Consider the following 54,958-nt stretch of genomic DNA (forward strand, 5'->3'; position numbering starts at 1 on the left):
GATGGCCGCCGGTGACCGAGACGGCGTCGATGGTCTCGGCGCGCAGTTCCGCGGCGAGCTGGGCGAGGTCGCTCTCGGGCAGCTGGCGCAGATCCGCGGGAATGCGGACGCGGTCGAGGAGGGGAAGGTTGAGCGGTGACACCGGAGCCATCCTCACGTCCGGAAGGAGGAAACCCGCCGCCGAGTCACGGCGCGGGAGGAATGGGAGCGATCAGGCGACATCGAGCGGCGCCGTCCCGGCGGCACGTCCGTCCGCCCCGAGGGTGATGCGCTGGATGCGCGCCTCGGCCCGCTGCAACAGCGTCTCGCAATGGCGCTTCAAGGCCTCGCCCCGCTCGTAGATCGCGACGGATTCGTCGAGCGGCACGTTGCCCTGTTCCAGGCGCTGAACGATGCCCTCGAGTTCCTCGAGGGCCTTCTCGAACGGCAGATCCGCGGTTCCGGTCGGGCCGGCGGGTGCGGAGGCTGCCGCGCGGCTGGCATCGGACCGGGCTGCGGACATGCGTGACGATGCTCCCATGATGAGCATCGGGTTATGGCGAGTGAGGTGACGTGAAACAACCCTTCCCCGGCGACGCAGGAGTGCCGATGCCCGTTTGCGCGCCAGGGCTGCCTTTCGGCCACAGTGGAATCACTCGATGGTGACGCTGAACGGCTCGCCCTCGAAGGCGTCCGCGCCGCGGCCGATCGCCGCGATGGCCGCCACCATGCGCCCGTCGCGGCCGAGCATCGCGTCCGCCACCGCGACGAGGCGCCGGTTCGGCGTCGCCGAGGGCGAGGCGAGGCGCAGCTCGCGGGCGATCTCGGCCTCGTCGCGGTCCGGCCGCAGGGCGCAGGTGGCGATGAAGGCGGCGGCGGTCGAGCGGCTGATGCCGGCGTAGCAATGGATCACCAGGGGCCGGGCCCGGTCCCAGGCGCGCACGAAGTCGAGAAGCCGGCGCACATGCGCCTCGTCGGGCAGGACGTGGCCGTCGAGGGCGTCGGTGATGTCGCTGACCCCGACGAACAGGTGGTCGGCTTCCGCGATCGCGGGCGGCCGGACCACCGGCGTGCCGACGTTGATCAGCGTCACCACGTGGCGCGCGCCCGTCGCGTCCACGGTCTCGGGCAGGCGGGACAGGGGGCAGACGTGCAGGGTCGGCATGGTGGCGACGGGTCCTTCGTCTCAGGAAGCGGGGCCATCGGCCAGGGTATCGGCCAGGGCGTGGAAGCGGGCCAGGAAGGCGCCTTGCGCGTCGGCGGTCGGCCAGGGATCCAGCAGGGCGGCGAGATCGGCGTCGACGCGGTCGGGCTTGCCGAAGACCCGCACGGCCTCGACCTGCGAGAAGCCGGCGAGCCGCGTCGCCTCCAGGTAGGCGCTTAGGCGGTCGGCGCGCTTGCTCAGGCGCTGCATCGCCGCATTCGGCGACGGGGCGAGCCCGAAGCGCAGGCGGATCGCCGCCAGCAGCCGGGTCTCGACCGCCTTGTAGGAATGGCCGATCGCCGCCTTGAACGGCGAGATGATGTCGCCGATCACGTATTCGGGCGCGTCGTGGAGCAGCAGCTCCAGGCGCTCGGCGGCTCCGAGGCCGGGCTCGAGGGCGCCGCCGATCGCCTCCACGAGCAGCGAGTGCTGCGCCACCGAGAAGACGTGCGGGCCCGCGGTCTGGCCGTTCCAGCGCGCGACGCGGGCGAGCCCGTGGGCGATGTCGGCGATCTCGACGTCGAGGGGCGAGGGATCGAGGAGGTCGAGGCGCCGCCCCGACAGCATCCGCTGCCACGCCCGGGCCGGGGCGCTCACGGCGCCGCTCCGAGGCCGCCGGGGCCCGGCAGGGCGGCGCACGGCGCGTGGCGGCAGCAGCCGACGAGGTGGTCGTGGAGCATGCCGACGGCCTGCATGAAGGCGTACACGATGGTCGGGCCGCAGAAGCCGAAGCCTTCGGCCTTGAGCGCCTTCGACATCTTTCGCGAGATCTCGGTCTCGGTCGGGATCTCGGCGCGGGTCTCGGCCGTGGTCTGGAGCGGGCGCCCGTCGACGAAGTCCCACAGGAAGGCCGAGAAGCCGGGGCCGCGCTCCTGGATGGCGAGGTAGGCCCGCGCACTGCGGATCGTCGCCTCGATCTTGGCGCGGTTGCGGATGATGCCGGTATCCTGCATCAGCGCCTCGACCCGCTCGGGCCCGAAGTGCGCGATCGCCTCGGGCTCGAAGCCCGCGAAGGCGCGGCGAAAGCCCTCGCGCCGGCGCAGGATGGTGATCCAGGACAGCCCGGCCTGGAACCCGTCGAGGATCAGCTTCTCGTAGAGGGCGCGGTCGTCGTGCTCGGGCACGCCCCACTCGGTGTCGTGGTAGGCGACGTAGAGCGGGTCGGTGCCCGGCCACCAGCAGCGCTGGCAGCCGTCGGGATGCAGGATCAGTCCGGTCGACATCCGGTCTCGTGTCACGATGCGGGGCTGCGAGGCAAGCGACCCGGCGAACTCACGCTAGAGCATTTTCCGACGAAGTGGATGCCGGTTCGTCGACGAAAATGCGGCAAAATCAGTAACCTAGAGAGCTTCGCGATTGCAACGCGATCGTGAAGCGCTCTACCCGACGAACTCGGCCGCCGCGAAGCCTTGCAGGTAGAGGAGCGCGGTGAGGTCGCCGTGATCGATGCGGGCATGGGCGGCGGCGGCGACCGCGGGCTTGGCCCGGAACGCGACGCCGAGGCCCGCCTCCTCCAGCATCGCGAGGTCGTTGGCGCCGTCGCCGACCGCCAGGGTCTCGGCCGGGTCGAGACCGAGGCGTGTGCGCAGCTCGACGAGCGCGTCGCGCTTGGCCTCGCGCCCGACGATCGGCTCCGCGACGGCGCCGGCGAGCGTGTCGCCTTCGGTCACGAGGCGGTTGGAACGGTGCTCGTCGAACCCGATCCGCGCCGCCACCGGCCCGGTGAACAGGGTGAAGCCGCCCGAGACCAGGGCCGTGTAGGCGCCGTGGGCCTTGAGGGTGCGCACCAGCGTGAGCCCGCCCGGCATCAGGGTGATGCGCTGCGCGATCACCGCCTCGACCGCCGCGAGCGGCAGGCCCTTGAGCAGGGCGACCCGCTCGCGGAGCGCCGGCTCGAAGGCGATCTCGCCGCGCATCGCCCGCTCGGTGATCGCCGCGACGTGCTCCTTGAGGCCGACCTCGTCGGCGAGCTCGTCGATGCATTCCTGGCCGATCATGGTGGAATCCATGTCGGCGAGGAAGAGCCGCTTGCGCCGGTGGGACGTCACCGCCTGCACGGCGACGTCGATCGGCTCGCCGGCGAGCGCGGTGCGCAGGCGCTCGGCGAGGCCCGCGGCGGAGGCGGGCGCGCCCTCGACCAGGATCTCGGCCGCGACCTCGCCGTGCAGGATCCGCGGTTGATGCTCGGTCGCCAGCAGCGCCCGTGCCTCGGCCAGCACCGCGTCGGTGATGGCGGGGCGCTCCGGGTTTGCTATCAGGGTGGCGACCAGGGTCATCGGGGATCTCGGGCTCGTCTCAGGCGGCGCGTCCCGGCCGCGCGCGTGAAAGGGGCAGGCATGGACGGGCGGGTTCGGGCGATCCTCATCGCAGGGCCGACCGCCTCGGGCAAGTCGGCGCTGGCGCTGGCGCTGGCCCGCCGGCACGGCGGCGTGGTGATCAACGCCGATTCGATGCAGGTCTACCGCGACCTCCACCTCCTGACCGCCCGCCCCGCCCCGGACGAGGCGGCGCAGGCGCCCCACCGCCTCTACGGCAGCGTGGACGGCGCGGTGAACTTTTCCGTCGGGCATTACCTCGCCGCGGCCGGTGCGGCCTTGGCGCAAGCCTGGGAGGCGGACCGCCTGCCGATCGTCGTCGGCGGCACCGGGCTCTATTTCATGGGGCTGACCGAGGGCCTGTCCGAGATCCCGCCGGTGCCGGACGCGATCCGCGCCGCGGTGCGGGCCGAGGCGGAGGGGCGCGAGACGCCCGGGCTGCACGCCGCCCTCGCCGCCCGCGACCCTGACGGCGCCGCCCGTCTCGACCCCAACGACCGCCTGCGGGTGCTGCGCGCGCTCGAGGTGCTCACCGCTACGGGCCGGCCGATCGCCGCCTTCCAGGCCGCGCGCCGGCCGGGTCCCCTCACCGGCCTGCCGTGCCTGAAGCTCTTCCTCACCCCGGACCGGGAGGTGCTGCGGGCGCGGATCGACGCCCGCTTCCTCGCCATGATGGCGGCGGGCGCCCTCGCCGAGGTCGAGGCGCTGGCCGATCGCGGCCTCGACCCGATGCTGCCGGTGATGCGCGCCCACGGGGTGCCGGGGCTGATCGCCCATTTGCGCGGGACGCTGTCCTACGACGAGGCGGTGGCGCGCGGCCAGGCCGACACGCGGCGCTACGCCAAGCGGCAGGTGACGTGGTTCCGCCACCAGGCCGGGACGGACTGGACCTGGCTGACGCCGGAGGCGGCGATGGCCGCCGCCGCGACCGGAGCCTGGGGCGAGCCGGGCTGACCGGCGACGCGGCCATTTTCCCTCGTCGCCGTCGGCCCTTGCCGGCGTTTCCTGCCGGCTCGCGTCAGGTGGCCGCCTGGCGGCGTCCGGCGTGAACGCACGCCGCCAAGCTCCTGCCGCGTCGGCGCGATCCGGGTTTACGCCCGTCCGCGCCGCCCCTCGGCCAGCCACATCGCCAGCACCGCCGCCGCGAGGGCCGCCAGCGCCGCGAGGCCGAGGCCCAGCGGGTAGACCGAGACGCCGCGCACCACCGCGCTGTCGCTCGGGCGAAAGCCGATCCAGTCGGAGCCGGACAGCCGGCCGGACCGCGCGAGCTGGAGGCGCGGGATCGCGATCCCGCCGCCGGCCTCGGCGAGCCGCCGCACCGAGCCGCCGGTGGCCTCGGCGAGCGGGCGCAGGCGCTCGGTGTCGCTGAACACGTCGACCAGCTCGCGCGGGTTGGCCGGCCCGACGCTCACGAAGGCGACGAGGGAGCCGGAGCGCAGGGTGTGCAGCCCCAGTTCCTCGGCCTCGAAGGCGGCGGCGAACAGGCCCGGCTTGTCGGGGTTCAGCGTCAGGGTGCGGGCCTTGCCGCTCGGCGCCGTCACGGTGACGGGTTCGGCGGTGTCGCCCATGGTCTGGCGCTCGACCCGGACCTCGCGGCCGTGGCCGGTGGTGGCGGCGCGCAGGGCCTCCTCCTCGAGCGCCGGCTCCTTCATCAGCCAGTGGCCGAGACGGCGCAGCAGGTCGAGATGCGGCCCGCCGCCCTCGTAGCCCCGGGCCCACAGCCAGGCATGGTCGGAGAGGAGGAGCGCCACCCGGCCCTTCTCCTCGCGCGACAGGGCGAGGAGCGGCAGCGAATCGGCGCCGGCCAGGATCGGGGTCACGCCGGGGCGGACCTCGGCGCCGATGAGCCGCAGCCAGTCGCCCCAGGCCGGCGGCGAGGCCTCTGAGCCCGGCAGGTCGCGGGTCACCGGGTGGCGCTGGCCGCTGTTGGTCAGCGCCGCCTTGTAGGGCCGCTCGACCACGCGCCCGTTCGGCTCGCCCGGCAGGATCGCGGCGAGCCGCGTGCGGGCGAGGCTCGCGGCCGAGGCGAATTCGGGGCCCGCCGCGATCAGCAGCGCCCCGCCCTCGCGCACGTAGCGCACGATGTTGTCGAAGTAGCTCGACGGCAGCACGCTCTGGTTGGCGTAGCGGTCGAACACGATGAGGTCGAAATCCTTGATCTTCTGCTGAAACAGCTCGCGGGTCGGGAAGGCGATCAGCGACAGTTCGGAGATCGGGGTGCCGTCCTGCTTCTCGGGTGGACGCAGGATGGTGAAGTGGACGAGGTCGACGTTGGCGTCGGACTTGAGCAGGTTGCGCCAGGTGCGCTCGCCGGCATGGGGCTCGCCGGAGACCAGCAGCACCCGGAGCTTCTCGCGGATGCCCTCGATCGGCAGCACCGCGCGGTTGTTGGCGGTGGTCAGTTCGCCCGGCAGCGCCTCGGCCTCGATCTCGACGACGTTGGGCCCGCCATGCTCGACCCGGAGCGTCAGGTTGAACGGCTGGCCGGTGCGGACCGACTGGCGCACCACCTCCTCGCCGTCGCGGCGGACGGTCACGACGGCCGAGCCGGTGCCGCCGCGCTCCATCACCTCGGCCCGGATGGTCTGGTCGCGCCCGACGATGCCGAAGCGCGGCGCCTCGATCAGGCGGATCTGCCGGTCGCGCTCGTCGGGCCGGCCGGTGACCAGCACGTGGAGCGGCGCCTTGAAGCTCGCGGCGGCGAGGCTCGCCGGGATGTCGTGGACGACGCCGTCGGTCAGCATCACCACGCCGGCGAGGCGATCGGGCGGGACGTCGGCGAGCGCGCTCGAGAGCGCCGTGAACAGCCGCGTGCCCTCGTCGCCGCCGGCCTCCGGCACCTCGACGAAGCGCGGCTCGATCTCGGTCAGGGTGCCCAGGCGCCGCTGCAGCTCGGCCTTGACCCTGTCGGTCATCGCCGGCCGGTCGCCGAGGCCTTGCGAGCCCGAGCGGTCGACCACCACGGCGACGATGTCCTTGACCGGCTCGCGCTCCTCCTGGACCAGCGAGGGGTTGGCCAGCGCCAGCAGCACCAGGGCGAGGACGAGGACCCGCAGCAGCGCCACCGGCCCGCGGGCGAGGAACGCCACCACGGCCAGGAGCGCGGCGAGGCCGCCCAGGGCCCAGAGCACCGGGACCGGGACGAGCGGGGCGAGGCTGAGGCTCAGCATGAACGATACCGTTGGGTGATGCGACGCCTCACTGCCCCAGCCGCTCCAGCAGAGCCGGAACGTGGACCTGGTCGGCCTTGTAGTTGCCGGTGAGCGCGTACATCACGAGGTTGACGCCGCCGCGGAACGCCATCTCGCGCTGGCGCGGATCGCCGCCGACGAGGGGGTAGAGCGCTTCCCCGCGCCGGCCGACCGCCCAGGCGGAGGCGAGGTCGTTGCCCGTGATGACGATCGGCGAGACGCCGTCGCCGGCCCGGGCCGGGCGGCGCTCGCCGCCCTCGCTCGCCGGCGGCAGGGCCTCGACCCAGGTCTGGCCGGTGGCGTAGCGGCCCGGGAACGCGTCGACGAGGTAGAACGCCTTGGTCAGCACGTGATCGCGGGGCACCGGCTCCAGCTCCGGCACTTCCAGCGTCGCCAGCATCCGCTGCAGGGCGAGGGCCTCGGGCGTCGGCGGACCGCCCGGGCGGGCGGTCATGGCGTCGCGGGTGTCGAAGATCACCGTGCCGCCGTTCTTCATGAAGGCGTCGATCCGGCGGATCGTCGCCTCGCTCGGCAGCGGCCGGCTCGGCACGATCGGCCAGTAGATCAGGGGATAGAAGGCGAGCTCGTCCTTGGCCGGATCGATGCCGGCGGGCTCGCCGGGTTCGAGGGCGGTGCGGCTCGCCAGCATCTGGGTCAGGCCGGCGAGGCCGGCCCGGCTGGTCTCGTCGACCGTGGCGTCGCCGGTGATCACGTAGGCGATGCGGGTGACCAGCGCCGATTCGATGCCGTTCGGGCGGTTGGCGGCGGGCTCGGCGGCGCGCGCGGTCTCGGGGCCTGCGCCGAGCACCAGGAGGCCGAGCACGAGGGCGGCCGCCGCCGGCCGCCGCCGCAGGCGCGCCGACAGGCGGCCGAGGAAGCCGCCGAGCCACAGGCTCGCCAGGGTATCGAGGGCCAGCAGCAGCAGGGCCGCGAGGAAGAACGGCCCGCGCAGGTCGCGGGTGCGGGCCTCCTCCAGGCCGCCGAAGCGGGCGCCGGCGAGCGCGGCGAGGTCGAGCGGCTTCAGGCGATCCTCGGCGGTCAGCGCGTTGACGGCGAGCCCGCCGTCGAGCGGGCCGTAATAGCCCGGCGGGTGCTCGGGGGTCGCCCGCTCGGTCCAGGTCGCCGGTACCGCCCGGGCGGTGGCGGGCGGGGATTTCAGCGCCCCGAAGCCGTCGAGGGTGAGGCGCGGGGCGAGCACCGGCGGGGCGGCGCCGGGCGCGGCATCGGCCGTCGGCGGGGTGGTGCCGGCGAGCGCTACGACCCGGCGCAGCATGGTGACGAACAGGCCCGACAGCGGCAGGTTCGACCAGGTGGTGTCGGCGGTGACGTGGACCAGGACCACCATGCCCTCCCGGCGCTTGGCCGCGGTGACGATCGGGGTGCCGTCCTGCAGGGCGGCCCAGGTGCGCCGGGCGAGCTCGCCGTCCGGCTCCGCGAGGATCTGGCGGCGCACGCCGATATCGGCCGGCGGCGTCAGGCCCGCGAAGGGACTCTCGGGGGCGAAGGGCGCGAGCGTGCGCGGGCTGTCCCACGACAGGGTGCCGCCGAGGTTGCGCCCGCCCCGGCGCAGGCGCACCGGCACGAGGTCGTCGCTGCCGGCGGCGAGCCGCGGCCCGGCGAAGCGCAGGAGCAGCCCGCCCTTGTCGACGAAGGCCGAGACCCGCTCCAGCGTCGCGGGGTCGAGGGCGCCGACATCGGCCAGCACCAGCACCGAGACCTGGGAATCGAGCATCTGGCCGATCGATTCGGCGACGCCGCGCCCGCCCCTGGGCTCCAGCACGTCGGCGAAGGGGGTGAGCGCCCGCGACAGGTAGTAGGTCGGCGAGAGCAGCGGCTGGGCCTGGTCGGCCGTGCCGCCGAAGACGAGGCCGACCCGGCGCCGCCGCCCTCGCTCGTCGGCCAGGACCACGGCGCCGGCCGAGTGCTCGCCGGCGATCTCGAACCGCGCGATGGCGTTGCGCAGCTCCACCGGCAGGTCGAAGCGGACCGGCGCCGCGTCGGCCCCGGCCGCGAAGGAATAATTCGTCTCGGCGAGCGGCAGGCCCTTGGCGTCGAGGGCCCGGACCGTGCCGGCATCGCGCCCGTTGGCGGCGGCCCGCACCACGCTCACGCCGAGCTGCCCGCCCGACGAATCGGGGCCGGCAAGCGCCAGCGCCGGCGGCCGCTCGGCCTTGAGCACGGTGATCTCGGCGCGGTCGCGGCCGGCCACCGCCGCGAGGCCCTTCGGGAAGGCGTCGCCGTCCGGCCCGGCCACGCCGTCGTGGATCCACACGACGGTGCTGCCCGGCGTCTTGTCGAGGAAGGCGGTGAGTGCGGGGAGATGCGCGGCGCGGTCGGCGAGGTGCGGCAGCGGCTCGATCGCCCGCAGGCGCTCCAGGGCCGGGCCGGGGCCGGTGGCCTCGATTCCCGTCGGGCCGGAGGCGGTGGGCAGGAGCGCCACCGGCCGGCCGGCGCGGGCCGCCGCCTCGACCTCGGCGGTGGCGACGCGGAGGCGGTCGCGCCAGTCCTGGGCGGCGGAAAATCCGTTGTCGAGGATGAGGACGAGGGGAGCGCGCCCATCGCTCGCGGCCTGCGGGGTCGGGTTCCAGACCGGCCCCGACACCGCCAGGATCAGGCAGGCGGCCGCGAGCAGCCGGAGCGCCAGCAGCCAGGGCGGGGTGCGGGCCGGCGTCTCGCGTTCGGGCAGCAGGTCGGCGAGGATGCGCAGCGGCGGGAAATCGATCCGCCGCGGCCGCGGCGGCGTCACCCGCAGCAGGTACCACAGCGCCGGAAGCGCGATGAGGGCCGCGAGGGCAGCCGGGGCGGCGAAGCCGAGGGGCAGTCCGAACATCGAGGGCGCTCCTCAGCCCGCGCCGCGGGCGGCGGCGACCAGGGTGACGAGGCGAAAAGCCGCCTCGCTCGCCGGCCGGTCGGTGCGGTGCAGGGTCAGCGTCCAGCCCTGGGCCCGGACGATCTCGCCCAAGGCGTCGCGGTGGGCGCGGATCCGCCGGCGGTAGGCCTCGCCCCAGGCGGCGGCGTCGCCGACCCGCAACGACAGGCCCGCCTCGAGATCGTGCAATTCGGCCTCGCCGGAGAACGGAAACGTCTCCTCGACCGGATCGACCACCATCACGAGGTGGCCGCGGCTGCCGGCGGCCGCGATGGCCGAGACCCTGGCCCGCACCTCGTCGGGCGGTGACAGGAAGTCGCCGATCAGCACCACCTCGTCGAAGCGGCCGACGGGCGCGCGGGGCGGCAGGTCCTCGTCGAGGCCCGACAGGTCGGCCGACAGCGTCTCGGCCATCCGCTCGACGATGGTGCGGGCGGCGAGCGGCCGCGACAGGCCGAGCAGCCCGACCCGTTCGCCGGCCTCCACGAAGGTGTCGCCGAGCGCCAGCGCCAGGACGAGGGCGCGCTCGATCTTGGGCGCCTGGGCGAGGTCGGAGCCGAATCCCATCGAGGCCGAGCGGTCGACCCAGAGCCAGACGGTGTGGGCCGCCTCCCATTCGCGCTCGCGGACGTAGAGCCGGTCGTCCCGGCCCGAGCGGCGCCAGTCGACCCGGCTCGCCGCCTCCCCGGCGACGAAGGGGCGGAACTGCCAGAAGCTCTCGCCCGGCCCGGCCCGGCGCCGGCCGTGCAGGCCGTGCGCGAGCGTCGCGGCGACCCGGCGGGATTCGAGGATCAGGCGCGGCATCCGCTCGGCGAGGGAGAGGGCTGTCTCGGTCTCCCGCCGGCCGGGGGCGCGGGCACCCGCGTCGAGGACGCGCGTCGGGGCCACCGGGTCAGAGCCGCCCGACGAGGCGGCCGATCAGGCCGGGGATCGTCTCGCCGTCGGCGCGCGCCGCGAAGCTGAGCGCCATGCGGTGCTTGAGCACCGGCTCGGCGAGCGCCGCCACGTCGTCGACCGAGGGCGCGACCCGGCCCTCGATCAGCGCGCGGGCGCGCACCGCCAGCATCAGCGCCTGGCTGGCGCGGGGGCCGGGGCCCCAGAGCAGCTTGTCGGCGATCGCCGCGTCGCCCCCGACGGGGCGCGCGGCGCGCACGAGGTCGAGGATCGCGTCGACGACCGCCTCGCCGACCGGCAGGCGCCGGACCAGGCGCTGGGCCGAGAGCAGGGACTCGGTGTCCATCACCGCCTGCGGTGCGCGCTCCTCGGCGCCGGTGGTCTCGATCAGGATGCGGCGCTCGGCGGCGCGGTCGGGATAGCCGACGTCGATCTCGAGGAGGAAGCGGTCGAGCTGGGCCTCGGGCAGCGGGTAGGTGCCCTCCTGCTCGATCGGGTTCTGGGTCGCGAGAACGTGGAACGGCCGCGGCAGGTCGTGGCGGGCGCCGGCCACCGAGACGAAGCGCTCCTGCATCGCCTGCAGCAGCGCCGACTGGGTGCGGGGGCTCGCCCGGTTGATCTCGTCGGCCATCAGGAGCTGGGTGAAGATCGGCCCGCGCACGAAGCGGAACGAGCGGTGCCGGTCCTGGTCCTCGTCGAGGATCTCGCTGCCGAGGATGTCGGAGGGCATCAGGTCGGGGGTGAACTGCACCCGGCGCGCATCGAGCCCCAGCACGGTGCCGAGCGTCTCGACGAGCTTGGTCTTGGCCAGGCCCGGCAGGCCGACGAGGAGCCCGTGACCGCCCGCCAGCACCGTCACCAGCGCCAGGTCGACCACGGCCTCCTGCCCGAAGATGACCTCGTGGATCGCCGCGCGGGCGCGTCCGACGCCGTCGAGACAGGCCTCCGCGGCGGCGACGATGCCGTCGTCCATGGGGGTCGCGGCGGCCGGCGCGCTGGCGTCACTCATGCGGTCTCCTCGATCGTCGCCCTCGGCACCGGCGGTGCCGACGAGGCACGACGGGTGCCTCTCGGGATCCGCGAGTGTGGATCCCTTCCCCACCGCAAGGCAAGGTCGGCGCGACGACGCAGGGCGGCGCGGGGAGCCTCAGGGCTCCCCGGCCGGGCCGGCCGTGCCGGGCGCCTCGCTGTCGGCCCGCGGCTCGGCGTTGGCGAAGGTCTTGGTGGTCAGCAGCGGCTCGAGGCGGCGGGCGAGCTGCTCGCCGAGGTGGCGGGTGTAGGGGCCGGTGAAGTAGCGCCCGCCGGCGCCGCGGCCCTCGAGGTGGTCGCGGGCCTTGGTCATCGCGTCGACCTCGGGCCGGCACAGGAAGCCGATCACCCCGGCCGCCTCGTACCAGCGCCCGGCCCGGGCATGGGCGAGCGCCGCCGGGTTGTTGCCGATGGTCTCGGCGAAGCAGTCGGTCGCCGCCTGTTCGAGGGGGGCGAGCACCGCGCGCCGATGCTCGGCGCGGCTCGCCGGGGCGGCCGCGTGGGCTGCCGCGGCCAGCTCGACCGTCGCGAGAGTGCAGATTGCGCCGTACAGCAGAGCTCTCATCATCAGGCCTTCGCGTCGAATCGACCGACTGTAACCCGGCGAGCCTCGCGCCGATCAAGGGCGGATCTGCGGCAGGTTCCATCGCCGCGGCGATTTTTCCGGGCTGTGTGCTTTCGGCACGAAGCTTAGCCGAGCAGAGGCCGGGATCGCGGCGACGCTCATCTCCCCGGCCGTGCCGCCGGGTCCGTCCGGCCCGGGGGACGGCGTCGGCCCTCCTCCCTCCGCCCGGGCTGCCCGGGAGACCGAGGCCCTCTATGATCGTGCCACCCGGGCGCCCGCGGGGCGCGCCGCAACCCGAGGAGGCATGCCATGTCGCAGGTCGTGCAGTCCCGCCGCCTGACCGCCCCGGACCTCGCCCGGCGCAAGGCCGAGGGGCGCAGGATCGTCGCCCTCACCGCCGCCTCGGCGCAGATGGCCGGCATCGTCGATCCGCATTGCGACGTCGTGCTGGTCGGCGATTCGCTCGGCATGGTGGCGCACGGGCTCGACTCGACCCTGCCGGTGACCCTGGAGATGATGATCCTGCACGGGCAGGCGGTGGTGCGGGGCACCGCCCATGCGCTCGTCGTCGTCGACATGCCGTTCGGCTCCTACGAGGCGAGCCGCGAGCAGGCTTTCGCCAGCGCGGCGCGCGTCCTCAAGGAGACCGGGGCCGGGGCGGTGAAGCTCGAGGGCGGTGCGCATCTCGCCGAGACGGTGGCGTTCCTGACCCGGCGCGGCATCCCGGTGATGGGCCATGTCGGCCTCACCCCGCAGGCGATCAACACGATGGGGGGTTTTCGGGTGCAGGGGAAAGCACCGGATGCGGGGCGCCTGCTCCTGGAGGATGCCCGGGCGATCAGCGAGGCCGGCGCCTGCGCGATCGTGCTCGAGGGCATCGTCGAGCCGGTGGCCCGCGCCATCGCGCAGGCCCCGGAGGTCACCGCGCCGACCATCGGCATCGGCGCCTCGCCGTCCTGCGACGGCCAGATCCTCGTGCTGGAGGACATGCTCGGCCTGTCCGACCGCACCCCGAAATTCGTGAAGCGGTTCGGCGCGCTGCGCGGCCAGGTCGAGGCGGCGGTGCGCGCCTACGCGGAGGACGTCCAAGCCGGGCGCTTCCCGGAGGAGGCGCAGACCTACGGCGGATCGTAGGCCCGCCCGTCGCGGATCAGCCTCTCGGCTGGCGGCCTCGGTACCCTTCTCGGCCGCGGCGCTTCTCTCAGCCGCGGCGCTCGGCGTTCCAGCGGCCCTTGCAGGCGGTGGAGCCGGAGGTGGTCCAGGTGCCGTTGCCGCCGCCATCGGCGGTGAGCCGGCCGACCACCTGCGCGGCCGCGTCGCCCCGGCTGATCGTCGCCCGCACGCCGCCGCTCGGCTGCACCCGGCCCGATACCGTGAAGTCGCCGCCGCCGGCGTAGCGCGCCTGGCCGTTCTGGATGATCACGCCGTAGCGGTAGGCGCGGTCGCAGGCCCCGCTCTCGGTGATGACCTCGACGCTCCAGTTGCCGTCGAAGCGGTCCGCCTTGGCGCCACCCTTGGCGAAGGCGGGCGACGCGGCGCCCGCCAGGCACAATCCCGCCGTGAGGGCGGACACGATCAGCTTCATGGTCCTTGATTCCCGATTCGGTCAGGCGACAAACTCGGCAGCCCGGGCTTGGTTGCCGCAACGCAGCGTTGACGCAAGGTAAGATCCTATCCCGCAGCCCCGAGAGCCGGTTCCGCCACGAGGGCGGCGGCCTGGCGCAGGTCCGCGACGAAGTCCGCATAGGCCTCGGGCCGCGCCGCGTCGGGCAGGCGCAGGAGGTAGGACGGGTGCACGGTGACGAGGCCGCCATAGGGCTTGCCCTCGAACGTCGCCGGCCCGCGGGCCCGGGTGATCGGCACCTGCCGGCCGGTGAGCGCCAGCACCGCGGTTGCCCCGAGCGCCACCACGAGGCGCGGGCCGACGAAGGCGAGCTCGCGCTCCAGCCACCAGCGGTAATGCGCGACCTCGCCGGCGGTGGGCTTCTGGTGGATGCGCCGCTTGCCGCGCGCCTCGAACTTGAAGTGCTTGACCGCATTGGTCAGGTAGGCCCGGTCGCGGTCGATCCCCGCCTCCCGCAGGGCGCCCGACAGGAGCTGGCCCGCCGGACCGACGAAGGGCCGGCCCTGGAGATCCTCCTGGTCGCCCGGCTGCTCGCCCACGAAGGCGATCCCCGCCCCGATCGGGCCCTCGCCGAGGACGGCCTGGGTCGCGCCCGGCACCAGCGGCTCGGAGGCGCGGATGACCGCGTTCAGCGCCGCCAGCGAATCGGGCTCCTGCGCCGCCATGGCGGCGAGCGCGCGGGCCGGCACGCGCTTGACCGGGGCTTCGGGCGCCCGCGCGATCATCTCGCCGACCCGCCGTCCGGCCTCGCGCACCAGACCCGGGATCGCCGCGGTCTCGGGCATGTTGTGCCAGTACTTCTTCGGCATCTCGGCCCGCATCGCCGCGAGGTTGGTGCGGGCGGGGTTGAAGGTGCTGGAATAATAGTCGGTCCAGCCGGCCTCGAAGGCGTCCTGCTCCGGCACGTCCTCGCGCCGGCCGGCTGGCCCGAAGCGCAGGGCGCGGCCGTCCCAATGGGCCGAGCCGTCGGGGGTCAGGATCGACCAGTCGAAGGACGGGAAGCGGGCGGAGAAGAACGGCGCGGCCTCCGCCAGGATGTGGTGGTCGGGCTCGAACCAGGCCATGAAGCGCTCCCGGCCCTCCTGCCCCGCCCCGGCGCGGCGGAAGCGCAGGAAGGCGTGCATCTTGTGCAGGTCGCGCCCCACCGCCTTGCGCATGAGGTGCAGGCGGTGGACCAGCGGGTCGCTCGCCACCTCGGCGAGGTGGCGCTCGCCGTCGGCGACGCGCCGGATCAGCCGGTGGAGCAGGCCGTAGCGCTCGGGGTCGCGGTGCATCACGACCGAGGCGACGAGGCCGGCCACCGCCCGCGGCAGGGCGAGCGCAGGGCCCGTCGCGTCGGACGGGACCTCGTCGGGAAACAGCGACGGCGCCTCGCCCTCGACCCAGGTGACGGTCTCGGGCGGGATGCCGGCCGGGACGAGCCGCCGGATCGCCCCCCGGAACCCGTCGAGATCGGCGCCGGGCGCGAGCCGGATCGTGCGCGCTTGAACAGCGTGAGCCGGCATCAGAACAGGCTCAGCTGGCGCGGCGGCTCGGCGAGGCGGGCGCGCAGGTCGAGCCGGTCGGTGAGCCGGGTCGGCGCATAGTCGGCGGCGACGAGGAACGGCCGGGCGCGCTTGAGGCCGGAGGTCAGGCGGGCCACGTCGTCGAGCCGTAAGCTCGCGTGGCGGCGCGCCGCCACGATCTTGTCCACCGCCCGGACGCCGAGCCCCGGCACCCGCAGCAGCATCTCCCGGTCGGCCTTGTTCACGTCGACGGGGAAGCGGTCGCGGTTGCGCAGGGCCCAGGCGAGCTTGGGGTCGACGTCGAGGGCGAGCATGCCGGATTCGGTCGCTCCCGCCACGTCGTCGGGCGAGAACTCGTAGTACCGCATCAGCCAGTCGGCCTGGTACAGCCGGTGCTCGCGCTGGAGCGGCGGGGACTTGCTCGGCAGGATCGAGGCCGCATCGGGGATCGGGCTGAAGGCCGAGTAGTAGATCCGCTTCAGGCCGTAATGGTCGTAGAGCCGGGCGCTGGTGCGGATCAGCGATTCGTCGGTGCTGGCATCGGCGCCGACGATCACCTGGGTCGACTGCCCGGCCGGGGCGAAGCGGCGCTTCTCCTCCTTGGCCTGCAGGATGCGCTCGCCCATCTGGCCCATCGCGGTCTGGATCGCGGCGCCGTCCTTCTCCGGCGCCAGCCGCTCCAGGCTCGCCTCGGTCGGCAGTTCGAGGTTGATCGAGAGACGGTCGGCGTAGAGCCCGGCCTGCTCGATCAGCCACGGGCTCGCCTCGGGAATGGTCTTCAGGTGGATGTAGCCGCGGAAGCCGTGGCGCTGGCGCAGGGTCTTGGCCACCCGGATCAGCTGCTCCATCGTGTGATCGGGCGAGCGGATGATGCCGGAGGAGAGAAACAGCCCCTCGATGTAGTTGCGCTTGTAGAACTCGACCGTCAGCGTCACCACCTCGTCGACCGAGAACTTGGCCCGCCGGACGTTCGAGGAGCGCCGGTTGACGCAGTAGGCGCAGTCGAACAGGCAGTAGTTGGTGAGCAGGATCTTGAGCAGCGAGACGCAGCGCCCGTCCGGCGTGTAGGCGTGGCAGATGCCCGCCCCGGTGGTCGAGCCGAGCCCGCCGGCCTCGGCCTTGCGCTTCGGCGCCCTCGACGAGGCGCAGGAGGCATCGTACTTCGCCGCGTCGGCGAGGATGGTGAGCTTCTTCTTCAGGGCGTCGTCCATTCCTGCAACCTGGCCCTCGTTCCTGTTTCGTTCAAGGCGGAAGGCGGCCGATCCCCGTGGTCGAAAGCCGCATCCGCAAAGCCCGGAACCCGCCGCCGGGCCCGCCGTTATCCCGCTGATTGGAGCGTTTCTAATTCACGAGGAGATGCCGCATGGCGACGAACCCGTCCGCGAACTGCCGCAGCTGCCGCTACTTCGACGACCACAAGCTCAATGCCGGTGCCCCCCAGGGCGAGGAAGGCCTGTGCCGGTTCAACCCGCCGGTGAGCCAGCCCGAGCCGCAGGGCCACGGCCTGTGGCCGGTGGTCTCGGCGCAGGATTGGTGCGGGCATTTCTCGCCGGAGATGATGGCGGGCGAGTGAGCCCGGCATCGAATGAGTTTTTCGGAGGGTCGATCTGTGAGGGTCGGCCTTTTGTGTTCGCGCATGCCGACGGAAGTAGAGAGATGCACATACTGAGGGCTGGTTCCTAATTATTTATGTATTAAAATTTTTATGTATTTATAATCAGCATTTCGAAAAACAACAGCCAGCATTTGACAAATGGCGATGACGTTTTTTATTATTCTGACCCTTGACTATATACCGATTATCGAGCAAGGTTCTAAACAAAAAAATTTGGACGCGAGCCGCAGACATGGCAAGATTGACGCGCGACATATTAGGAGACGCAACTCTTGCTGCGATACAAAGTTATTCAGACATGGCTGGCCTTCTGGCTGCGCCAGAGGCATTTGTGCAAACTGCGACTGCTATTTCTGTTCATAAGTCCACTGGACAGCGTGTTAGTATAGAGCTCCCCATGAGACGCGTCGTTCATGAATGGGGTGTCAATAGGGCCAACCTCGCTGGATTGGGTAGTTTCCGGGTTGATATGGCGGTCTATGATCCGGCCTCGGAGGTCGACAACTTTCGATTGGACGCTCTTGTCGAGTTTAAGTTATGGACAGATAGAAATCATGTTGCAACGGATATTAGGAAATTAAAGAAGATCATAAAATCTCTAAAAAGTCTGAATGGCGACCACAAAAACATTCATGGGTTCGTGGTGGTTTGTCCGCAGTATCATCAAGGCATCGCTGCAATGACGAGTGCTCTATCCGACTTTAAAGAAAGATTTCCTATAAATTTTGACCGTACATGCTCGATAGTATCTGGGAATGGGATAGCATACGGCGTTGGCGTAGCCGTAATTGATATCGATGACTGCATCGATGGAAACTATGGATGATATATTTGTCAATGTATTGCACAATTATTATCAAAAATAAAAATATCTCTGAATAATTCTGCCCCCCAAAAATTAGATCGAGGTATTCTTCTAATTATTCACCGGAAAATGACGATAGATCATGAGCCTTCGCGTAAGCAGGCGCGGGCAAGCTGATCTCAATCATCTGCTCCGGAACCCACCCGCCCCCGACACGTTGCGCAGGCTCTCTCGCCCCAACGGATGGTTGCCCGATGCCGGACGATGTCACCGCCCTCTCGCGCCGCAGCCTGATGATGGCCGGGGGCGCCACCCTGGTCGGCCTCGGGACGGCGCAGGCCCAGGGTGCCTCGGGCCAGGGCCTGCCCGGCCCCGAGCGGCCGGTCGATACCGGCAAGGTCGAGAACGGCCGGGTGAGCTTCCCGAACTGGCGCGGACCGTCCGACCGCCCGGCCCCGCCCCCGACGGCGCCGCTGCCGCCGGCCGAGCGGGTCGGGTTCGCGATCGTGGGTCTCGGCCGGCTGTCGCTCGAGGAGATCCTTCCGGCCTTCGGCGAGTGCCGCAAGGCCAAGCCCATCGCGCTGATGTCGGGCTCGCCCGACAAGGCCAAGGCGGTGGCGGCGCAGTACGGCATCAAGCCGGAGGCGGTCCACGGCTACGACGGCTGGGACGCGCTCGCCCGCAACCCGGAGGTGAAGGCGGTCTACATCGTCACCCCGAACGCGCTCCACCGCGACCAGGTGATCGCCGCCGCGGGCGCCGGCAAGCACGTCCTATGCGAGAAGCCGATGGCGGTCTCCTCGGGCGAAGCGCGGGCGATGATCGAGGCCTGCGCGGCCGCGAAGGTGAAGCTGATGATCGCCTATCGCTGCCAGTACGAGCCCTACAACCGCGAGGTCGTGCGGCTGGTGCGCAGCGCCAAGTACGGCAAGGTCCGGCTGATCGAGGCGACCAACACCCAGACCATGAGCCTGCCCGAGCAGTGGCGCCTGAAGAAGGCGCTGGCCGGCGGGGGAGCGCTGCCGGATATCGGGCTCTACTGCCTCAACGGCGTGCGGGCGCTGATGGGCGAGGAGCCGGTCGCGGTCCAGGCGCAGGTCCATTCGCCGGACGACGCGCTCTACCGCGAGGTCGAGGAGACGGTGGCCTTCACCCTGCGCTTCCCCTCCGGCGCGCTGGCGCTCTGCTCGACCAGCTACGGCGCGCACGAGACCCGCTCGCTGAAGGTCCAGGCCGAGGGCGGCACGATCGATCTCCAGAACGCCTTCGCGTATCAGGGCCAGCGCCTGTTCGTCGGCCACCGCGAGGGCAAGGCCGAGGCCCGGGACGAGCGGGTGCTGGGCGCGAAGAACCAGTTCGCCCTCGAGATCGACCACATGGCGACCTGCATCCTGGAGAACCGCACCCCCCGCACCCCGGGCGAGGAGGGCCTGCAGGACCAGATCCTGATGGAGGCGATCTACGAGGCCGCCCGCACCGGCCAGACCGTGGCGCTCAAGGGCCCGGAGCGGAAGCCGAACCTGACCGACAAGGAGAAGGCCAGGGAGCAGGCAAGGGACCAGGACGGCAAGGGCCTCGACCCGACCCGCGGGCCCGAGCCCGAGGAGGCGGAGTGAGGCGTCCTCACCCGCCCCGCACGGCGATCGCCTCGACCTCCACCAGGTAGCCGTGGTGGAGTTCCGGCACCGGCACCACCGTGCGGGCGGGCTTCGCCCCGCCCATCACCTCGGCGTAGATCCGGTTGAACTCCGGCCAGTGCGCGACGCCGACGACGTAGGCCGTCACCCGCAGGATGCGCTCCGGCCCGCTGCCCGCCTCGGCCAGGATGGCGAGGAGGCTGGCGAGCGCCTGGCGCGCCTGGACCTCGAAGGGCTGGTCGGCGGTGTGGCTGCCGTCCGGCCGGGCGCCGAGCTGGCCCGACACGAAGACGAGGTCGCCCCAGGCCGCCCCTTGCGAGTAGTGCCCGGCGGGCGCCGCGGCGTCGCGGGTGGCGAGGCGGGTGATCGGATCGGTCATGGGGGCTCCTACCAGCCGTTGATGCGGGGCCAGACGGCCGCGACGCGGTTGTCCGCGTCGAGGACGTGGTAGCGGTCGTGCTGCGCGCCGGTGGCGCAGGCGTGGTTGGGCAGGATGCGCACCTGCGCGCCGACTGGAAGATCCGGCAGGCGGGCCTCCGCGCCCGGCCGCACGGCGACGATGCCGTGCTCCTGGTTGGCGTCGCGCACCACGAGGTCGGGATAGGGCCGGCCGGCGAGGTCGCAGACGAGGCCGTAGCCCTGGTCCACCGCCTGGCGCGCCGTGCCGCGGTCGCGCGAGAGCGCCATCCAGCCGGCATCGACGATGATCCAGCCCTTCGCCCGCTGGTGGCCGATCACGGTGGCGAGCACCGAGACGGCGATGTCCGCCACCGCGACCGCGCCGATTCCGGACTGAAACAGGTCGCCGAACATGAACACGCCGGCCCGGACCTCGGTGATCCCGGTGAGGTCGCGGGCGAACTGTGCGGTCGGCGTCGAGCCGACGCTCACCACCGGGCAGGACAGGCCCGCCGCCCGCAGGATCTCGGCCGCCGTCACCGCGGCGACGCGCTCGTCCTCGGCCGCCGCCGCCAGGGCGTCGGGATCGGACAGGGAGTAGCTGTCGCCGGCATGCAGCAGCACGCCGCGCAGGGTCGCGCCGCCCTCCGTGAGCGCCCGGCCGATCGCCACCAGGGTGTCGCGGTCGCCCGGCGCGACGCCCGAGCGATGGCCGTCGGCATCGACCTCGATCAGCACCGGCACCGCGTCGCCGCTGGCGCGGGCATGGGCCGCCACCGCCTCGGCCTGGTCGAGGCTGTCGAGGATGACCGCGAGGTCGGTGCCGCCGGCCCGGATCGCCGCGACCCGAGGAAGCTTCGCCGGGGCGATGCCGACGCCGTAGATCATGTCGCGCACCCCGCCGGCCGCGAAATACTCGGCCTCGCGCAGGGTCGAGACGATGGCGGGGCCGGCGGGCGACGCCATCGCCATGCGGGCGACGTCGAGGGACTTGGCGGTCTTGAGATGGGGTCTCAAGCTCACCCCGAGCCCGCCCAGATGCACCTGCATCCGCGCGACGTTGGCGCGCAGGATCGCCTTGTCGAGGAGCAGGCAGGGGGTCTCGAGGGCGTGGAGCGGGGTCGGTTCGGCCATGATGTCCGGGGTGTGTTCGTGTCGTCTCGTCGCTCGAAAAGACCACGCCGCGCCCGGGTGCGCCATTAACGCGGCGTGCCTCCTGCATTAAGCCTTGGGTTAATGATCGCGACCGACGACCTTCGCTTCTTTCTCGCCATCGCCGAGGCGCCCTCCCTCGCCGCCGCGTCGCGGGCCCTCGACGTGTCGCCGCCGGCGGTGACGCAGCGCCTGCGCGCCCTCGAGGAGCGCCTCGGCACGCATCTCGTCGACCGGCCCGGGCGCCACCTGGCGCTCACCGACGAGGGCGAAGTGCTCGCCGAGCGCGGCCGCGCGATCCTCGATGCACTTGGGGAGCTCGACGAGGCTTTGGCCGCCCGGCGCGGGCAGGTGGTGGGCCACCTGCGGGTCGTGGCGCCTTTGGGCTTCGGGCGCCGCCACGTCGCCCCGGTCGCCGCGGCGTTCCAGGCGGCGCATCCGGAGGTCGCGATCGACCTCACCCTGTCCGACCGCCTCGGCGGCGTGCCGGAGGGCACCTTCGACCTCGCGGTGCATGTCGGCGAGATCGCCGGGGCAGCCCCCGGGCTGATCGCCCGGCGGCTCGCCCCCAATGCCCGGATCGTCTGCGCGGCGCCCGCCTACCTCGCGGCACGCCCGGCGCCCGCGATCCCGGACGACCTGCGCGGCCACGCCTGCATCGCGCTGCGCGAGAACGACGAGGACGTGACCCTGTGGCGCTTCGCCCGCGACGGGCGCGAGGCGCGGGTGCGGATCGAGCCGCGCCTGGCCAGCAACGACGGCGAGGTGGTGCGCGGCTGGGCGCTCGCCGGCCGGGGCGTCATCCTGCGCTCGGAATGGGACGTCGCCGACGACCTGCGGGCGGGCCGCCTCGTCCGGCTGCTGCCGGATTTCGCGGCGCCGGAGGCGCCCGTCGTGGCGCTTCTCGGCGCCCGTCGGCGCGCCCGCGCCGCCCGCACCCGCCGCTTCCTCGACGCGCTCGCCGCCGCCCTCGACCCGGCCCCGTGGCGCGAGCTGGCCGCGTGACGCGCACGCTTCACGCGAACGCGATGCGGGCCGGCCTCGCCAGCGCCATCGAGTCCGGGTAACCCGGAGACCATGCCCGCCCGTCGCCTCGCCCTCCTCCTCGCGCTTCTCGCGTCCTGCCTCGCCCTCGGGCCCGCCGGGGCGCAGGTCGCGGGACGCTCGAAATACGCCGACCTCGTCCGGGCCGAGCTGGTGGCGCAGGAGGGCGCGGTCGCCCCCGGCGCGCCCCTCACCGCCGGGGTGCGCCTCACGATGAAGCCGGGCTGGCACGTCTACTGGCGCAACCCGGGCGATTCCGGCCTGCCGCCGGAGATCGCCTGGACCCTGCCGGCGGGTTTTGCCGCCGGGGCGGTGGAGTGGCCGGCGCCGGAGCGGATCCCGGTCGGCGACCTGATGAATTTCGGCTACGAGGGCGAGGTGCTGCTCACGGTGCCGCTGACGGTGCCCGAGGCCGTCGGACCGGGGCCGGTGAGCCTCAAGGCCAAGGTCTCCTACCTCGTCTGCGAGCGCGAATGCGTGCCCGGCGAGGCGAGCCTGTCGCTCGCCCTGCCGGTCGCCCCCGCCGGCACCAGCCCGCGGCCCGATCCCCGCACCGCCCCGCTGTTCGCGCAAGGCAGCGAGCGGCTGCCGGTGCCGGTGCCCTGGCCGGTGCGGATGAGCGAGGGCGCGAACCCGGTCCTGACCCTCGACGCGCCGGGCCTGCGGGCCCGCGACGTCGCGTTCTTCCCCTATTCCGAGACCGCCCTGGAGCACGCCGCCCCGCAAACCGCGACGAGCGACGCGGCCGGCCTGCACCTGCGGCTCCAGCGCAGCAGCCAGGCCGCTCCCGACGCGCCGGCGCCGCGTGCCGACGGCGTCCTGACCCTGACCGAGGAGACCGCCTCCGGCCCGGTCCGGCGGGCCTACGCGCTCGGCGAGGCGGCGCCCGCCCCGGCTCCGGCCGCCGCCGCGCCGGCGTCCCCCATTCCGGCCGCGCCTGCGACCGGAGCGGGAGAGGCCGAGGGCCTGTGGCAGGCCGCCCTCCTCGCCTTCCTGGGCGGGCTCCTCCTCAACCTGATGCCCTGCGTCTTCCCGGTCCTGTCGATCAAGGTCCTGAGCCTGGTGCGCCATTCCGGCGAGAGCCCGGGCCGGGTGCGGCTGCACGGCCTCGCCTACGCGGCGGGCGTGCTCGCCACCTTCCTGGGCCTCGCCTCGGTGCTGATCGCGCTCAGGGCCGGCGGCGCGCAGATCGGCTGGGGCTTCCAGCTGCAATCGCCCCTGGTGGTGGCCGGCCTCGCCTACGGGCTCCTCGCCATGGGCTTGAGCCTGTCGGGGGTCTGGCATCTCGGCGGCCGGGCCGCCGCCCTCGGCGACGGGCTGACCCGGCGCGCCGGGCTCGAGGGCTCGTTCTTCACCGGCGTGCTGGCCACGGTGGTCGCCACGCCCTGCACCGCACCGTTCATGGGCGCGGCGGTCGGCTACGGCCTGACGCAGGGAGCGGGCGTGGCGCTCGCGGTCTTCGCCGCCCTCGGCCTCGGCCTCGCCCTGCCCTTCGCCCTGCTGGCGGCCTGGCCGGCGCTCCTGCGCCGCCTGCCCCGGCCCGGCGCCTGGATGGAGACGCTGAAGGGGTTACTGGCCTTCCCGCTGTACCTCACGGTGGCCTGGCTCGTCTGGGTGCTGAGCCAGCAGGTCGGGCCGACCGGGCTGATGGCCGGCCTCACCGGCCTCGTCCTCGTCGGGTTCGGCGCCTGGGCGATCGAGCGCGGACGGGCGGCCGGCGATGTCGGCCGGCGCCGGGCGCAGGTCGCGGCCCGGGTCGCGGCGATCCTCGCCCTCCTCGGCCTCGCCGGGCTGATGGCCGTGCTCGACCGGGACCGCGCAGGCCCAGTGGCGATGGCCTCCGCCGACGGGGTCGAGCCGTTCAGCCAGGCCCGGCTCGACGGGCTGCTGGCCGCGCACCGCCCGGTCTTCGTCAACATGACGGCGGCCTGGTGCATCACCTGCCAGGTCAACGACCGCGCCACCCTGCGGGCCGACGCCGTCCAGGCGGCCTTCAAGGCCCGCGACGTGGCCCAGCTCAAGGGCGACTGGACCAACCAGAACCCGGAGATCACCCGGGTGCTGGAGGCCAACGGCCGCTCGGGCGTGCCGCTCTACCTGCTCTACGACGGGCGGGGCGGCGTCGCCGTGCTGCCGCAGATCCTCACCGAATCGATCGTCCGCGACGCGCTCGCCGCCCTGCCCGCCACCGCCGGTCCCCGGGCCGCCCTGCGCTGACGCCCCTGGTGTCGGGCAGGCCAGCCATGCGCAAGGCCGCCTGAACCCGGGGCGGCGCCGCCGCTATGCTGCGGTGCAGCAATGAGGACGGCGATGCAGCACACCCTCGACGACACCGCCCGCGCCGCGTCCGGCGGACGGTCCGTGGCCCTGGCGCTCCTGGCGCTGGCGGCGGCCTCCTTCGGTATCGGCACCACCGAGTTCGTCATCATGGGGCTCCTGCCCGAGATGGCGGCCGATCTCGGCGTCGACATCCCGACCGCCGGGCTGCTCGTCACGGGCTACGCGCTGAGCGTCACCTTCGGCTCGCCGGTGGTGGCGGTGCTGCTCGGGCGCCTCGATCGGCGCCGGGCGCTCCTGGTGCTGGTCGCCCTGTTCATCCTCGGCAACGCGCTCTGCGCGCTCAGCCCCGATTACCGCCTGCTGATGCTCGCCCGCATCGTCACGGCGCTCTGCCACGGCGCCTTCTTCGGCCTCGGCTCGGTGGTCGCCGCCGATCTGGTGCCGCCGCACCGCAAGGCCAGCGCCATCGCGGTGATGTTCACCGGCCTCACCCTCGCCAACGTGCTCGGCGTGCCCTTCGGCACCGCGCTCGGCCACGCGCTCGGCTGGCGGGCGACGTTCTGGGCCGTGGTCGGCATCGGCTTTCTGGCCGCCGCCGCCCTCCTCGCCTGGCTGCCCCGGCACCTGCCGCGGGAATCCGGCAGCCTCCTGTCGGAGATGCGGGTCCTGCGCCGCCCGCAGGTGGTGCTAGCGATGCTCTTGAGCGTGCTCGCCTCCGCCAGCCTGTTCAGCGTCTTCACCTACGTGGCGCCGATGCTCGCCGCCGCCGCGGGGGCCAGCCCCGCGGCGATCACCGGCGTGCTGCTGCTGTTCGGCGTCGGACTGACGCTCGGCAACGTCCTGGGTGGCCGCCTCGGCGACTGGCGGATGCTGCCCTCGGTGATCGGCCTCGGCCTCGCCCTCGCGGTGATGCTGCTGGCCCTCCTGGCGATCCTGGCCCTGGTGCCGGGGAACGCCGCCCTGATGCCGGCCACCGCCGTGATCGGCGTCTGGGGCATCCTCGCCTTCGCGCTGGTGGCGCCGCTGCAGATGCGGGTGCTCACCACCGCCGACGGCGCCCGCAACCTCGCCTCGACGGTCAACCAGGGCGCGTTCAACCTCGGCAACGCGCTCGGCGCCTGGCTCGGCGGCGTCGCCATCACGGCGGGGGTCGCCTACGCCCACCTGCCGCTGATCGGCGCGGTCCTGGCGCTCGCGGTGGCGGGCCTCGCCGTCGTGGCGCACCGGCTCGACCGGTAGGACGGGCGATCTGTGCCGGGGCGCGCGGTCGCCCCGGTTGACGAGCCCGCCGGCGCGGCGTCCTCCTCACGCGCGGAGACCCGCCTACGACGAGGGAGAGGGCCATGGCGAGCGCTGTCGGAGCATCACCGTTCGACGCGATGCTGACGGCGATCCGCCATGCCCTCGGGGCCGACGACGTCCCGCCGGTGGCCGTGACCGGCACGGGCGCCCTGCCCTCGGTGTTTCCGGTGAGCGACCTCGCGGCGGCCTCGGTCGCGGCCGCGGGGCTCGCCCTGGCGGAGCTGGTCGCGGCCCGCTTCGGCAGCCGACCGGCGGTTACGGTCGACCGGCGCCTCGCAGCCCTGTGGTTTGCCCGCTCGCTGATCCCGCAAGGGTGGGAATTGCCGCCGGTCTGGGACGCGGTGGCCGGCGACTACCGGGCCGCCGACGGCTGGATCAGGCTCCACACCAACGCGCCGCATCACCGTGCGGCGGCCCTGTCGGTGCTGGGATCCGCCCCGGAGCGGGCGGCGGTGGCGGAGGCGGTCGCACGCTGGCGGGCGGACGACCTCGAAGCCGCCATCGTGGCGGCGGGCGGCTGCGCCGCCGCGATGCGCTCCGCCGCCGCCTGGGCCGCCCACCCGCAGGGCGCGGCGGTGGCGCGGGAGCCCCTGGCGAGCTGGGAGGACGGCGAGGCGGGGCCCGACGGCCTCCTCGCGGAGGCCCGCCCGGACCGGCCGCTCGCCGGCCTGCGGGTCCTCGACCTGACGCGGGTGCTCGCCGGTCCGGTCGCGACCCGCGTCCTCGCCGGCTACGGCGCCACGGTCCTGCGCCTCGATCCGCCGGATTGGGACGAGCCTGGTGTCCTGCCGGAGACGACGCTCGGCAAGGCCTGCGCCCGCCTCGACCTCAAGGATCCGGCCGGCCGGGCCCGGTTCGAGGCCTTGCTTTCCGGGGCCGACGTGCTGGTCCACGGCTACCGGCCGGACGCGCTCGCCCGCCTCGGGCTCGACGCCGCGGCCCGGGCCCGCCTGCGGCCGGGCCTGATCGACGTCGGCCTCGACGCCTATGGCTGGACCGGCCCGTGGCGGGAGCGGCGCGGCTTCGACAGCTTGGTGCAGATGAGCTGCGGTCTCGCCGAGGCCGGGATGCGGGGCGCCGACCGGCCGGCGCCGCTGCCGGTCCAGGCCCTCGACCACGCCACCGGCTACGTCATGGCCGCGGCGGTCCTGCACGGCCTCGCCCGCCGCCTCGCCACCGGCCGGGGCTGCGCGGCGCGCACCGCGCTCGCCCGGACCGCCGCCCTCCTGCTCGCCGCCCCGCCCGCTCCGCCGGAGCCCGCCCCCGTCCCCCTCGGGCCGGACGATTGCATGGGGGCGCCCGAGCCGACCGCCTGGGGGCCGGCGCTGCGCCTGCGGCCGCCGCTCATCGTGGCGGGCGTGCCGATGTGCTGGGACCGGCCCGCCGGCCGCCTCGGGACGGCGGCACCGGAATGGTGAGGGCGCGGCCCCGCCCCGCGCCCACCCCGCTGCCCCAGGGTCAAGTGAATCAAATTCACCTCCGGCTGCAATTTCCGCGTTTGTCGCCGACCCTGCCGGCGGGCACTCTGCCCGCAACGAAACGAGGGAGGCACCGTCGAGGACGGAAGGCGACGCGGGGATGAGCCCCGGCGCCGACGTCGCTCCCTCGTGTGCAGCGGGCCGCAACCGGCCCGTCCTGGAGGGAGGACGACATGCTTCTGACCGACAAGGTGTGCCTGATCACCGGCGCCGCTTCGCTGCGGGGCATCGGCCGCGCCACCGCGAAGCTCTTCGCGAGCCACGGCGCCAAGGTGGTGATCCTCGATCTCGATGCCGGCCAGGCCGAGGAGGCCGCGCGCTCGCTCGGCGAGGGTCACGTCGGCCTCGCCTGCAACGTCACCGACAAGGCCGCCTGCCAGGCCGCCGCCGACGAGGTGGTCGCCCGCTTCGGCCGCATCGACGTGCTGATCAACAACGCCGGCATCACCCAGCCGCTCAAGTTCATGGACATCGAGCCCGGCAACTACGACGCGGTGCTCGACGTGAACCTGCGCGGCACGCTCTACATGAGCCAGGCGGTGGTGCCGCAGATGCGCAAGCAGCAATCCGGCTCGATCGTCTGCATGTCGTCGGTCTCGGCGCAGCGCGGCGGCGGCATCTTCGGCGGCCCGCACTACAGCGCCGCCAAGGGCGGCGTGCTGGGCCTCGGCAAGGCGATGGCCCGCGAGCTCGGCCCCGACACGGTGCGGGTCAACAGCATCACCCCCGGCCTGATCCAGACCGACATCACCGGCGGCAAGCTCACCGACGAGCTGAAGGTCGAGATCGCCAAGGGCATCCCGCTCGGCCGCCTCGGCGTCGCCGACGACGTGGCCAATGCCTGCCTGTTCCTCGCCTCCGACCTCTCCTCCTACATCACCGGCGCCGTCATCGACGTGAACGGCGGCATGCTGATCCACTGAGGACGACCATCATGCCTGCCACAGAACCCGGGCAGAACAGCCCGTCGCTGGCCGAGCGCGCCTACCGCATCCGCCGCAACGCCCTCCTGATGGGCGAGGTCCAGGGCCAGGGCTACATCGCCCAGGCGCTCGGCATCGCCGACGTGCTGGCGGTGTCGTATTTCCACGCCATGCGCTACCGGCCGGATGATCCGGAATGGGAGGGGCGCGACCGCTTCCTGCTCTCGATCGGCCACTACGCCATCGCGCTCTACGCCGCGCTCCTCGAGGCCGGGATCCTGCCCGAGGACGAGCTGACGAGCTACGGCGCTGACGACAGCCGCCTGCCGATGTCCGGCATGGCCGCCTACACCCCCGGCATGGAGATCACCGGCGGCTCGCTCGGCCAGGGCCTGGCGCTGGCGGTCGGCTTCTGCCTGGGGCTCAAGCGCAAGAAGTCGGACTCGTTCGTCTACTGCCTGATCTCCGACGGCGAGCTCGGCGAGGGCTCGATCTGGGAGGGCGCCTGGTCGGCGAGCCACTGGAAGCTCGACAACCTGATCGCCATCGTCGACGTCAACAACCAGCAGGCCGACGGCCCGGCCTCGCAGGTCACCGGCTTCGAGCCGGCGGCGTCGCGCTTCGAATCCTTCGGCTGGCACGTCCAGCGGGTCGACGGCAACGACATCGACGCCCTCGTCCAGGCCTTCGACGCGGCCAAGGCCTGCTCGGAGCAGAAGCCCCGCATCATCATCTGCGACACCAAGATGGCGAAGGGCATCCCGTTCCTGGAAGCGCGCGAGCGCAACCACTTCCTGCGGGTGGAGCCGCAGGAATGGCAGGACGCGATCAAGATCCTGGATGCCGGGAGGCCCGCATGAAACGCTCGAAGTACACGCGCCCGGCCTGGCTCTCCGAGGCCAACACGGGTGAACGGCTGACCACCTCGGCGATGATCGCGTCGCTCGCCGGCCCCGACCAGCGCACCGCCCCGGCCCCGTTCGGCCACGCGCTCGCCAAGCTCGCCGAGGAGCGGCCGGAGATCGTCGGGCTCACCGCCGATCTCGGCAAGTACACCGACCTGCACATCTTCGCCCAGAAGCACCCCGAGCGCTTCTACCAGATGGGCATGGCCGAGCAGCTGCTGATCAGCGCCGCCGCCGGCATGGCGCGCGAAGGCTTCCAGCCCTTCGCCACCACCTACGCGGTGTTCGCGGCGCGGCGCGCCTACGACTTCATCTGCATGGCGATCGCGGAGGAGAACCTCGACGTCAAGATCGTCTGCGCCCTGCCCGGCCTCACCACCGGCTACGGCCCGAGCCACCAGGCGACGGAGGACATCGCGATCTTCCGCGGCCTGCCCAATATGACCATCCTCGACCCCTGCGACGCGCACGAGATCGCGCAGGCCGTGCCGGCCATCGCCGATCACAAGGGGCCGGTCTACATGCGGCTCCTGCGCGGCAACGTGCCCCTGGTGCTCGACGAGTACGGCTACAAGTTCGAACTCGGCAAGGCCAAGACGATCCGCGACGGCAACGACGTCCTGATCATCTCGACCGGGCTGATGACCATGCGGGCCCTCGAGGCGGCCGACGCCCTGAAGGACGACAAGATCGACGTCTCGGTCCTGCACGTCCCGACGATCAAGCCGCTCGACACGCAGACCATCCTGCGCGAGGCCGGCAAGGGCGGGCGCCTGGTGGTGGTGGCCGAGAACCACACGGTCGTCGGCGGCCTCGGCGAGGCGGTGGCGGGGCTCCTGATGCGCTCCGGCACGGTGCCCAAGGCCTTCCGCCAGGTCGGCCTGCCGGACGAGTTCCTGGATGCCGGCGCCCTGCCGACCCTCCACGACCGCTACGGCATCTCGACCGGCGCCATGGTGCGGAGCATCCGCGAATGGCTGTGAGCGCCGAGCGCCCCGTCGCTTTCGTCGGCCTCGGCTCGATGGGCCTGCCGATGGCCCGCAACCTCGTGCGCCACGGCCTTCCCGTCCGCGGCTTCGACGTGCGGGCCGAGGGACGCGCCGCTTTCGCGCAATCCGGCGGCACCCCCGCCGAGACGATCGCGGCCGCCGCCGACGGCGCCGGGGCGCTGGTGCTGATGGTGGTCAATGCCGACCAGGCGGAGGCCATCCTGTTCGGCGAGGGCGCGCTCGAGCGCCTCGCCGCCGACGCCGCGGTGGTGCTGATGGCGACCTGCCCGCCGGCCGCCGTCGCGGCTCTGGCGAAGCGGGTGACCGCGACCGGCCGGGCCTTCGTCGACGCCCCCGTTTCCGGCGGGGTCGTCGGCGCCGAGGCCGGGACGCTGACCATCATGGCGGCGGCGCCCGCCGCCGTGATGTCCGAGGTGCGCCCGCTGCTCGCGGCCATGGGCGACAAGGTGTTCCATGTCGGGCCCGAGCCCGGCCAGGGCGCCACCATGAAGGCGGTCAACCAGCTGCTCTGCGGGGTCAACCTCGCGGCGGCGGCGGAAGCCATGTCGCTCGCCGCCAAGGTCGGGATCGACGGTGCGACGGCGCTCGAGATCGTCTCGGGCTCGTCCGCCTCGAGCTGGATGCTGCGCGACCGCGGGCCCCGGATGCTAGAGGAGACCCCGCGGGTCACCAGCGCGGTCGACATCTTCGTCAAGGATCTCGGCATCGTGCTGGAGGCCGGGCGCAGCGAGAAGGCGGCGCTGCCGCTGGCGGCCTTGGCGCATCAGCTCTTCCTCGCGGCTTCCAGCCGTGGGGCGGGCGCCGAGGACGACAGCCAGGTCATCGGCTCCTACCGGGCGCTCAACGGCAAGTAATGACCCGATCTTCCCTCCCCACAACTCGCAGCGATACCGGGCAAGCCCGGGATCGCCTGGGGAGGGGAAGGCGCTTCATTTTCAGAGGCCGGCCCAACCGGCCCATCCCCCCATCCCCGAGGAAACCCTCATGAGCCACACCCTCTCCCGCCGCACGCTGCTTGCCGGCGCCGCCGCCGTCCCCCTCGCCACGGTGTTCACCCGCCCGGTGCGCGCCGCCGAGTTCGAGTACAAGCTCGCCACCGGCCAGGACCCGACCCACCCGGTCAACATCCGCGCCCAGGAAGCGCTGACCCGCATCCGCGAGGCCTCGAACGGCCGGCTCGACATCAAGCTCTTCCCGGCCAACCAGCTCGGCTCCGACACCGACCTGCTGTCGCAGGTACGCAACGGCAGCGTCGAGTTCTTCAACCTCTCGACCTCGATCCTCTCGACCTTCGTCGCCGCCGCGGCGCTGCCGAATACCGGCTTCGCGTTCAAGGACTACGACGACGTCTGGAAGGCGATGGACGGCGGGCTCGGGACCTACGTCCGCGAGCAGATCGCCAAGACGCCGATCCAGACCGTCTCGAAGGCGTGGGACAACGGCTTCCGCCACATCACCTCCTCGACCCGCGAGATCAGGACGCCGGAGGACCTCAAGGGCTTCAAGATCCGCGTCCCGCCGTCGCCGATGCTGACCTCGCTGTTCAAGTCGCTCGAGGCCGGCGCCGCCCCGCTCAACTTCAACGAGCTGTACTCGGCGCTGCAGACCAAGATCTTCGAGGGCCAGGAGAACCCCCTCGCCATCACGGCGACGACCCGGCTCTACGAGGTGCAGAAGAGCTGCAGCCTCACCGGCCACGTCTGGGACGGCTACTGGATCCTCGGCAACAAGAAGGCGATGCAGCGCCTGCCGGAGGACCTGCGCACCCTCGTCTCCCGCGAGCTCGACCGCTCGGCCGACGACCAGCGCGCCGACATCGTGAAGCTCAGCGCCTCCCTGCGCCAGGACCTCGGAGCCAAGGGAATCACCTTCATCGACGTCGACCGCCAGAAGTTTCGCGATGCGCTCGGCCGCACGACCTTCTACAAGGACTGGAAGACCAAGTACGGCGACGCGGCCTGGGAGCACCTCGAGGCGGTCTCCGGCAAGCTGGCCTGAGGGAGGCGCACGATGCATGTCGATATCGCGACGGAGACGCCGGCCCTGCCGGCGGCCTCCGCCAAGCGCGCCTGGGCGCGCACGCTCGACAAAGCCCTCGGCCCGCTGATCGAGATCCCGGCCGCCCTCCTGGTGGTAGCCGAGGTCGTGGTGCTGCTCGCCGGCGTCGTCAGCCGCTACGTCTTCCACTCGCCGATCGTGTGGTCGGACGAGCTCGCCTCGATCCTGTTCCTGTGGCTCGCCATGCTGGGCTCGGTGGTGGCCTACCGCCGCGCCGAGCACATGCGGATGACGGCGCTGGTCAGCATGGCCTCGGTGAAGACCCAGGCCTTCCTGGAGGCGGTGGCGCTCGCCGCCGGCCTCGCCTTCGTGGTGATGCTGCTGCATCCGGCCTACGAGTTCGCGGCGGAAGAGATCTTCGTCCAGACGCCGGCGCTCGAGATCACAAACGCCTGGCGGGCCGCGGCCCTGCCGGTCGGCTTCGGCCTGATGCTGGTCGTGGCGGCGCTCCGGCTGATCGAGTGCGCCGACTGGCGCCACGCGGTCGGGGCGCTCGCCGTCACCGCCCTCGTCGTCGTGGCGCTGATGCTGGCCGAGCCGCTGCTGCGCACGCTCGGCAACTGGAACCTGCTGATCTTCTTCGTCATCGGCGTCGGCGCGCTGGTCTTCACCGGCGTGCCGATCGCCTTCGCGTTCGGGCTCGCCACCTTCGGCTACCTGATGCTCACCACCCGGGCCCCCGCCATGGTGGTGGTCGGGCGCATGGACGAGGGGATGAGCCACCTCATCCTGCTCGCCGTGCCACTCTTCGTGTTCCTCGGCCTGCTCATCGAGATGACCGGCATGGCCAAGGCCATGGTGGGCTTCCTCGCGAGCATGCTCGGCCACGTCCGCGGCGGCCTGCACTACGTGCTCGTCGGCGCGATGTACCTCGTCTCGGGCATCTCGGGCTCCAAGGCCGCCGACATGGCGGCGGTGGCCCCGGTGCTGTTTCCCGAGATGAAGAAGCGCGGCGCCAAGGAGGGCGACCTCGTGGCGCTGCTCGCCGCCACCGGCGCCCAGACCGAGACCATCCCGCCGAGCCTCGTGCTGATCACCATCGGGTCGGTGACCGGCGTGTCGATCACCGCGCTCTTCACCGGCGGCCTCCTGCCCGGCGTCGTGCTCGGCGTCACGCTGTGCATGCTGGTCTGGTGGCGCTACCGCGGCGAGGACCTGAGCCACGTCCGCCGCGCCACCAAGGGCGAGGTCGGCAAGGCGCTCGTCATCGCCTTCCCGGCGATCGCGCTGCCCTTCGTCATCCGCGCCGCGGTGGTCGAGGGCGTGGCGACCGCCACGGAGGTCTCGACGATCGGCATCGTCTACGCGATCCTCGCCGGCCTGCTGATCTATCGCCAGTTCGACTGGCGCCGGGTCTACCCGATGCTGGTCGCGACCGCCTCCCTGTCGGGGGCGATCCTGCTGATCATCGGGGCGGCGACCGGCATGGCCTGGGCGCTGACCCAGTCGGGCTTCTCGCAGAGCCTCGCCGTGATGATGAAGAGCCTGCCCGGCGGGGCGCTCGGCTTCCTGGTCGTCTCGGCGGTGGCCTTCGTGATCCTCGGCTCGGTGCTCGAGGGCATCCCGGCGATCGTGCTGTTCGGGCCGCTGCTGTTCCCGATCGCCCGCCAGGTCGGCGTGCACGAGGTGCACTACGCGATGGTGGTGATCCTGGCGATGGGCGTCGGCCTGTTCGCGCCGCCCTTCGGCGTCGGCTACTACGCCGCCTGCGCGATCAGCCGGATCCATCCCGATGCCGGCATCCGGCCGATCATCGGCTACATGGCGGCGCTGCTCGTCGGCCTCGTGGTGGTGATCCTGGTGCCGTGGATCTCGATCGGGTTCCTGCACTGAGCGACGTCGGGACCGGACGAGACGGTCCCGACACCCTCGCCGGGTCATCCCGGGCCCGCGCGGCGGAGCCCGGGACGACCCGCGGAATGGGACGAGGAGCGCCCGCGGACGTCGAACGCGCCCGATCCTCTCGGCCCTACTCCGCCGCCTTCGCCAATGCCTTCTGGTAGGCGCCGCTCTTCAGGGTCCTCGTCAGCCACTCGTCGACCGCCGCCTTCAGCGCCGGGTCGCGGGTCATCCAGTAGGCCTTGTCGGCCTTGTCGAAGGTGTCGGGCACGGCGGCCGGGCAGAGCACCCCGGCGTTGAGCCGCGACTGATAGTCGACCTCGGCGCCGTCGGTGACCATCAGGTCGGCCCGGCCCTCGGCCACCTCCTTGAAGATGGCGCGGTTGTCGGGAAACACCCGCACCGAGGCGTGCGGGAAGTTGGCGTCGGCGAAGCGCTGGTTGGTGCCGCCGGGATTGACCACGACGCGGACCTCCGGCTTGTCGATGTCCTTGATCGTGACGAAGCGGCCCTTGTCGGCGCAGCGCACGATCGGGCGCTTGCCGTCGGTCAGGACCGGCACCGAGAAGTCGGCCACCGAGGCCCGGTCGGGCGTGACGCTGACCCCGCCCATCGCGACGTCGTAGCGGTCGGCGAGGAGGTCGTCCTTCAGGGTTTTCCAGGTCGTCGGCACGATCTCGACCTTGACGCCCAGCGCCCGGGCGAGCTCGCCCGCCATCACCACGTCGGCCCCCTTGATGCTGCCGTCGGGCAAGCGCAGGGAATACGGCGCGTAGTCGCCGGTCAGGCCGACCCGCAGGGTGCCGTCCTGCTTGATCGCGGCGAGCGGCCGCGCCTGCGCCGGCACCGCCGCCAGCGCGGCCAGAACGTACATGGCACCCACGAACTTGCGCATCGTCACCGCCCTGACCTTCTGCGTCGTCGTCAATTGTTCTGTCGTACGGATATCGCACCGGTCCGGTAAAGCCCGGATGACGCCCCGGCCACAGGTCGAACGATCGCAGGCGGTTGACTCGCGGGGCCGGCACCGGCTCTCACCGCGCCCATGGCCTCTTCGTCGGACAGCCCGTCTCCTCTCCTGCGCCTCCTCGCACGCCAGCGGCCGCGGCTGACCCAGAGCCTGCGGATGACCGCGGCGAGCCTCGCGACCTTCCTGCTCGCCGAGTCCCTCGGGCTGCCGCAGGCCTACTGGGCCGTCATCACCGCCCTCATCGTCACCCAGAGCAGCGTCGGCGGCTCGCTCAAGGCCGCCCTCGACCGGTTCCTCGGCTCGGTGCTCGGCGCCTGCTACGGCGGCGCCGTCGCCTTCGCGCTGCCGCATCACGGCGGCGCCTCGACGCTGCTCGCCCTCGTCGTCGCGGTCGCACCGCTCACCTTCGCGGCCGCGGTCTCGGCGGGCTTCCGCATCGCGCCGATCACCGCGATCATCGTGCTTTTGTCCACCACCGGCTCGACGCTCGGCCCCCTCGCCTTCGCCCTCGACCGGATCCTGGAGATCGGGCTCGGCTGCGTCATCGGGCTGGCGGTCTCGCTCCTGGTCGCGCCGGCCCGGGCCGCCCGGGCGGTGACCGGCCAGGCGGCCGGCCTCGCCCGGCTGCTGGCGAGCCAGCTCGCGGCGCTCGCCCGCCTCGACGTGGAGGAGACGCCGGAGGCGAAGGCCCTGCCGCCGGCGGTGCGGCGCAGCCTTTCGCGCCTCGAGACCCTGGCCGGCGAGGCCGCCCGCGAGCGCCGCAGCCGGCTCTCCGCCGCCCCCGATCCGGACCCGCTCCTGCGCACCCTGACGCGGCTGCGCCACGACCTCGTGCTGCTGCGCCGCGCCATCGCGGAGGCCGACGAGGACGTGCTGCGGGTCCACCTCGCCGAGGCCTGGGACAGGGCCGCGACCGCCGCGGCGTCCCGCCTGCGAAACCTCGCCGACGCGCTCTCGGCCGGGCGCCGGCCGGACCGGGACGGCGCCGACCTCGTGGCGGCGATCGCCGGCTACCGCGAGGCCATCGACGGGATGCGCCGGCGCCAGGTCACCCGGACGCTCTCCACCGACGGCGTCGGCCGGATCTTCTGGCTCGCCTTCACCCTGGAGCAGCTGCGCCGCAACCTCGACGACCTCGCCGAGCGGGCGGCGGACTTCGCCGGACCGGCGGCCTCGGACGGGTGAGCGCCCTCACGGCGTCCGCTTGCGCAGCACCATGTTGCCCTGGAGCAGGAATTTCTGCGCCCGCTTGCCGGTATCGACCTCGGTGGTGAAGACGTTGCCGCGGGAATCGACCGCGAGGTTGTGCACCCAGTGGAAGTCGCCGGCCATCCGGCCGTTGCGGCCGAAGCGGCCGAGGACCGCGCCGTCTTCCCGCCGCAGGGTGCGGACCTCGTTGTTGGCGCCGTCGGCGTTCATCAGGTAGCTCTGCGCCTCGTCCGGCCACAGGGCGAGCTCCCAGACCGAGCCGTTGGCCCGGGTCTGCGGCTCGACGGTGAATTCCTTCACGAAGGTGCCGTCGCGGCGAAACACCTGGACCCGGTCGTTGGTGCGGTCGCAGACGTAGACGAGGCCGTCGCGGGCGACCTGGATGCAGTGGACCGGGTTGCGGAACTGCCGGGGCAAGGGCGCCGCCGGGTCGTAGGGGCCGAGCGCCTCGTCGGTCGGCGGCGCGCCGTAGGCGCCCCACATCCGCTTGAAGGCGCCCGTCTCGGCGTCGAACACGATGACCCGGTGGTTGTAGTAGCCGTCGGCGACGTAGAGCTCGTTCGTCTCCGGGTCGACCTGCATGTTGGCCGGGCGGCCGAGCCGCGTGGTGTCGCGGCTGTCGGTCTGCGGCCCGGACTTGCCGATCTGCATCACGAAGCGGCCGTCCTGGGTGAACTTCAGGATCTGGCCGTCCTGCTCGCCGTTGCCGGCGAGCCAGACGAAGCCCTTGTGATCGATGTGGATGCCGTGCTCGTTCTGCGGCCAGTCGTAGCCCTCGCCGGGCCCGCCCCAGGACTTGATCAGGGTACCGTCCTGGTCGAACACCAGCACCGGCGGGGCCGGGACACAGCAGCGGGTGCGCGGGGGGGTGAGGCTCGCGGCCTTCTCGTCGTCGGTCAGGGTGCGCGGGCGCTGGATCACCCAGACGTGGTCCTGGGCATCCACCGCGACGCCCGCGGCCTGGCCCATGATCCAGTTGTTCGGCAGCGGCTTCGGCCAGGCCGGATCGACCCGGAAGGCCGGCGGCTCCTCGGCGTGGGCCGGGCCGGCGAGCGGACCCGCCCAGACGAGAGGCCCCGCGCAGACGAGGGCGACGAGGACGGCGATCCGGCGCATGACTTCCTCCCGGTCCGGTTGTTGCCGGTACTGTAGAGGAGGAAGGCCCGGGCGCACCAGCGCCGGTGCGGCGGAGAGGCCGAAGGGAAGCCCGGCCTCACGGAAGCGGCGGCGGGGTCGCCCCCGCCGCCGCGTTCCTCACTGATGATCGATCGCTAGGATCAGCGACGCTCGGTGCCGAGCGTCTGACGGGCCGGAGGCAGTTCGTCCTCGAGGCCGAGGCCCCGCTCCCGGGTGGTGCCGGGCAGGCCGGCATCGACCGTCCGGGCGGTCGGCGCGGCGCCCGCGGCGAACGGCATGCCGCCGGTGTTGAGGCCGGTGGTGGTGCTGCCGGCCGCGCCGACCGCCGACGAGCCGCCGGCGACCGCCGCCGGGTTGGTCAGCGAGGGCGCGGTCTCGTCGTGCCGCCCGGTCCAGCCGTCCTGGCGCCAGGTCTTGGCGCGGTCATCCATGTCGATCGAGCCGTGCTCCTTGAGGATCGAGTAGACACGGTCGGCATGGGTGTCGTCGGCCCGCACGGTCACCAGGGTGCCGCCGCGGCGCACGCCCTCGGCGTAGCTGTGGGCGTGCTCCTCGCTGAGGCCCGCGCCGGTGAGCGAGCCGATCAGGCCGCCCGCCGCGGCGCCGACGCCGGCGCCGGCGAGCGTCGCGACGAGCCAGCCGGCGGCGACCACCGGGCCGACGCCCGGGATGGCGAGCAGGCCGAGGCCGGTGAGCAGGCCGGCGCCGCCGCCGAGCACGGTGCCGACCGACGCGCCGGCGCCGGCGCCGTTCGTGGCGTCGTGCGCGGTCTCGCCGGTCGTCGTGGTGGTGGTGCCGTCACGCATGCCGAGGTGGCCGGAATAGCGGTCGCCCTGGTTGTTGGCCACGATGCTGATGTCGGCGTGGGGCACGCCGGCCGCCTCCACCTTGCGCACCGCCGCGGAGGCGTCGTCGTAGCTGTCGAACAGGGCCGTGAGGGTACGGGTCGCCATGGGCATCGTCCTTGTGTTCGGGGAGAGGGAGGGCAGCTGCGAGGGACCGCCTTACCGGGCGGTCGAGACGTTGCCCTTGAAGTCGAGGCCGACCATCACGGTGTTGCCGGCCTGCATGGCCTGGCCGCGCCAGATGCCCTGGTCGTCCTTCTTGAGCTCCTTCACGTCCTTGAAGCCGGCCTGCTCCATGCGGCTGCGGGCCTGGGCCTCGGTGAAGCTGTTGGCGCCGGGCTCGAGCTTGGCGTTGGTGGCGACCGTGCCGGTGGAGCCCGGGTTGTTCTTGTCCATCATGTCGGTGTTGGGCCGGGTCACCGCCTCCTGGCCCTGCGACTGGGTGCTGGGCTTGGCGTCGCGGGCCGGATCGCCCGTCACGGTGGTCTGGGCCTGCGCCGCGCCGGCGCCGAGCATGCCGAGGGCCGCGAGGGTGATGAGGGTCTTGCGCATGGTCTCCTCGAACCTTGTCTGAGCGATCGATGCCATCTCAATCATTGCCGCGCGTCTTGGTTCCGCAGGAGGAGCGTCGTGGATCGGTCTTATTGCGGACAATAGAGAGGGAACCGTCGAGCTTGTTCCGATTTCCGCAGGATTACATTGCGCGCCATGATGCGATGCACAAAATCGGGTCGGTAAAATCGTTCCGTCGGCGGGTGGATTATTATGGGAGGGGCGCTCGCGCGGCGTGCCGCCGAGTCCGGTCGCGACGGCCCTCTCCAGCCGCATTAACCATTCCCTAACCATGAACCCGGCAGGAATTGCCGGGTGGCGGTGGGGTGTGGGATCGACATGAGCGAGACGGGGGCCCTCGGCGCAGGCCGCATCTTCGCGCTGCCGTCGCGGGCGGATCTGGTCGCGCTCACGCGGCGCAGCGACCTGGTGCTGGCGGTCTCGGTGCTCGCCATCCTGGTGGTGCTGATCTTCCCGCTGCCGGCGCTCCTGCTCGACCTGCTGCTCGCGGTCTCGATCATCCTGTCGGTCCTGATCCTGATGACCGGCCTGTTCATCGAGAACCCGCTCGAGTTCACGGTCTTCCCGACGGTGCTGCTCATCACCACGATGCTGCGGCTGGCGCTCAACCTCGCCTCGACGCGGCTGATCCTCGGCCACGGCCACGAGGGCACGGCGGCGGCCGGCCACGTCATCGAGGCCTTCGGCCACTTCGTGATGGGCGGCAACTTCCTGATCGGGATCATCGTCTTCGCGATCCTGATCATCGTGAACTTCGTCGTCATCACCAAGGGCTCGGGGCGCATCGCCGAGGTCGCGGCCCGCTTCTCCCTCGACGCGATGCCCGGCAAGCAGATGGCGATCGACGCCGACCTCTCGGCCGGCCTCATCGACGAGAAGACCGCCCGGTCGCGCCGCCAGTCGCTCGAGGACGAATCCTCGTTCTTCGGCGCCATGGACGGCGCCTCGAAATTCGTGCGCGGCGACGCGATCGCGGCGCTCCTCATCACGGTCATCAACGTGGTGGGCGGGATCATCATCGGCGTCGCCCAGCAGGGCCTGACCTTCGCGGAGGCCGGCAAGACCTACACGCTGCTGACCGTCGGCGACGGCCTGGTGAGCCAGGTCCCGGCGCTGGTCGTCTCGACCGCCGCCGGCCTCCTCGTCTCCAAGGCCGGCGTGCGCGGTCCGGCGAGCCGGGCGCTGGGGCGCCAGATCGCCAACTACCCCAAGGCGCTCGGCATGTCGGCCGCGGTGATGATCCTGATCGGGCTCCTGCCCGGCATCCCGATGCTGCCGTTCCTCGCGCTCGGCTTCGGCGCCGCCTACCTCGCCCGCCGCATCGCCCTCCTGCCGACCCCCGCGCAGGCCGACGCCGCGGAGGCCAAGGCCGCCGAGGCGACCGCCGCGGAGGCCAAGGAGGAGACGGCGGCCGACCTCCTCAAGCTCGACGACCTCAAGCTCGAGATGGGCTACGCCCTCCTGTCCCTCGTCAACGGGCCGGCCGGCCAGGACCGCCTCACCGACCAGATCCGGGCTCTGCGCCGCCAGCTCGCGGCGGAACTCGGTTTCGTGATGCCCTCGGTGCGCATCCTCGACAACGTCCAGCTCGAGGCCCACACCTACGTGGTCCGGGTCAAGGAGATCGAGGCCGGCACCGGCCAGATCTTCCCGGGCCAGTTCATGGCGATGGACCCGATGGGCGGGCAGGTCCAGCTGCCCGGCCAGCACCTGATGGAGCCGACCTTCGGGCTGCCGGCGACCTGGGTCGACGCGGCGTTGCGCGACGAGGCCCAGCTCAAGGGCTACACCGTGGTCGACGCCGCCACCGTGGTCTCGACCCACCTCACCGAGGTGATCAAGGCCCACGTCTCCGACCTCCTCAACCACGTCGAGGTGCAGAAGCTCCTGAAGGAGCTGCCCAAGGAGCACGGCGAGCTCCTCAAGGAGGTGGTGCCGAGCCAGATCGCCACCACGGGGATCCAGCGGGTGCTGCAATACCTGCTCTCCGAGCGGGTCTCGATCCGCGACCTCGGCACCATCGTGGAGGGCATCGCCGAGGTCGCCGGCCACATCAAGAACCCGCGCGACATCGTCGAGCACGTCCGCGCCCGCCTGGGCCGCCAGATCTGCGCCCAGTACCAGGGGCCGGGCGGCGTCCTGCCGATCATCACCCTCTCGCCGGCCTGGGAGACCGCCTTCATGGAGGCGATCGTCGGCCACGGCGACGATCGCCACCTCGCGATGCAGCCCTCCAAGCTGTCGGACTTCGTCACCACGGTGCGCGACCGCTTCGAGGAGGCGGCCCGGATCGGCGAGATGCCGGTGCTGGTCACCTCGGTCCAGGCCCGGCCCTTCGTGCGCTCGATCATCGAGCGCTTCCGCCGCGAGACCCCGGTGATGAGCCAGGCCGAGATCCACCCGCGGGCGCGGCTGAAGACCGTCGGCTCGGTGTGAGCCGCCCCGCTCCGGGCTGACGCCGCCCTCCCGCCATGCGAAAGGGAGGACAAACCACCCGGAGGATCCGATGCCGCTCTACGCCCTCGACACCGTCAGCCCGGTCGTGCCGGAGGATGCCAGCGCCTGGATCGCCCCGGATGCCCACGTGATCGGGCGGGTGCGGCTCGGCCGCGAGGTCGGCGTGTGGTTCGGCGCGGTGATCCGCGGCGACAACGAGCCGATCACGGTCGGGGACCGCACCAACGTCCAGGAGGGCGCGGTGCTCCACACCGATGCGGGCTTCCCGCTCACCCTCGGCGAGGGCATCACGGTCGGGCACGGCGCCATCGTGCACGGCTGCACGATCGGCGACAATTCGCTGATCGGGATGGGCGCGACGATCCTCAACGGGGCGAAGATCGGCCGCAACTGCCTCGTCGGCGCCAACGCGCTCGTCACCGAGGGCAAGGAATTTCCCGACAACAGCCTGATCGTCGGCGCCCCGGCCAAGGCGGTGCGGGTGCTCGACGAGGCGGCGGTGGCGGGCTTGCGCGCCTCGGCCGACCGCTACGTCGCCAACGCCAAGCGCTTCGCGCAAGGGTTGCGGCGGATCGACTGAGGCGCTCCGCCTCAGGCGGCCGCGCTCGTGCCGTCGGGCGTCGCCGCCGGGTCGGCCGTCCCCGCCGGGGCCTCGCCGGTCGAGGCGGTGTGCTCGGCGAAATGCGCGATCGGGCCGGGGCGGCCGAGGAGGTAGCCCTGCGCCTCCTGGCAGGCCTCGGCGCCCAGGAAGGCGAGCTCGGCCGAGGTCTCGACGCCCTCGGCCAGGACCGGCAGGCCGAGGCCGCGACCCAGCCCCAGCACCGCCCTCATGATCGCGGCGGTCTCGTGGTTCACGTCGACGGCGCGGATGAACGAGCGGTCGATCTTGATCTTGTCGAACGGGAAGGCGCGCAGGTTCGACAGCGACGAGTAGCCGGTGCCGAAATCGTCCATGGCGATGCGGACGCCGAGCGCCTTGATCCGCCGCAGGGTGGCGAGCGCCCGCATGGGATCGCGGATCAGCGCCGTCTCGGTGATCTCCAGTTCGAGCCGGGCCGGCGACAGGCCGGTGGCGACCAGGACCTCGTGGACGAGCTCGGCGAAGCCCGGGGCGTGGAGCTGGACCGGCGAGACGTTGACGGCGATGCGCAGCGGCTTGTCCCAGGAGGCGGCCTCCCGGCAGCTCTCGCGCAGCACCCACTCGCCGATGGCGAGGATGCTGCCGGTCTTCTCGGCGATCGGAATGAACAGCTCGGGCGAGACGGCGCCGCGCTCGGGATGGTGCCAGCGCAGCAGCGCCTCGAAGCCCACGATCGCGCCGCTCTCGACGCGGGTCTGCGGCTGGTAGACCATCTGCAGCTCGCCCCGCTCGACGGCGTGGCGCAGGTCGTGCTCGAGGGCGCGGCGGTCGCGGATCCGCGCGGCCAGGACCGGCTCGAAGAAGCGGAAGGTTCCCCGCCCCTGGCTCTTGGCGCAGTAGAGCGCGGCATCGGCGTGGTTGAGCAGGGTCTGGCCGTCCTGCGCGTCGTCCGGGCAGAGCGCGATGCCGATGCTGATCGCCAGGAGCGGCCCGTTCCCCGCCCGGGCGTTGCCCTCCCGGATCACCCGCAGGATCTCCTCGGCGAGCCGGCCCGCATCCGCCGCGCCCGAGACGCCCGGCATCAGGATCGCGAACTCGTCGCCGCCCAGGCGCGCCATGACCTGGCGCGGCCCGAGCGACGGCGCGGTCCAGCGCGCCAGGGCCTGCAGCAGCCCGTCGCCCATGGCGTGCCCGTAGAGGTCGTTGACGTCCTTGAACCGGTCGAGGTCGAGACAGAGCACCGCCACCATCCGGCCGGAATCCCGCGACGAGGCGATCGCCTCGTCCAGGCGGGCGCGGAAGGTCGCGCGGTTGGGAAGCCCCGTGAGGGTGTCGTGATGGGCCAGGAACGCGATGTGTCGCTCGGCCTCGCGCCGCGCCCGCAGGTCGCGGAACGCGATGGCGTGGCAGGGCCGGCTGCCGAGCGGGCGGCGGATCACGTCGACCGGCCGCGTCGTCCCGTCCGCCCCGGTCAGCTCGGCCTCGACGACCCGCCCGACCGGGCCGGCATCGAGCTGGCGCATCGTCGCCGCGGGCAGGATCTCGGCGATCGACCGGCCGACCAGCGCGGCCGGCGCCCGGCCGATCAGCTCGGCGAGGCTGGTGTTGACGGTGACGATGCGGCCCGCCTCGACCACCGCCAGCCCCTCGACCGCGGCATCCGCGAGGCTGTGCATCAGTTCCTGCGCCTCGCGCCGGCGGCGCATCCGCCCGTCGAGGGTCAGGCCCGCGAAGACGAGGACGAGGAGCGTCAGGCTGGCAAAGCCCAGCGAGGCGGCGAATTCGCCGTCGACGGGCACGGGCGCGATCCGGCCGCCGGCGGCGGCGAGCCCGGCGACGTGCGGCAGCGCGCCCGCGCCGGCCAGGATCACCGCGCCGATCATGCGGCCCGCCGGGCTCTCCCGCAGGCTCAGGGAGAGGGTGAGGCCGGACAGGGCGACGGCGCCCGCAGCCGCGAGGCCGAGGGCCGCCAGCCACGCCGGCGACCCCGCGCCCGGCAGGCTCGCCGCCAAGGCGGCACCGACCGCCGCGAGGCCGGAGCCGAGGAGGAGACCGCCGAGCGCCGGCCCGACCCGGCGCGGGGCCGAGACGGCGGCCCGCAGGCCGGTCCCGGCGAGGCCGACCATCAGGACGAGGGCGAGGAGCAGGATCCCGCCGTGGCGCAGGAGGTCGGCGGCCGGGCGGATCGAGGCCTGGGCGATGACCTGGCTCGCCCACAGCCCGAACCCGCCGGCGACCGCGGCGGTCGAGAGCCAGATTCCCCGGCTGGTGCCGGCGGCGGCGCGGGCGTGCTGCAGCAGGTCGACCATGGTGATCGAGGCGAGCACGCCGATCAGGACCGACAGGCCGATGAGCCGCCCGTCATGCAGGGCGAGCAGGGTTCCGGCGGTCTGCAGCATGGAGGGCCCGCATCCGATCGCGACGGGGCCACCGTGCCGGTCTCACGGTTGCGAACCGGTAAAATACACCTGCCGAATCATTCGGTAGTGGACGATCTGTCCGGGAAAGTCATCGATCGACTGGACGATCCCGGTCTGCGCCGCGCCGGAACGGCCTCCGTGGACTTGCGCGCGGCGCGCGGAATCTTGTCAGGGCCGGTCGAGCCGCAGCCGCGTGACCGCGCAGCCCCGCCCGACGATCTCGGCCGGGCCGAGATCGGGAAACAGCTCGGCGTAGCGGCGCACCAGGGCCGCCGCGAGGGCGTCGGCATCCCGGATCGTCGGCAGCGAGATCGCGAACAGCGGCGCCGGCACCTCGGCCACCGGCACGCCCTGGCGCACCGCGACGCACAGGCCGGTGCGGAACCGGGTCGGGTCGAGGACCGGCAGCTCCTCCGGCCCGCCGGGCCGGCGCCGCCCGGGCCGGACGATCGGCACCAGCGCGTAACGGGTGCCGGCCCGGTTGATCGTGCGCTCGAGGTTGAAGTGGACGAGGTCCCGGCCGACCGCCGCGAGCGCGGCGAAATCCGCCTCGTGCAGGCGGATCAGCGCCTCGGCCCCGAGGGAGGCGGCGAGGTCGGCCACCGCGACGACGCGGGTCGCGTCGCCCTCCGCCACGGCGACGTGGCGGCTGTTCGAGATCGGCAGGGCGGCCATGCGGCGGGTCACCGTTACCGGAACGGCGGCTCGTCGAAGCTGCGCAGCTTGCGCGAGTGCAGGCCGTGCCGGTTGCGCCGCAGGGCGTCGAGGGTGGCGAGCCCGATCAGCAGGTGCTCGCCCACCGCCCGCTCGTAGAAGGCGTTGGCGGCGCCCGGCAGCTTGATCTCGCCGTGCAGCGGCTTGTCGGAGACGCAGAGCAGCGTGCCGTAGGGCACCCGCAGGCGGTAGCCCTGCGCCGCGATGGTGCCGCTCTCCATGTCGACGCCGATCGCCCGCGATAGGTTGATCCGCCGCCGCTCCTGCGACCAGCGCAGCTCCCAGTTGCGGTCGTCGTAGGTGACGACGGTGCCGGTGCGCAGGCGCTGCTTCAGGGCCTCGGCCCGCTCGCCGGTGACGCTGGCGGCGGCCTCCTGGAGCGCGACCTGGACCTCGGCGAGCGCCGGGATCGGCACGTCGGGCGGCACCAGCTCGTCGAGGATCCGGTCGCGGCGCAGGTAGCCGTGGGCCAGCACGTAGTCGCCGATGGTCTGCGACTGGCGCAGGCCCCCGCAATGGCCGACCATCAGCCAGCAATGCGGCCGCAGCACCGCGAGATGGTCGGTGATGGTCTTCGCGTTCGACGGCCCGACGCCGATGTTGACGAGGCTGGTGCCCTGCCCGTCCCGGGCGACGAGGTGGTAGGCCGGCATCTGGAACCGGTGCCAGGGCGAGGCGGCGATGAGCGCGTCGGCCTCGATGCCCGCCGCCTCCCCGGCCTCGACCGAGACGCCGCCGGGCAGGACCAGGCGGGCGTAGCGCTCCGGCTCGGCGACGAGCGCCTTGAGGCCGACGCGCACGAACTGGTCGACGTAGCGGTGGTAGTTGGTGAGCAGGATCCAGGGCTGGATCTGGCGCCAGTCGGCCCCGGTATAGTGCACGAGGCGGCGCAGCGAGTAATCGACCCGCGGCCCGTCGAACAGGGCGAGCGGGCGCGCCTCGTCGTCGGTGTCGAGCCACAGCCCGTCGGCGATCTCGTCGCCGACGCTCGACAGCATCGGGGTCGGGAAGTGGCGTGCGAGGTCGCTCGACGTGACGCCGCGGGCGAGCTCCGCCCCGGGCTCGACGACGTAGGGGTACGGGATCTCCTGGGCGCTCAGGCCCACCTCGATCGTGGCGCCGTAATCCTGCACCAGCGGGCGCAGCTGCTCGAGCAGGTAGGCGCGGAAATGCCCGGGCTGGGTCAGGGTGGTGGAGAAGACGCCCGGGCCCTGGAACTTCGCGGTGGCGCGGGTGATCCGCGGCATCGGTCCGGTCGGCCGGTAGGTCAGGCGCAGCTCGGGATAGCGGAAGGTCAGCCGCTCTGCCGAGTCGGGCGGCACGCCCTCGGCGAGGAAGCGGTTCAGCGCGTCCCGCAGGCTCCCGGTGGCGGCGGTGTGCAGGCTCGCCAAGCGATCGACCGCCGTCTCGGGGTCGGCCACCGTCTCCATCGGTCTCAGCTCGTCGGCGAACACGCGATCGGTCTCCCTGATGCCCTGCGCGCCAGCCTATACCGGGTGCCGCGCCGGGGCGACCCGGATCCCGCGGGTTTCGAGGAGCGAGGTGACGCGATGAGCGCAGCGGAGACGGAATTCGGCCCGCGCCCGGGCGAGGAGACGGTCGACCTGCCGGCGGCCTACGATGCCGGGCTGTACTTCGTCGGCCGGGTGCGCACGCCCTGGACCGCGCGCGCCGACTGCCCGCGCAACTCGGCCCAGTCGGACGCGGTCTGCACCCTGGAGGTCGACCCGCGTTTCGCCCCCGCCCTGCGGGAGCTGTCCGGCACCACCCACCTGATCGTGCTCTACTGGATGGACCGGGCGCCCCGGAACCTCGTGGCGCAGCAGCCCCGCCACGCCCCGGCGCCCCGCGGCACCTTCGCGCTGCGCTCGCCGGCCCGGCCGAACCCGATCGCCGTCTCGGTGGTGGACCTTCTCGGGATCGAGGGCGCCTCGTTGCGGGTGCGCGGGCTCGACTGCCTCGACGGCACGCCGCTCCTCGACATCAAGCCCTACTTCGCCTCGACCGATGCGAGGCCCCAGGCCCGCGTCGGCTGGCGCGAGACCGACGCGGTCCCCGGGACCGACGCAGCCCGCGAGGCCGAGCTCAGCGCCGGCGCAGGCGGGCGAGCCGCGCCTTGAGCCAGGCCTTGGCGGCGTGCTGCCGTCTCGCCCGGTCTACGAGCAGCGAAGGTGCGGGACCGCCCGGGGGCGAGAGCATCGTCTCGGCGATGCGGGTCCGCTCGGGGTAGAGGTCGTCCAGCACCGCGCTCGCGAGCGTCGCGGAATCGAGCCGGTCGGCGAAGCGGGTCTCGTGCAGGGCCCGGACGATCTCGGCCTCCAGGACCACGCCGGGAGCGAGCTGGCGCAGGTCCTCGTCGTAGGTGGTCTTGAGCAGCATGGCGGTGCCGCCGCAGACGAGGGCGAGGCTTGCCGCGACCACCCGCCCGTCGAGGCGCAGGAGGTCGGCGCGCGCCGTCACCGGCCCGTCGCCGGCGCGAAAGACGTCGCGGGCAAAGCCCGCGGTCTGCGGCCGGCAGGCGAGCGCGGTACCCGCCCGCCCCTTCCAGCCGCGCTTCTCCAGGGCGAGGAATTCCGCCACCGCGCCCGCGAGGTCGCCGTCCGGCCCGACTACCTCGACCGTGAGCAGCCCCGCCTCCTCCAGCCGGCGGCGCCGCCGGCGCAGGTCCTTGAGCCGGCCCTTGTGCGGGTGGCCCTTCAGGAAGGCGTCGTGGCTGGCGCGCCGGTCGAGGACCGGGCGGTCGAAGCCGGACACCTCCGCCCGGCTCCAGCCGTCGCGGGCGAGCGCCGCGAGGAGGGCCGGCCCCGCCCCGTCCCCGGTGGGAAGGAGCGGCCACCACCACGGGCAGCCGAGGCCGCGCATTCCGGCCGCGAGCGCGGCGAGCGCCGGCGCGCCGTCGGGGCCGGCGACCACCAGCGGCGCCGTCACGGTGAGGTACGGGGATGCGAAGGGCCGCGCGACCCGGCCCCACCCGAGGGGCCCGCGCCCGATCCGGTAGGGCAGCAAGGCCGCGAGATGCGGGCCGCGCCGGACCGCCAGGCAGGGCAGGTCCCCGGGCGCCAGGCCGTGGTCGCGATGCGCCTCCATCGCCCGCCGGGAATAGTCGGGCGTCGGCCGGTCGGCGCCGGCCACCAGGGCGTCCCAGGCGGCGGGATCGCGGGAGAGGGCGGCGAGCGTCGTGACCGTGCAGGTCATCGCCGCTGCGGTCGTCGCCGTCTCTGTCGTCGTCTCGGGCGTCGGCAGGGGGATCACGGGCGCGTTCATCGGACGAAGGCCGGGGTGAGGAGGCCGAGGCGGCGATGGGCCAGGAGCGCCAGCGCGGCGCCGCGCCCCGCGGTGACGAGGCTCGCGGCCAGCGCCGCGCCGGTGAGCCCGAGGAGCGGCACCAGCGCCAGGGTGAGGAGAACCGCCACCGCGAGGAGCCCGACGGTCACCGCCGCGCAGGCGCGCTCGCCGCCCAGCATGGTCAGCAGATCCTCCGCCGGCCCGCAGGCGGCGGCGAGCCCGTGGCCGGCCACCAGCATGGCGAGCAGCGGCAGGGCGGCGCGGAACTCGGGCCCGAACAGGCCGAGCAGCAACGGCCCCGCCCCGACCACGCCGAGCCCGGTCGCGACCGTCGCCAGCAGCGTCAGCCGCGACCAGCGCCGCACCAGGGCCTCGAGCCCGGGCCGGTCGCCCCGGGCTTGCGCTTCCGCGAAGCGCTGCGCGGTGACCGAGGAGGCGGCGTACTGGACGAAGACCACGAATTGCAGCAGCCGCGTCGCCGCGAAATAGGCGCCGACCTCCGCCGGCGGCAGCAGGAAGCCGAGCACCAGCACGTCGACGAAGTTGAAGCCGGAGCCGGCGAGATCGATCAGCGCCATCGGCAGCGCGGCGCGCAGCCACTCGCCGCGCGGGTAGAGCGCCCGGCCAGGCCGCCGCTCGACCCACAGGCGCCGCGCTAGGATCCCGGCCTGGATCGCCAGCGACAGGGCGGTGGCGGCGAGCGTGCAGGCGACGGCGATCCCGGCCTCCGCCGGCGCGCCGAACCCGACCGCCGCCAGCATCAAGGCCATGATCAGGCCCTGGCGCAGGAGGTAGGGCGGCGCGACCGCGAGCAGCGTCCAGCTGCGGCCCCGCGCCACGCCCTCGCAGAAATCCTGCAGCGCGAAGAGCGGCAGCACGAGCGCGGCGATGAGCGCCGGGGCCCGATAGGCGTCCCCGACGAGGCCGGGCCGGAGCCAGAGCGCGCCGGCGCCCGCGGCCGCCAGGATCGCGGCGGCGGCGAGCGAGAAGACGGCGCCGAAGACGAGGAAGCCCCGCTCCGGCCCGGCGGCGCCTTGCGCCCGGTAGGTCGGCAGGAAGCGGCAGGCGGCCTGGGACAGGCCCCAGGTCGAGGCATGGCCGAGCAGGGCCGTCCAGACCCAGATCGTGGCGAAGATCCCGTATTCCTCGCCGCCCATCAGCCGGGCCATCAGCACCTGGGCCACGAAGGCGCAGCCCGCGGCGGCGATCCGCACGCCGAACACCGCGAGCGCGGTGCCGGCACTGCCGCCGGCCTCCGCCTCGCCGAGAGATGCCCCGGCCGCCATTCCGCCGCTCCGAACCGCGCCGCGCGAGGTTCCTGCGTAACGGGCCGGGCTTGCGGGCGGGTTAAGCCCGCCGCGCGAAACCTCCGGGTTCGTCAGGGTGCCCGGCAGGCGAAGCTCTCGCCGCGGTCGGGCTCGCCGCCCTGGTAGCGGGCCTCCTGCGGGAACGGGCAGAGCGGGCGCGTGCGGCCCGGGAAGGCCGTGCCGCGGGCGATGAGCCGGTCGGGGGCCTCGCCCCGTTCGACCCAGGATTCGATCGCGCTCAGGGGATCGAAGTCGTCCAGCGCCGGCCCGCCGCCGCAATGGGTCATGCCCGGCACCAGGAAGAGCCGCGCCGAGGCCGACAGGTCCTGCGCGCCGCCGTTGTGGCGGGTGAGCTCCTGCCAGTGATCGACGAGGTCGCGGGCGGAGAAGACCGGGTCGGCTACGCCCTGGTAGACGAGGAGCCGCCCGCCGCGGGCCGTGAAGGTCGACAGGAAGGTGCCGGTCGGGTCGTTGAGGGCTGCGGTCTCGGCGATGCGCGGGATGTCGCGGTCGAAGTCGAAGCGCAGCGCGTCGAAGCCCGGATCGGGCGGGGTGAGGAAGTAGTTCGCGATCGCGGCCGGCCCGAGCGTCACGTTGCGGGCGTTCGCCGTCCCGGTCCGCGAGGTGCCGAGCTTCCAGGCTCGCCAGCCCGGCGCCGCGATCCCCGGGTCCCAGGCCCAGGAGGCGTAGACCGGGCGGCCCTGCCCGTCCCGGGCGCCCTCGAAGGCGCGGCGCAGGGCCTCGACCTGCGCGGGCTTCAGGCAGGTCGCGGTCTTCTCCCCCGGGCAGGCGAGGCTTCCCGGATCGAAGCGGCAGGCGGAGACCGCCTCGACCGACCCGTCGGCGAGGCCGTCGGCGGCGTCGCAGGCCTTGAGCACCGCGTCGGCCACGAGGGTCAGGTCGGCGGGGCTCAACGCCTCGGCGAGGATCGGGCGGCCCTCCGGGTCCTTTGGAGCGGCGTCGAGGAAGCTCCTCGTGTCCCAGATCTGGCCGAGGGCGGCCCGGCTCAGGCGGAAGGCCGGGGCACCGGCGACGATGCCGTCGAAGGCGGTGGGAAATCGCGTCGCCGCCATCAGGGCCGAGCGGCCGCCGTTGGAGCAGCCCATGAAGTAGGCCTTGGCCGGGGGCCGGCCGTAGCGGGCCGCGACCAGCGCCTTGGCCTCCCGCGTCACGGTGCCGACCGCCCCGTAGGCGAAGTCGATCCGGGCCTGCTGGTCGAGGCCGAAGGCGGCGTCGGCGTTGTCGCGGCCGCGATGGCCGGAATCGGTCGAGACCACGGCGTAGCCCCGCAGCAGGGCCGGCGCCGCCGTCGCCCCCGAGACCGGGATCGCGCCCAAAGCCTCGCCGACCACCCCGTCGAGCCCGCCGCCGCCCTGGAACAGGAAGCGGCCGTTCCACGCCTCCGGCAGGCGCAGCTGGAAGCCGGTGCCGTAGGGCACGCCCCCGACGCCGGTGCGCGGGTCGATCGTGCCCTCGACGAGGCAATGGGCCGGGAGCGCCGCCTTCGCCCGCGCGGCCCCGGTGAGCGCGGCACGGGCCGGGTTGTCGGCCGGCAGGGTGCCGGCGGGCACCGCCTCGGCCCGGTCGATGCGCAGGTCCGGACGGGCGAGCCCGGCGAGGTCGCCGCAGGCGAGCGGCCCGGCGAGCGCCTGCCCGGAGAAGACCATGGTGGAGAGGACCATGGCGGAGAGAACCATGGCGGAGAGAACCAGGGCGGAGCCGAGGAACGGCCGGCGCGGTTGCGCTCTCCGCTTGACGTAACGTCCCATCGGCACCCCCCTGCCCCGGAGATCCGCCGGGCCGTCGCGTGTCCGGCCCGGCTCCGCGTCCGCCACTCGGCCCGGACCGGTGGAGCCCGTCAAGCGCGGCCGTGGCGATTCGTCGTTCGGAACCCTGCGGCAGGAGGCCTGCCCCATTGTCGCCGATTGCCGGCCGGGCGCATGATCGTCGGAGACGAGAACCAGGGAGAGAATCGCCATGCCGGACCGTGCCGCGCCGCACCCCGACCGCCGGGCCCTGCTCGTCTCCGGTGCCGCACTCTCCGGTGCCGCCTTGGCGGGTCTCGGCCTCTCGGGACCGGCCGCGGCCGCGGAGGCGCCCGCCCCTCCTGCCGGCCCCCTCTCCGACCTGCCGCTCGTGGCGCCGCGCACGGAATTCGTCTACGAGGCCGTGGTCGAGATCGCCCCGCTGGTCTCCCTCGGCGACTCCCCGCTCGGCGAGCGCAGCATCGTGCCGATCACCGGCGGGCGCTTCCAGGGGCCGCGGATCCGCGGCACGGTGCTGTCCGGCGGCGCCGACCGGCAGCTCGTGCGCAAGGACGGCGTCCGGCGCCTCGACGCCCTCTACGAGATGCAGGCCGAGGACGGGGCGATCCTGACCGTCCGCAACCAGGTCCTGATCGATCCCGGCCGCGACGGCGCGCCGGACTACCGGTTCTCGACCATCGAAATGACGGCGCCCGAGGGGCCGCATGCCTGGCTCAACCGGCTGGTGCTCGTCGGCACCCTGCACAGCCTGCGCCCGGCCCGGGCCGCCGTGCTGGTCCGGGCGTTCCGGCTGGCGTGAGACGTGGTATCCTCGCCGGGGATGTACGGGAGCGCCCGCCATGCGCGCCGCCGAGACGCGTGACCCTCCGATGAGCCTCGACGGCTTCCTGGCCTTCCTCGCCGAGCGGCCGGCCGGGGAGCGCTGGGAGCTGGCCGACGGGGTGCCGCTGATGAACGCCCAGCCGACGCGGCGGCACGACTGGATCCAGACCAACATCCTTGAGAGCCTGCGGCAGCACAGGCGTCGTCACGGCAGCCCCTGGCGCCCGTCCGGCCCGAGCCAGGTGCCGGTGCCGGGCGGGGCCCGCACCGTGGCGCCCGATATCCTCGTCGCTCCCGACGACGGCCGACACGACCTCTGCGTGACGCCCTCACCGCTCGTCGTGTTCGAGGTCCTCTCCCCCAGCGACACGCCGCGGCGCCAGGCCTCGAAGCTCGCCGCCTCCGCCGCCGTGACCTCGATTCGGTGCGTCGTGCTGGTGCGCCAGGACTGGCGCGCGGTGACGGTGCATCGCCGAAGCCCGGCGGGCGGCTTGTCGCCCGCCGCCTGTACCGAGTCGGTCGACTTGCCGGAGATCGGCGTCACGCTGACGCTCGCAGCGATCTACGACGACAACCCGCTCCCCTGACGGCGGCCCGCTGCCGCCGCGGGCGAGGGCGCCGCCCACTCCCATATCTCGAACCTCTCGCTCGTGGGCGAACAAGCTATTGGACAGGAGGTCACCGCGCCCCCATGATCCCGCCCGCGGCCAGGCCCCCGACGCCAGTTCCAGAGGGGCCGGCCCGCGCACGAAGTCAGGGAGGAAGGCATGGCCGGGACGGGTCGTGACGGGATCGTCACGCGGCGCGAGGCGCTGATCGGGGCGGGCGCCGTGGCGGGAAGCTTGATGCTGCCGGGCGCGGGAGCCTGGGCGCAAGGCGCGGCGAAGCCCGCCGAGCTGAAGGTCGGCATCGCCACCTACCTGTCGGGCCCGGCCAGTGTCTTCGGCGTGCCCGGCCGCCAGACCGCCGAGATGCTGTTCGACGAGATCAACGCCGCCGGCGGCATCGCCGGCGTGAAGGTGCGGCCGATCTTCGTCGACGAGGGTCCGGGCGTCGACCACGTCGTCGGCGAGTATCGCCGCCTCGTCCAGTCGGAGGGCGTGCACCTGATCTTCGCGGCGATCTCGTCGGCCGACTGCATCGCCTGCGCGCCGCTCGCCGACGAGCTGAAGCGCCCGACGCTGCTGTGGGATTGCGGCACCCAGCGCATCTTCGAGGACAATCGCTACTCTTACGCCTTCCGCACCCAGGCCAACGCGACGCCGGAGATCCTAGCGGCGCTGCTCTACCTCCTGAAGGTCAAACCCGACTTCAAGTCGATCGCGGTGATCAACCAGGACTACGCCTGGGGCCGCGATTCCTGGGACATCTTCCGCACCGCGATGAACACCCTGAAGCCCGGGGTGAAGGTCTCGGCCGAGCTGTTTCCGCGCTTCGGCGCCACCGACTTCTCGACCGAGATCACCCGCGTGCTGGCGCTGCGGCCCGACGTGGTGCTGTCGACCTCCTGGGGCGGCGACCTCGACGCGCTGATCCGCCAGGCCTCGGACCGCAAGCTGTTCGAGCGCGCGACCTTCGTGATGCCGCTCGCCGAATCCTCGCTCCAGCGGGTCGGCAAGGCGCTGCCGGCCGGCCACATCGTCGGCGCGCGCGGCGACCACTGGTTCCTGCACCCCTCCCCGACCGATCCGGAGCGGCTGAAGCGCTTCAGCGAATCCTACCGCGCCAAGTACAATGCCTGGCCGATCTATCCGTGCTTCCACATGGCCCAGGCCGTCTCGGCGATGAAGGCCGGCATCGAGAAGGCGGTGGCGGCGAAGGGCGGCGGCTGGCCGACCGATGCGGAGCTCGCCGCCGCCTTCAAGGGCCTCGAATTCCCCTCGCCCACCGCCAGCGTGCGCATCCGCGAGGACGGCCAGGGCCTCGAGAACCAGCTCATCGGCACGACGCTGCACTCGGACAAGTATCCGTTCCCGGTGCTCACCGACATGATCGTCTTCCCGGCCGAATCCGTGACGACGCCGGTCGGCCAGAAGAGCGCCGACTGGCTCAAGACGCTGACCCCCGACATCGTGGCCAAGCTCCCGCAGGCGCAGGCCTTCAAGAGCTGATGGCTTGGCTATCGATGGCTTGGCTCTCCGATAACGGGATCCTCGTCGGGCTGGCCCTGCTCGACGGGCTGTCCTACGCCGCCGCCGTCTTCATGGTGGCGGTGGGGCTGAACCTGGTGTTCGGCGTGCTGCGGGTGCTCAACGTGGCGCATGGCAGCCTCTACGCCATCGGCGGCTACGCGGCGGCGTCGATCGGGCTGTTCGCGGCCTCGCTCGGCGCACCGCCCTGGCTCGGCCTGCCGATCCTGCTCGCGGCGGCCGTGCTGGTCGGCGTCGTGCTCGGGCCGCTGATCGAACGGCTGCTGTTGCGCCGGATGCAGGACCGCGAGCCGGTGCTGCAGCTCCTCGTCACCTTCGCGCTGTTCATGATCCTGGAGGACCTGCAGAAGCTGGTCTGGGGCGTGCAGCCGGTGGTGTTCGACGCGCCGCTGAAGTGGCTCGGCACCGTCGACGTGCCGTTCGGCCAGGACGTCATCCCGTTCACCGCCTATCAGCTCTACGTGCTGCCGGGCGTCGCCCTCGCGACGCTCGCCATCCTGGCCTATGTGCTGCGCTACACGCTCACCGGCCGGATGGTCGTGGCGGTCACGGTCGACCGCGAGGCGGCCCGGGCCATGGGGATCGACGCCGCCAAGGTGACGATGCTCACCTTCACGGTCGGCGCAGCGCTCGCGGCCTTGGGGGGCGCGCTCGCGGCGCCTACCGTCTCGCTGGTGCCGGGGGTGGGCGCCTCGACCATCGTCCTCTCCTTCGCGGTGGTGGCGACCGCCGGCCTCGGCCAGATCGAGGGCGCGGCGGTGGCGGCCCTGCTGATCGGCCTCGGCCGGTCCTTCGCGGTCTACGTCGCGCCCGAATTCGAGGTGGTGGTGCCCTACGCCATCATGGTGGCGGTGCTGCTGTTCCGGCCCCAAGGCCTGTTCGGCGTGGCGGAGACCCGGCGGATATGACCTGCATCCTCTCGTTCGGAGGCGCCGCGCGATGACCCGCCGCTCCGAGACCCTGCTGGCCTTCGTCGGCGCCGTCCTGATCCTCGTCCTCGCCTACGCGGTGCCGTGGCTGCGCTTCGTGCTCACCATCGCGCTCGCCAAGGGGCTCGCCGTGCTCGGCATCCTGCTGCTGCTGCGGGCCGGCCAGGTCAGC

At 72.9% G+C, this 54,958-nt stretch carries 49 protein-coding genes and 1 pseudogene (1 of these 50 cut by a window edge); 24 read left to right on the top strand and 26 right to left on the bottom strand.

The window, feature by feature from the left end:
* From V3T34_RS11170 to serB, 6 genes are all read right to left on the bottom strand, one after another.
* The coding region (locus tag V3T34_RS11170; RefSeq protein WP_288586648.1) for a 1-deoxy-D-xylulose-5-phosphate synthase N-terminal domain-containing protein at positions 1–142 on the bottom strand (142 nt) is incomplete at its 3' end.
* Positions 143–211: 69 nt separating this feature from the next.
* Entirely contained in the window at positions 212–502 is a 291-nt protein-coding gene (locus tag V3T34_RS11175; RefSeq protein WP_048431453.1) for an exodeoxyribonuclease VII small subunit, read from the bottom strand.
* A gap of 129 nt (positions 503–631) precedes the next feature.
* Positions 632–1,144: a tyrosine phosphatase family protein gene (locus V3T34_RS11180; RefSeq protein WP_060847608.1), complete on the bottom strand. Its 513-nt coding sequence runs from the start codon at positions 1,142–1,144 to the stop codon at positions 632–634.
* Positions 1,145–1,165: 21 nt separating this feature from the next.
* Complete coding sequence (locus V3T34_RS11185) at positions 1,166–1,750, bottom strand: HD family hydrolase (RefSeq protein ID WP_305079799.1); 585 nt, start codon at positions 1,748–1,750, stop codon at positions 1,166–1,168.
* Positions 1,751–1,776: 26 nt separating this feature from the next.
* The gene (locus tag V3T34_RS11190; RefSeq protein WP_305079798.1) at positions 1,777–2,406 is read right to left on the bottom strand and encodes a DNA-3-methyladenine glycosylase I; all 630 of its coding nucleotides are present in this window, start codon (positions 2,404–2,406) and stop codon (positions 1,777–1,779) included.
* A gap of 156 nt (positions 2,407–2,562) precedes the next feature.
* Positions 2,563–3,459, bottom strand: coding sequence for a phosphoserine phosphatase SerB (gene serB / locus V3T34_RS11195; RefSeq protein ID WP_060847606.1), 897 nt, complete (start codon positions 3,457–3,459; stop codon positions 2,563–2,565).
* A 60-nt stretch (positions 3,460–3,519) separates the two neighbouring features.
* Between serB and miaA the strand changes: the two genes are divergently transcribed.
* The gene (gene miaA / locus V3T34_RS11200; RefSeq protein WP_305077890.1) at positions 3,520–4,452 is read left to right on the top strand and encodes a tRNA (adenosine(37)-N6)-dimethylallyltransferase MiaA; all 933 of its coding nucleotides are present in this window, start codon (positions 3,520–3,522) and stop codon (positions 4,450–4,452) included.
* 137 nt (positions 4,453–4,589) lie between these two features.
* Here miaA and V3T34_RS11205 read toward each other — a convergent pair whose 3' ends face one another.
* The 5 genes from V3T34_RS11205 to V3T34_RS11225 form a co-directional block, all read right to left on the bottom strand.
* On the bottom strand, positions 4,590–6,668 hold the full coding sequence (locus V3T34_RS11205; RefSeq protein ID WP_060847604.1) for a hypothetical protein: 2,079 nt from the start codon (positions 6,666–6,668) through the stop codon (positions 4,590–4,592).
* Between the two features lie 28 nt (positions 6,669–6,696).
* Positions 6,697–9,519, bottom strand: a complete 2,823-nt coding sequence (locus V3T34_RS11210; RefSeq protein WP_331369166.1) for a DUF4159 domain-containing protein — start codon at positions 9,517–9,519, stop codon at positions 6,697–6,699.
* A 12-nt stretch (positions 9,520–9,531) separates the two neighbouring features.
* The gene (locus tag V3T34_RS11215) at positions 9,532–10,446 is read right to left on the bottom strand and encodes a DUF58 domain-containing protein (protein WP_060847602.1); all 915 of its coding nucleotides are present in this window, start codon (positions 10,444–10,446) and stop codon (positions 9,532–9,534) included.
* Between the two features lie 4 nt (positions 10,447–10,450).
* Positions 10,451–11,461, bottom strand: coding sequence for an AAA family ATPase (locus tag V3T34_RS11220; protein ID WP_060847601.1), 1,011 nt, complete (start codon positions 11,459–11,461; stop codon positions 10,451–10,453).
* A gap of 138 nt (positions 11,462–11,599) precedes the next feature.
* Positions 11,600–12,046: a hypothetical protein gene (locus V3T34_RS11225; protein WP_060849423.1), complete on the bottom strand. Its 447-nt coding sequence runs from the start codon at positions 12,044–12,046 to the stop codon at positions 11,600–11,602.
* 309 nt (positions 12,047–12,355) lie between these two features.
* On the opposite strand from V3T34_RS11225, the gene panB reads away from it, so the two are divergent.
* Positions 12,356–13,180 carry a 3-methyl-2-oxobutanoate hydroxymethyltransferase gene (gene panB / locus V3T34_RS11230; RefSeq protein WP_060847600.1) on the top strand — a complete coding sequence of 275 codons (825 nt, stop codon included), beginning with the start codon at positions 12,356–12,358 and terminating at the stop codon, positions 13,178–13,180.
* 67 nt (positions 13,181–13,247) lie between these two features.
* On the opposite strand, the gene V3T34_RS11235 is transcribed toward panB, so the two are convergent.
* From V3T34_RS11235 to V3T34_RS11245, 3 genes are all read right to left on the bottom strand, one after another.
* Positions 13,248–13,631 carry a hypothetical protein gene (locus V3T34_RS11235; protein ID WP_305077888.1) on the bottom strand — a complete coding sequence of 128 codons (384 nt, stop codon included), beginning with the start codon at positions 13,629–13,631 and terminating at the stop codon, positions 13,248–13,250.
* Positions 13,632–13,717: 86 nt separating this feature from the next.
* Positions 13,718–15,175 (bottom strand): UdgX family uracil-DNA binding protein, encoded by a 1,458-nt coding sequence (locus V3T34_RS11240; RefSeq protein ID WP_305077887.1) that lies wholly within the window; start codon positions 15,173–15,175, stop codon positions 13,718–13,720.
* The gene (locus tag V3T34_RS11245) at positions 15,175–16,386 is read right to left on the bottom strand and encodes a putative DNA modification/repair radical SAM protein (RefSeq protein ID WP_305077886.1); all 1,212 of its coding nucleotides are present in this window, start codon (positions 16,384–16,386) and stop codon (positions 15,175–15,177) included. Before V3T34_RS11245 ends, V3T34_RS11240 begins: the two co-directional genes overlap by 1 nt.
* 152 nt (positions 16,387–16,538) lie before the next feature.
* Here V3T34_RS11245 and V3T34_RS11250 point away from each other — a divergent pair, with 152 nt between their 5' ends.
* The 3 genes from V3T34_RS11250 (at position 16,539) to V3T34_RS11260 (ending at position 19,211) form a co-directional block, all read left to right on the top strand.
* Positions 16,539–16,748: a hypothetical protein gene (locus tag V3T34_RS11250; RefSeq protein ID WP_305077885.1), complete on the top strand. Its 210-nt coding sequence runs from the start codon at positions 16,539–16,541 to the stop codon at positions 16,746–16,748.
* A 274-nt stretch (positions 16,749–17,022) separates the two neighbouring features.
* On the top strand, positions 17,023–17,616 hold the full coding sequence (locus tag V3T34_RS11255; protein WP_305077884.1) for a hypothetical protein: 594 nt from the start codon (positions 17,023–17,025) through the stop codon (positions 17,614–17,616).
* A gap of 233 nt (positions 17,617–17,849) precedes the next feature.
* The gene (locus V3T34_RS11260) at positions 17,850–19,211 is read left to right on the top strand and encodes a Gfo/Idh/MocA family protein (RefSeq protein ID WP_305077883.1); all 1,362 of its coding nucleotides are present in this window, start codon (positions 17,850–17,852) and stop codon (positions 19,209–19,211) included.
* A 7-nt stretch (positions 19,212–19,218) separates the two neighbouring features.
* On the opposite strand, the gene V3T34_RS11265 is transcribed toward V3T34_RS11260, so the two are convergent.
* Together V3T34_RS11265 and V3T34_RS11270 are read right to left on the bottom strand one after the other, a co-directional pair.
* Positions 19,219–19,611, bottom strand: a complete 393-nt coding sequence (locus V3T34_RS11265) for a RidA family protein (RefSeq protein WP_305077882.1) — start codon at positions 19,609–19,611, stop codon at positions 19,219–19,221.
* Positions 19,612–19,619: 8 nt separating this feature from the next.
* The gene (locus V3T34_RS11270; RefSeq protein ID WP_060847595.1) at positions 19,620–20,765 is read right to left on the bottom strand and encodes a DSD1 family PLP-dependent enzyme; all 1,146 of its coding nucleotides are present in this window, start codon (positions 20,763–20,765) and stop codon (positions 19,620–19,622) included.
* Positions 20,766–20,867: 102 nt separating this feature from the next.
* On the opposite strand from V3T34_RS11270, the gene V3T34_RS11275 reads away from it, so the two are divergent.
* The 10 genes from V3T34_RS11275 (at position 20,868) to V3T34_RS11320 (ending at position 33,616) form a co-directional block, all read left to right on the top strand.
* Positions 20,868–21,788: a LysR family transcriptional regulator gene (locus V3T34_RS11275; protein WP_305077881.1), complete on the top strand. Its 921-nt coding sequence runs from the start codon at positions 20,868–20,870 to the stop codon at positions 21,786–21,788.
* Positions 21,789–21,860: 72 nt separating this feature from the next.
* Positions 21,861–24,044 (top strand): protein-disulfide reductase DsbD family protein, encoded by a 2,184-nt coding sequence (locus tag V3T34_RS11280; protein WP_305077880.1) that lies wholly within the window; start codon positions 21,861–21,863, stop codon positions 24,042–24,044.
* A 144-nt stretch (positions 24,045–24,188) separates the two neighbouring features.
* Positions 24,189–25,346, top strand: coding sequence for an MFS transporter (locus tag V3T34_RS11285; RefSeq protein ID WP_091888075.1), 1,158 nt, complete (start codon positions 24,189–24,191; stop codon positions 25,344–25,346).
* A gap of 104 nt (positions 25,347–25,450) precedes the next feature.
* Positions 25,451–26,827, top strand: a complete 1,377-nt coding sequence (locus V3T34_RS11290; RefSeq protein ID WP_305077879.1) for a CoA transferase — start codon at positions 25,451–25,453, stop codon at positions 26,825–26,827.
* A gap of 233 nt (positions 26,828–27,060) precedes the next feature.
* Positions 27,061–27,810, top strand: a complete 750-nt coding sequence (locus V3T34_RS11295; protein ID WP_048427963.1) for an SDR family NAD(P)-dependent oxidoreductase — start codon at positions 27,061–27,063, stop codon at positions 27,808–27,810.
* Positions 27,811–27,821: 11 nt separating this feature from the next.
* A complete protein-coding gene (locus V3T34_RS11300) occupies positions 27,822–28,670 on the top strand; it encodes a transketolase (protein ID WP_060847591.1) in 849 nt (282 codons plus the stop codon).
* Entirely contained in the window at positions 28,667–29,698 is a 1,032-nt protein-coding gene (locus V3T34_RS11305; protein WP_060847590.1) for a transketolase family protein, read from the top strand. The genes V3T34_RS11300 and V3T34_RS11305 overlap by 4 nt, the downstream gene beginning before the upstream one ends.
* Positions 29,695–30,579 carry an NAD(P)-dependent oxidoreductase gene (locus V3T34_RS11310; protein ID WP_305077891.1) on the top strand — a complete coding sequence of 295 codons (885 nt, stop codon included), beginning with the start codon at positions 29,695–29,697 and terminating at the stop codon, positions 30,577–30,579. The genes V3T34_RS11305 and V3T34_RS11310 overlap by 4 nt, the downstream gene beginning before the upstream one ends.
* A gap of 130 nt (positions 30,580–30,709) precedes the next feature.
* Entirely contained in the window at positions 30,710–31,723 is a 1,014-nt protein-coding gene (locus V3T34_RS11315; protein ID WP_305077878.1) for a TRAP transporter substrate-binding protein, read from the top strand.
* A 12-nt stretch (positions 31,724–31,735) separates the two neighbouring features.
* Entirely contained in the window at positions 31,736–33,616 is a 1,881-nt protein-coding gene (locus tag V3T34_RS11320) for a TRAP transporter large permease (protein ID WP_060847587.1), read from the top strand.
* A 136-nt stretch (positions 33,617–33,752) separates the two neighbouring features.
* Here V3T34_RS11320 and V3T34_RS11325 read toward each other — a convergent pair whose 3' ends face one another.
* A complete protein-coding gene (locus tag V3T34_RS11325; protein WP_060849421.1) occupies positions 33,753–34,517 on the bottom strand; it encodes a transporter substrate-binding domain-containing protein in 765 nt (254 codons plus the stop codon).
* A 150-nt stretch (positions 34,518–34,667) separates the two neighbouring features.
* Between V3T34_RS11325 and V3T34_RS11330 the strand changes: the two genes are divergently transcribed.
* Positions 34,668–35,777: an FUSC family protein gene (locus V3T34_RS11330; protein WP_091887975.1), complete on the top strand. Its 1,110-nt coding sequence runs from the start codon at positions 34,668–34,670 to the stop codon at positions 35,775–35,777.
* A 6-nt stretch (positions 35,778–35,783) separates the two neighbouring features.
* On the opposite strand, the gene V3T34_RS11335 is transcribed toward V3T34_RS11330, so the two are convergent.
* From V3T34_RS11335 to V3T34_RS11345, 3 genes and pseudogenes are all read right to left on the bottom strand, one after another.
* Positions 35,784–36,917, bottom strand: a complete 1,134-nt coding sequence (locus V3T34_RS11335) for an NHL repeat-containing protein (protein WP_305077877.1) — start codon at positions 36,915–36,917, stop codon at positions 35,784–35,786.
* Positions 36,918–37,324: 407 nt separating this feature from the next.
* A pseudogene (locus V3T34_RS11340) lies at positions 37,325–37,891 on the bottom strand (hypothetical protein); the annotation flags it as partial.
* A 51-nt stretch (positions 37,892–37,942) separates the two neighbouring features.
* Positions 37,943–38,335 carry a PepSY domain-containing protein gene (locus V3T34_RS11345; RefSeq protein WP_060847583.1) on the bottom strand — a complete coding sequence of 131 codons (393 nt, stop codon included), beginning with the start codon at positions 38,333–38,335 and terminating at the stop codon, positions 37,943–37,945.
* A gap of 339 nt (positions 38,336–38,674) precedes the next feature.
* On the opposite strand from V3T34_RS11345, the gene flhA reads away from it, so the two are divergent.
* A complete protein-coding gene (flhA, locus tag V3T34_RS11350; RefSeq protein ID WP_060849420.1) occupies positions 38,675–40,792 on the top strand; it encodes a flagellar biosynthesis protein FlhA in 2,118 nt (705 codons plus the stop codon).
* A gap of 70 nt (positions 40,793–40,862) precedes the next feature.
* Positions 40,863–41,393 carry a gamma carbonic anhydrase family protein gene (locus V3T34_RS11355; RefSeq protein WP_060847582.1) on the top strand — a complete coding sequence of 177 codons (531 nt, stop codon included), beginning with the start codon at positions 40,863–40,865 and terminating at the stop codon, positions 41,391–41,393.
* Between the two features lie 11 nt (positions 41,394–41,404).
* Here V3T34_RS11355 and V3T34_RS11360 read toward each other — a convergent pair whose 3' ends face one another.
* From V3T34_RS11360 to V3T34_RS11370, 3 genes are all read right to left on the bottom strand, one after another.
* Positions 41,405–43,792: a putative bifunctional diguanylate cyclase/phosphodiesterase gene (locus tag V3T34_RS11360; RefSeq protein ID WP_305077875.1), complete on the bottom strand. Its 2,388-nt coding sequence runs from the start codon at positions 43,790–43,792 to the stop codon at positions 41,405–41,407.
* 189 nt (positions 43,793–43,981) lie between these two features.
* Positions 43,982–44,488, bottom strand: coding sequence for a hypothetical protein (locus tag V3T34_RS11365; RefSeq protein WP_060847580.1), 507 nt, complete (start codon positions 44,486–44,488; stop codon positions 43,982–43,984).
* 14 nt (positions 44,489–44,502) lie between these two features.
* Positions 44,503–45,981, bottom strand: coding sequence for an AMP nucleosidase (locus tag V3T34_RS11370; RefSeq protein WP_091887983.1), 1,479 nt, complete (start codon positions 45,979–45,981; stop codon positions 44,503–44,505).
* Positions 45,982–46,077: 96 nt separating this feature from the next.
* On the opposite strand from V3T34_RS11370, the gene tsaA reads away from it, so the two are divergent.
* A complete protein-coding gene (gene tsaA, locus V3T34_RS11375) occupies positions 46,078–46,647 on the top strand; it encodes a tRNA (N6-threonylcarbamoyladenosine(37)-N6)-methyltransferase TrmO (RefSeq protein WP_305077874.1) in 570 nt (189 codons plus the stop codon).
* Here tsaA and V3T34_RS11380 read toward each other — a convergent pair.
* From V3T34_RS11380 to V3T34_RS11390, 3 genes are all read right to left on the bottom strand, one after another.
* A complete protein-coding gene (locus tag V3T34_RS11380; protein ID WP_407942694.1) occupies positions 46,613–47,791 on the bottom strand; it encodes a GNAT family N-acetyltransferase in 1,179 nt (392 codons plus the stop codon). The two genes, tsaA and V3T34_RS11380, sit on opposite strands and share 35 nt — an antisense overlap.
* Positions 47,788–49,098 (bottom strand): lipopolysaccharide biosynthesis protein, encoded by a 1,311-nt coding sequence (locus V3T34_RS11385; protein WP_060847579.1) that lies wholly within the window; start codon positions 49,096–49,098, stop codon positions 47,788–47,790. The genes V3T34_RS11380 and V3T34_RS11385 overlap by 4 nt, the downstream gene beginning before the upstream one ends.
* 92 nt (positions 49,099–49,190) lie before the next feature.
* Positions 49,191–50,816, bottom strand: coding sequence for a tannase/feruloyl esterase family alpha/beta hydrolase (locus tag V3T34_RS11390; protein ID WP_331369167.1), 1,626 nt, complete (start codon positions 50,814–50,816; stop codon positions 49,191–49,193).
* Positions 50,817–51,096: 280 nt separating this feature from the next.
* Between V3T34_RS11390 and V3T34_RS11395 the strand changes: the two genes are divergently transcribed.
* The 5 genes from V3T34_RS11395 to V3T34_RS11415 form a co-directional block, all read left to right on the top strand.
* Positions 51,097–51,684 carry a DUF3237 domain-containing protein gene (locus V3T34_RS11395; RefSeq protein ID WP_305077872.1) on the top strand — a complete coding sequence of 196 codons (588 nt, stop codon included), beginning with the start codon at positions 51,097–51,099 and terminating at the stop codon, positions 51,682–51,684.
* Between the two features lie 70 nt (positions 51,685–51,754).
* The gene (locus tag V3T34_RS11400; RefSeq protein WP_331369168.1) at positions 51,755–52,294 is read left to right on the top strand and encodes a Uma2 family endonuclease; all 540 of its coding nucleotides are present in this window, start codon (positions 51,755–51,757) and stop codon (positions 52,292–52,294) included.
* Positions 52,295–52,474: 180 nt separating this feature from the next.
* Positions 52,475–53,818 carry an ABC transporter substrate-binding protein gene (locus V3T34_RS11405; RefSeq protein WP_305077870.1) on the top strand — a complete coding sequence of 448 codons (1,344 nt, stop codon included), beginning with the start codon at positions 52,475–52,477 and terminating at the stop codon, positions 53,816–53,818.
* Positions 53,819–53,832: 14 nt separating this feature from the next.
* Positions 53,833–54,765 (top strand): branched-chain amino acid ABC transporter permease, encoded by a 933-nt coding sequence (locus tag V3T34_RS11410; RefSeq protein WP_305077868.1) that lies wholly within the window; start codon positions 53,833–53,835, stop codon positions 54,763–54,765.
* Between the two features lie 31 nt (positions 54,766–54,796).
* A protein-coding gene (locus V3T34_RS11415) for a branched-chain amino acid ABC transporter permease (RefSeq protein ID WP_305077867.1) crosses the window boundary here: on the top strand, positions 54,797–54,958 show its beginning. It continues 771 nt past the right edge of the window; 162 of the gene's 933 nt are visible here — the first part of the coding sequence; it begins with the start codon at positions 54,797–54,799; its stop codon lies beyond the right edge, outside the window.

This window comes from Methylobacterium ajmalii, assembly GCF_036448855.1.
In the GTDB taxonomy this organism is placed as follows: Bacteria; Pseudomonadota; Alphaproteobacteria; order Rhizobiales; family Beijerinckiaceae; genus Methylobacterium; species Methylobacterium ajmalii.

Excerpts from the sequence above, each read along its gene's own strand:
- V3T34_RS11175 (WP_048431453.1), bottom strand. The coding sequence starts at position 502 with ATGTCCGCAGCCCGGTCCGATGCCAGCCGCGCGGCAGCCTCCGCACCC.
- V3T34_RS11180 (WP_060847608.1), bottom strand. The coding sequence starts at position 1,144 with ATGCCGACCCTGCACGTCTGCCCCCTGTCCCGCCTGCCCGAGACCGTG.
- V3T34_RS11185 (WP_305079799.1), bottom strand. The coding sequence starts at position 1,750 with ATGCTGTCGGGGCGGCGCCTCGACCTCCTCGATCCCTCGCCCCTCGAC.
- V3T34_RS11190 (WP_305079798.1), bottom strand. The coding sequence starts at position 2,406 with ATGTCGACCGGACTGATCCTGCATCCCGACGGCTGCCAGCGCTGCTGG.
- serB (WP_060847606.1), bottom strand. The coding sequence starts at position 3,459 with ATGACCCTGGTCGCCACCCTGATAGCAAACCCGGAGCGCCCCGCCATC.
- miaA (WP_305077890.1), top strand. The coding sequence starts at position 3,520 with ATGGACGGGCGGGTTCGGGCGATCCTCATCGCAGGGCCGACCGCCTCG.
- V3T34_RS11205 (WP_060847604.1), bottom strand. The coding sequence starts at position 6,668 with ATGCTGAGCCTCAGCCTCGCCCCGCTCGTCCCGGTCCCGGTGCTCTGG.
- V3T34_RS11210 (WP_331369166.1), bottom strand. The coding sequence starts at position 9,519 with ATGTTCGGACTGCCCCTCGGCTTCGCCGCCCCGGCTGCCCTCGCGGCC.
- V3T34_RS11220 (WP_060847601.1), bottom strand. The coding sequence starts at position 11,461 with ATGAGTGACGCCAGCGCGCCGGCCGCCGCGACCCCCATGGACGACGGC.
- V3T34_RS11225 (WP_060849423.1), bottom strand. The coding sequence starts at position 12,046 with ATGAGAGCTCTGCTGTACGGCGCAATCTGCACTCTCGCGACGGTCGAG.
- panB (WP_060847600.1), top strand. The coding sequence starts at position 12,356 with ATGTCGCAGGTCGTGCAGTCCCGCCGCCTGACCGCCCCGGACCTCGCC.
- V3T34_RS11235 (WP_305077888.1), bottom strand. The coding sequence starts at position 13,631 with ATGAAGCTGATCGTGTCCGCCCTCACGGCGGGATTGTGCCTGGCGGGC.
- V3T34_RS11240 (WP_305077887.1), bottom strand. The coding sequence starts at position 15,175 with ATGCCGGCTCACGCTGTTCAAGCGCGCACGATCCGGCTCGCGCCCGGC.
- V3T34_RS11245 (WP_305077886.1), bottom strand. The coding sequence starts at position 16,386 with ATGGACGACGCCCTGAAGAAGAAGCTCACCATCCTCGCCGACGCGGCG.
- V3T34_RS11250 (WP_305077885.1), top strand. The coding sequence starts at position 16,539 with ATGGCGACGAACCCGTCCGCGAACTGCCGCAGCTGCCGCTACTTCGAC.
- V3T34_RS11255 (WP_305077884.1), top strand. The coding sequence starts at position 17,023 with ATGGCAAGATTGACGCGCGACATATTAGGAGACGCAACTCTTGCTGCG.
- V3T34_RS11260 (WP_305077883.1), top strand. The coding sequence starts at position 17,850 with ATGCCGGACGATGTCACCGCCCTCTCGCGCCGCAGCCTGATGATGGCC.
- V3T34_RS11265 (WP_305077882.1), bottom strand. The coding sequence starts at position 19,611 with ATGACCGATCCGATCACCCGCCTCGCCACCCGCGACGCCGCGGCGCCC.
- V3T34_RS11270 (WP_060847595.1), bottom strand. The coding sequence starts at position 20,765 with ATGGCCGAACCGACCCCGCTCCACGCCCTCGAGACCCCCTGCCTGCTC.
- V3T34_RS11275 (WP_305077881.1), top strand. The coding sequence starts at position 20,868 with ATGATCGCGACCGACGACCTTCGCTTCTTTCTCGCCATCGCCGAGGCG.
- V3T34_RS11280 (WP_305077880.1), top strand. The coding sequence starts at position 21,861 with ATGCCCGCCCGTCGCCTCGCCCTCCTCCTCGCGCTTCTCGCGTCCTGC.
- V3T34_RS11290 (WP_305077879.1), top strand. The coding sequence starts at position 25,451 with ATGGCGAGCGCTGTCGGAGCATCACCGTTCGACGCGATGCTGACGGCG.
- V3T34_RS11295 (WP_048427963.1), top strand. The coding sequence starts at position 27,061 with ATGCTTCTGACCGACAAGGTGTGCCTGATCACCGGCGCCGCTTCGCTG.
- V3T34_RS11300 (WP_060847591.1), top strand. The coding sequence starts at position 27,822 with ATGCCTGCCACAGAACCCGGGCAGAACAGCCCGTCGCTGGCCGAGCGC.
- V3T34_RS11305 (WP_060847590.1), top strand. The coding sequence starts at position 28,667 with ATGAAACGCTCGAAGTACACGCGCCCGGCCTGGCTCTCCGAGGCCAAC.
- V3T34_RS11315 (WP_305077878.1), top strand. The coding sequence starts at position 30,710 with ATGAGCCACACCCTCTCCCGCCGCACGCTGCTTGCCGGCGCCGCCGCC.
- V3T34_RS11320 (WP_060847587.1), top strand. The coding sequence starts at position 31,736 with ATGCATGTCGATATCGCGACGGAGACGCCGGCCCTGCCGGCGGCCTCC.
- V3T34_RS11325 (WP_060849421.1), bottom strand. The coding sequence starts at position 34,517 with ATGCGCAAGTTCGTGGGTGCCATGTACGTTCTGGCCGCGCTGGCGGCG.
- V3T34_RS11330 (WP_091887975.1), top strand. The coding sequence starts at position 34,668 with ATGGCCTCTTCGTCGGACAGCCCGTCTCCTCTCCTGCGCCTCCTCGCA.
- V3T34_RS11335 (WP_305077877.1), bottom strand. The coding sequence starts at position 36,917 with ATGCGCCGGATCGCCGTCCTCGTCGCCCTCGTCTGCGCGGGGCCTCTC.
- V3T34_RS11345 (WP_060847583.1), bottom strand. The coding sequence starts at position 38,335 with ATGCGCAAGACCCTCATCACCCTCGCGGCCCTCGGCATGCTCGGCGCC.
- flhA (WP_060849420.1), top strand. The coding sequence starts at position 38,675 with ATGAGCGAGACGGGGGCCCTCGGCGCAGGCCGCATCTTCGCGCTGCCG.
- V3T34_RS11355 (WP_060847582.1), top strand. The coding sequence starts at position 40,863 with ATGCCGCTCTACGCCCTCGACACCGTCAGCCCGGTCGTGCCGGAGGAT.
- V3T34_RS11360 (WP_305077875.1), bottom strand. The coding sequence starts at position 43,792 with ATGCTGCAGACCGCCGGAACCCTGCTCGCCCTGCATGACGGGCGGCTC.
- V3T34_RS11365 (WP_060847580.1), bottom strand. The coding sequence starts at position 44,488 with ATGGCCGCCCTGCCGATCTCGAACAGCCGCCACGTCGCCGTGGCGGAG.
- tsaA (WP_305077874.1), top strand. The coding sequence starts at position 46,078 with ATGAGCGCAGCGGAGACGGAATTCGGCCCGCGCCCGGGCGAGGAGACG.
- V3T34_RS11380 (WP_407942694.1), bottom strand. The coding sequence starts at position 47,791 with ATGAACGCGCCCGTGATCCCCCTGCCGACGCCCGAGACGACGACAGAG.
- V3T34_RS11385 (WP_060847579.1), bottom strand. The coding sequence starts at position 49,098 with ATGGCGGCCGGGGCATCTCTCGGCGAGGCGGAGGCCGGCGGCAGTGCC.
- V3T34_RS11390 (WP_331369167.1), bottom strand. The coding sequence starts at position 50,816 with ATGGTTCTCTCCGCCATGGTCCTCTCCACCATGGTCTTCTCCGGGCAG.
- V3T34_RS11395 (WP_305077872.1), top strand. The coding sequence starts at position 51,097 with ATGCCGGACCGTGCCGCGCCGCACCCCGACCGCCGGGCCCTGCTCGTC.
- V3T34_RS11400 (WP_331369168.1), top strand. The coding sequence starts at position 51,755 with ATGAGCCTCGACGGCTTCCTGGCCTTCCTCGCCGAGCGGCCGGCCGGG.
- V3T34_RS11405 (WP_305077870.1), top strand. The coding sequence starts at position 52,475 with ATGGCCGGGACGGGTCGTGACGGGATCGTCACGCGGCGCGAGGCGCTG.
- V3T34_RS11410 (WP_305077868.1), top strand. The coding sequence starts at position 53,833 with ATGGCTTGGCTCTCCGATAACGGGATCCTCGTCGGGCTGGCCCTGCTC.